Source organism: Zhongshania sp. (assembly GCF_029212375.1).
Taxonomy (GTDB): domain Bacteria; phylum Pseudomonadota; class Gammaproteobacteria; order Pseudomonadales; family Spongiibacteraceae; genus Spongiibacter.
In genome coordinates this window covers 1-54,825 of the sequence record NZ_JARGNU010000019.1, presented here as the reverse complement: position 1 = coordinate 54,825, position 54,825 = coordinate 1, and the positions used below count along the sequence as shown (strand labels likewise).

62 protein-coding genes are annotated in these 54,825 nt (G+C 51.6%); 54 read left to right on the top strand and 8 right to left on the bottom strand.

The window, feature by feature from the left end; translation table 11 throughout:
• The first annotated feature begins 109 nt into the window (after positions 1 to 109).
• From rplJ to rplQ, 36 genes are all read left to right on the top strand, one after another.
• Positions 110 to 637 (top strand): 50S ribosomal protein L10, encoded by a 528-nt coding sequence (gene rplJ / locus P1U47_RS15890; RefSeq protein WP_301030178.1) that lies wholly within the window; start codon positions 110 to 112, stop codon positions 635 to 637.
• Between the two features lie 54 nt (positions 638 to 691).
• Positions 692 to 1,069, top strand: coding sequence for a 50S ribosomal protein L7/L12 (gene rplL, locus P1U47_RS15885; RefSeq protein ID WP_301030177.1), 378 nt, complete (start codon positions 692 to 694; stop codon positions 1,067 to 1,069).
• A 193-nt stretch (positions 1,070 to 1,262) separates the two neighbouring features.
• Positions 1,263 to 5,339: a DNA-directed RNA polymerase subunit beta gene (rpoB, locus tag P1U47_RS15880; protein ID WP_301030176.1), complete on the top strand. Its 4,077-nt coding sequence runs from the start codon at positions 1,263 to 1,265 to the stop codon at positions 5,337 to 5,339.
• 80 nt (positions 5,340 to 5,419) lie between these two features.
• Complete coding sequence (gene rpoC, locus P1U47_RS15875) at positions 5,420 to 9,631, top strand: DNA-directed RNA polymerase subunit beta' (RefSeq protein WP_301030175.1); 4,212 nt, start codon at positions 5,420 to 5,422, stop codon at positions 9,629 to 9,631.
• A 136-nt stretch (positions 9,632 to 9,767) separates the two neighbouring features.
• The gene (gene rpsL, locus P1U47_RS15870; protein WP_008248376.1) at positions 9,768 to 10,142 is read left to right on the top strand and encodes a 30S ribosomal protein S12; all 375 of its coding nucleotides are present in this window, start codon (positions 9,768 to 9,770) and stop codon (positions 10,140 to 10,142) included.
• A gap of 109 nt (positions 10,143 to 10,251) precedes the next feature.
• Positions 10,252 to 10,722, top strand: coding sequence for a 30S ribosomal protein S7 (gene rpsG, locus P1U47_RS15865; protein WP_008248375.1), 471 nt, complete (start codon positions 10,252 to 10,254; stop codon positions 10,720 to 10,722).
• Between the two features lie 33 nt (positions 10,723 to 10,755).
• Entirely contained in the window at positions 10,756 to 12,864 is a 2,109-nt protein-coding gene (gene fusA / locus P1U47_RS15860; protein WP_301030174.1) for an elongation factor G, read from the top strand.
• Positions 12,865 to 12,894: 30 nt separating this feature from the next.
• Positions 12,895 to 14,118, top strand: a complete 1,224-nt coding sequence (gene tuf / locus P1U47_RS15855; RefSeq protein WP_301030173.1) for an elongation factor Tu — start codon at positions 12,895 to 12,897, stop codon at positions 14,116 to 14,118.
• Positions 14,119 to 14,351: 233 nt separating this feature from the next.
• Positions 14,352 to 14,663, top strand: a complete 312-nt coding sequence (gene rpsJ, locus P1U47_RS15850) for a 30S ribosomal protein S10 (protein WP_008248372.1) — start codon at positions 14,352 to 14,354, stop codon at positions 14,661 to 14,663.
• A gap of 120 nt (positions 14,664 to 14,783) precedes the next feature.
• Positions 14,784 to 15,428 carry a 50S ribosomal protein L3 gene (rplC, locus tag P1U47_RS15845; protein WP_301030172.1) on the top strand — a complete coding sequence of 215 codons (645 nt, stop codon included), beginning with the start codon at positions 14,784 to 14,786 and terminating at the stop codon, positions 15,426 to 15,428.
• Between the two features lie 11 nt (positions 15,429 to 15,439).
• Complete coding sequence (gene rplD, locus P1U47_RS15840) at positions 15,440 to 16,057, top strand: 50S ribosomal protein L4 (RefSeq protein ID WP_301030171.1); 618 nt, start codon at positions 15,440 to 15,442, stop codon at positions 16,055 to 16,057.
• Entirely contained in the window at positions 16,054 to 16,350 is a 297-nt protein-coding gene (gene rplW / locus P1U47_RS15835) for a 50S ribosomal protein L23 (RefSeq protein ID WP_301030170.1), read from the top strand. The genes rplD and rplW overlap by 4 nt, the downstream gene beginning before the upstream one ends.
• Positions 16,351 to 16,367: 17 nt before the next feature.
• A complete protein-coding gene (gene rplB, locus P1U47_RS15830; RefSeq protein ID WP_301030169.1) occupies positions 16,368 to 17,192 on the top strand; it encodes a 50S ribosomal protein L2 in 825 nt (274 codons plus the stop codon).
• 37 nt (positions 17,193 to 17,229) lie between these two features.
• Positions 17,230 to 17,505: a 30S ribosomal protein S19 gene (rpsS, locus tag P1U47_RS15825; protein WP_008248348.1), complete on the top strand. Its 276-nt coding sequence runs from the start codon at positions 17,230 to 17,232 to the stop codon at positions 17,503 to 17,505.
• A gap of 25 nt (positions 17,506 to 17,530) precedes the next feature.
• Complete coding sequence (rplV, locus tag P1U47_RS15820; RefSeq protein WP_008248347.1) at positions 17,531 to 17,869, top strand: 50S ribosomal protein L22; 339 nt, start codon at positions 17,531 to 17,533, stop codon at positions 17,867 to 17,869.
• Between the two features lie 14 nt (positions 17,870 to 17,883).
• Positions 17,884 to 18,558, top strand: a complete 675-nt coding sequence (gene rpsC, locus P1U47_RS15815) for a 30S ribosomal protein S3 (protein ID WP_301030168.1) — start codon at positions 17,884 to 17,886, stop codon at positions 18,556 to 18,558.
• An 11-nt stretch (positions 18,559 to 18,569) separates the two neighbouring features.
• Positions 18,570 to 18,983, top strand: a complete 414-nt coding sequence (rplP, locus tag P1U47_RS15810) for a 50S ribosomal protein L16 (protein WP_301030167.1) — start codon at positions 18,570 to 18,572, stop codon at positions 18,981 to 18,983.
• Entirely contained in the window at positions 18,983 to 19,174 is a 192-nt protein-coding gene (gene rpmC, locus P1U47_RS15805) for a 50S ribosomal protein L29 (RefSeq protein ID WP_008248343.1), read from the top strand. The genes rplP and rpmC overlap by 1 nt, the downstream gene beginning before the upstream one ends.
• Before the next feature lie 2 nt (positions 19,175 to 19,176).
• On the top strand, positions 19,177 to 19,443 hold the full coding sequence (gene rpsQ / locus P1U47_RS15800; RefSeq protein WP_008248341.1) for a 30S ribosomal protein S17: 267 nt from the start codon (positions 19,177 to 19,179) through the stop codon (positions 19,441 to 19,443).
• Between the two features lie 59 nt (positions 19,444 to 19,502).
• A complete protein-coding gene (gene rplN, locus P1U47_RS15795) occupies positions 19,503 to 19,871 on the top strand; it encodes a 50S ribosomal protein L14 (protein ID WP_008248339.1) in 369 nt (122 codons plus the stop codon).
• A 33-nt stretch (positions 19,872 to 19,904) separates the two neighbouring features.
• Positions 19,905 to 20,222, top strand: coding sequence for a 50S ribosomal protein L24 (gene rplX / locus P1U47_RS15790; RefSeq protein WP_301030166.1), 318 nt, complete (start codon positions 19,905 to 19,907; stop codon positions 20,220 to 20,222).
• Positions 20,223 to 20,235: 13 nt separating this feature from the next.
• Complete coding sequence (rplE, locus tag P1U47_RS15785) at positions 20,236 to 20,775, top strand: 50S ribosomal protein L5 (RefSeq protein WP_301030165.1); 540 nt, start codon at positions 20,236 to 20,238, stop codon at positions 20,773 to 20,775.
• Between the two features lie 14 nt (positions 20,776 to 20,789).
• A complete protein-coding gene (rpsN, locus tag P1U47_RS15780) occupies positions 20,790 to 21,095 on the top strand; it encodes a 30S ribosomal protein S14 (RefSeq protein ID WP_008248324.1) in 306 nt (101 codons plus the stop codon).
• Between the two features lie 55 nt (positions 21,096 to 21,150).
• Positions 21,151 to 21,546, top strand: a complete 396-nt coding sequence (gene rpsH / locus P1U47_RS15775; protein WP_008248322.1) for a 30S ribosomal protein S8 — start codon at positions 21,151 to 21,153, stop codon at positions 21,544 to 21,546.
• Between the two features lie 25 nt (positions 21,547 to 21,571).
• On the top strand, positions 21,572 to 22,105 hold the full coding sequence (gene rplF / locus P1U47_RS15770) for a 50S ribosomal protein L6 (protein WP_301030164.1): 534 nt from the start codon (positions 21,572 to 21,574) through the stop codon (positions 22,103 to 22,105).
• Between the two features lie 10 nt (positions 22,106 to 22,115).
• On the top strand, positions 22,116 to 22,466 hold the full coding sequence (gene rplR / locus P1U47_RS15765) for a 50S ribosomal protein L18 (protein WP_301030163.1): 351 nt from the start codon (positions 22,116 to 22,118) through the stop codon (positions 22,464 to 22,466).
• Between the two features lie 11 nt (positions 22,467 to 22,477).
• Positions 22,478 to 22,990: a 30S ribosomal protein S5 gene (rpsE, locus tag P1U47_RS15760; RefSeq protein WP_008248319.1), complete on the top strand. Its 513-nt coding sequence runs from the start codon at positions 22,478 to 22,480 to the stop codon at positions 22,988 to 22,990.
• A 19-nt stretch (positions 22,991 to 23,009) separates the two neighbouring features.
• A complete protein-coding gene (gene rpmD / locus P1U47_RS15755; protein WP_008248318.1) occupies positions 23,010 to 23,186 on the top strand; it encodes a 50S ribosomal protein L30 in 177 nt (58 codons plus the stop codon).
• Between the two features lie 12 nt (positions 23,187 to 23,198).
• Positions 23,199 to 23,633 (top strand): 50S ribosomal protein L15, encoded by a 435-nt coding sequence (gene rplO, locus P1U47_RS15750; protein WP_008248315.1) that lies wholly within the window; start codon positions 23,199 to 23,201, stop codon positions 23,631 to 23,633.
• Between the two features lie 12 nt (positions 23,634 to 23,645).
• Positions 23,646 to 24,974 (top strand): preprotein translocase subunit SecY, encoded by a 1,329-nt coding sequence (gene secY / locus P1U47_RS15745; RefSeq protein WP_301030162.1) that lies wholly within the window; start codon positions 23,646 to 23,648, stop codon positions 24,972 to 24,974.
• 36 nt (positions 24,975 to 25,010) lie between these two features.
• Positions 25,011 to 25,127: a 50S ribosomal protein L36 gene (gene rpmJ, locus P1U47_RS15740; protein ID WP_219045114.1), complete on the top strand. Its 117-nt coding sequence runs from the start codon at positions 25,011 to 25,013 to the stop codon at positions 25,125 to 25,127.
• Between the two features lie 126 nt (positions 25,128 to 25,253).
• Positions 25,254 to 25,610 (top strand): 30S ribosomal protein S13, encoded by a 357-nt coding sequence (gene rpsM, locus P1U47_RS15735; RefSeq protein WP_301030161.1) that lies wholly within the window; start codon positions 25,254 to 25,256, stop codon positions 25,608 to 25,610.
• Positions 25,611 to 25,682: 72 nt separating this feature from the next.
• Positions 25,683 to 26,078 carry a 30S ribosomal protein S11 gene (gene rpsK / locus P1U47_RS15730; RefSeq protein ID WP_008248301.1) on the top strand — a complete coding sequence of 132 codons (396 nt, stop codon included), beginning with the start codon at positions 25,683 to 25,685 and terminating at the stop codon, positions 26,076 to 26,078.
• A 23-nt stretch (positions 26,079 to 26,101) separates the two neighbouring features.
• On the top strand, positions 26,102 to 26,722 hold the full coding sequence (rpsD, locus tag P1U47_RS15725; protein ID WP_301030160.1) for a 30S ribosomal protein S4: 621 nt from the start codon (positions 26,102 to 26,104) through the stop codon (positions 26,720 to 26,722).
• Positions 26,723 to 26,755: 33 nt separating this feature from the next.
• A complete protein-coding gene (gene rpoA, locus P1U47_RS15720) occupies positions 26,756 to 27,757 on the top strand; it encodes a DNA-directed RNA polymerase subunit alpha (RefSeq protein WP_301030159.1) in 1,002 nt (333 codons plus the stop codon).
• Between the two features lie 63 nt (positions 27,758 to 27,820).
• Positions 27,821 to 28,204 (top strand): 50S ribosomal protein L17, encoded by a 384-nt coding sequence (rplQ, locus tag P1U47_RS15715; RefSeq protein WP_301030158.1) that lies wholly within the window; start codon positions 27,821 to 27,823, stop codon positions 28,202 to 28,204.
• Positions 28,205 to 28,324: 120 nt separating this feature from the next.
• On the opposite strand, the gene uvrA is transcribed toward rplQ, so the two are convergent.
• Positions 28,325 to 31,171, bottom strand: coding sequence for an excinuclease ABC subunit UvrA (uvrA, locus tag P1U47_RS15710; protein ID WP_301030157.1), 2,847 nt, complete (start codon positions 31,169 to 31,171; stop codon positions 28,325 to 28,327).
• A 152-nt stretch (positions 31,172 to 31,323) separates the two neighbouring features.
• On the opposite strand from uvrA, the gene P1U47_RS15705 reads away from it, so the two are divergent.
• From P1U47_RS15705 to glp, 5 genes are all read left to right on the top strand, one after another.
• Positions 31,324 to 32,688 carry an MFS transporter gene (locus tag P1U47_RS15705; RefSeq protein WP_301030156.1) on the top strand — a complete coding sequence of 455 codons (1,365 nt, stop codon included), beginning with the start codon at positions 31,324 to 31,326 and terminating at the stop codon, positions 32,686 to 32,688.
• A gap of 84 nt (positions 32,689 to 32,772) precedes the next feature.
• Complete coding sequence (ssb, locus tag P1U47_RS15700) at positions 32,773 to 33,309, top strand: single-stranded DNA-binding protein (protein WP_301030155.1); 537 nt, start codon at positions 32,773 to 32,775, stop codon at positions 33,307 to 33,309.
• Positions 33,310 to 33,539: 230 nt separating this feature from the next.
• The gene (locus tag P1U47_RS15695; RefSeq protein ID WP_301030154.1) at positions 33,540 to 34,394 is read left to right on the top strand and encodes a sugar nucleotide-binding protein; all 855 of its coding nucleotides are present in this window, start codon (positions 33,540 to 33,542) and stop codon (positions 34,392 to 34,394) included.
• On the top strand, positions 34,391 to 34,918 hold the full coding sequence (moaB, locus tag P1U47_RS15690) for a molybdenum cofactor biosynthesis protein B (protein WP_301030153.1): 528 nt from the start codon (positions 34,391 to 34,393) through the stop codon (positions 34,916 to 34,918). Before P1U47_RS15695 ends, moaB begins: the two co-directional genes overlap by 4 nt.
• Before the next feature lie 2 nt (positions 34,919 to 34,920).
• Positions 34,921 to 36,120, top strand: a complete 1,200-nt coding sequence (gene glp / locus P1U47_RS15685) for a gephyrin-like molybdotransferase Glp (protein WP_301030152.1) — start codon at positions 34,921 to 34,923, stop codon at positions 36,118 to 36,120.
• 80 nt (positions 36,121 to 36,200) lie between these two features.
• Here the strand turns inward: glp and fabB are convergent, their stop codons facing one another.
• Entirely contained in the window at positions 36,201 to 37,424 is a 1,224-nt protein-coding gene (gene fabB, locus P1U47_RS15680) for a beta-ketoacyl-ACP synthase I (protein WP_301030151.1), read from the bottom strand.
• A 53-nt stretch (positions 37,425 to 37,477) separates the two neighbouring features.
• Positions 37,478 to 37,999, bottom strand: coding sequence for a bifunctional 3-hydroxydecanoyl-ACP dehydratase/trans-2-decenoyl-ACP isomerase (gene fabA / locus P1U47_RS15675; RefSeq protein WP_301030150.1), 522 nt, complete (start codon positions 37,997 to 37,999; stop codon positions 37,478 to 37,480).
• A 226-nt stretch (positions 38,000 to 38,225) separates the two neighbouring features.
• Here fabA and galU point away from each other — a divergent pair, with 226 nt between their 5' ends.
• Positions 38,226 to 39,062 (top strand): UTP--glucose-1-phosphate uridylyltransferase GalU, encoded by an 837-nt coding sequence (gene galU, locus P1U47_RS15670; RefSeq protein WP_301030149.1) that lies wholly within the window; start codon positions 38,226 to 38,228, stop codon positions 39,060 to 39,062.
• Positions 39,059 to 40,408: a phosphomannomutase gene (locus P1U47_RS15665; protein ID WP_301030148.1), complete on the top strand. Its 1,350-nt coding sequence runs from the start codon at positions 39,059 to 39,061 to the stop codon at positions 40,406 to 40,408. Before galU ends, P1U47_RS15665 begins: the two co-directional genes overlap by 4 nt.
• Positions 40,409 to 40,484: 76 nt before the next feature.
• On the opposite strand, the gene pgi is transcribed toward P1U47_RS15665, so the two are convergent.
• Positions 40,485 to 42,152 (bottom strand): glucose-6-phosphate isomerase, encoded by a 1,668-nt coding sequence (gene pgi / locus P1U47_RS15660; protein ID WP_301030147.1) that lies wholly within the window; start codon positions 42,150 to 42,152, stop codon positions 40,485 to 40,487.
• A 122-nt stretch (positions 42,153 to 42,274) separates the two neighbouring features.
• Positions 42,275 to 43,234, bottom strand: a complete 960-nt coding sequence (locus P1U47_RS15655) for a polyprenyl synthetase family protein (protein WP_301030146.1) — start codon at positions 43,232 to 43,234, stop codon at positions 42,275 to 42,277.
• Positions 43,235 to 43,506: 272 nt separating this feature from the next.
• Between P1U47_RS15655 and rplU the strand changes: the two genes are divergently transcribed.
• The 4 genes from rplU to proB all read left to right on the top strand — a co-directional run bounded on the left by rplU (position 43,507) and on the right by proB (position 46,534).
• Entirely contained in the window at positions 43,507 to 43,818 is a 312-nt protein-coding gene (gene rplU, locus P1U47_RS15650; protein ID WP_008248242.1) for a 50S ribosomal protein L21, read from the top strand.
• 18 nt (positions 43,819 to 43,836) lie between these two features.
• The gene (rpmA, locus tag P1U47_RS15645; protein ID WP_008248239.1) at positions 43,837 to 44,094 is read left to right on the top strand and encodes a 50S ribosomal protein L27; all 258 of its coding nucleotides are present in this window, start codon (positions 43,837 to 43,839) and stop codon (positions 44,092 to 44,094) included.
• Positions 44,095 to 44,192: 98 nt separating this feature from the next.
• Positions 44,193 to 45,395 (top strand): Obg family GTPase CgtA, encoded by a 1,203-nt coding sequence (gene cgtA, locus P1U47_RS15640; protein WP_301030145.1) that lies wholly within the window; start codon positions 44,193 to 44,195, stop codon positions 45,393 to 45,395.
• Between the two features lie 11 nt (positions 45,396 to 45,406).
• On the top strand, positions 45,407 to 46,534 hold the full coding sequence (gene proB, locus P1U47_RS15635) for a glutamate 5-kinase (RefSeq protein ID WP_301030144.1): 1,128 nt from the start codon (positions 45,407 to 45,409) through the stop codon (positions 46,532 to 46,534).
• A 161-nt stretch (positions 46,535 to 46,695) separates the two neighbouring features.
• Here proB and rpsT read toward each other — a convergent pair whose 3' ends face one another.
• Entirely contained in the window at positions 46,696 to 46,968 is a 273-nt protein-coding gene (gene rpsT, locus P1U47_RS15630) for a 30S ribosomal protein S20 (protein WP_301030143.1), read from the bottom strand.
• A 118-nt stretch (positions 46,969 to 47,086) separates the two neighbouring features.
• Positions 47,087 to 47,458 (bottom strand): diacylglycerol kinase, encoded by a 372-nt coding sequence (locus P1U47_RS15625; RefSeq protein WP_301030186.1) that lies wholly within the window; start codon positions 47,456 to 47,458, stop codon positions 47,087 to 47,089.
• A 171-nt stretch (positions 47,459 to 47,629) separates the two neighbouring features.
• Here P1U47_RS15625 and lpxL point away from each other — a divergent pair, with 171 nt between their 5' ends.
• Genes lpxL through P1U47_RS15600 form a run of 5 tightly spaced genes read left to right on the top strand, consistent with a single transcriptional unit; the run spans position 47,630 to position 52,313 of the window.
• Complete coding sequence (gene lpxL / locus P1U47_RS15620) at positions 47,630 to 48,526, top strand: LpxL/LpxP family Kdo(2)-lipid IV(A) lauroyl/palmitoleoyl acyltransferase (RefSeq protein ID WP_301030142.1); 897 nt, start codon at positions 47,630 to 47,632, stop codon at positions 48,524 to 48,526.
• Positions 48,526 to 49,437, top strand: coding sequence for an ELM1/GtrOC1 family putative glycosyltransferase (locus tag P1U47_RS15615; protein WP_301030141.1), 912 nt, complete (start codon positions 48,526 to 48,528; stop codon positions 49,435 to 49,437). Before lpxL ends, P1U47_RS15615 begins: the two co-directional genes overlap by 1 nt.
• 4 nt (positions 49,438 to 49,441) lie before the next feature.
• Positions 49,442 to 50,575 (top strand): glycosyltransferase family 4 protein, encoded by a 1,134-nt coding sequence (locus P1U47_RS15610; RefSeq protein ID WP_301030140.1) that lies wholly within the window; start codon positions 49,442 to 49,444, stop codon positions 50,573 to 50,575.
• A 2-nt stretch (positions 50,576 to 50,577) separates the two neighbouring features.
• The gene (locus tag P1U47_RS15605) at positions 50,578 to 51,621 is read left to right on the top strand and encodes a glycosyltransferase (protein WP_301030139.1); all 1,044 of its coding nucleotides are present in this window, start codon (positions 50,578 to 50,580) and stop codon (positions 51,619 to 51,621) included.
• Positions 51,618 to 52,313, top strand: a complete 696-nt coding sequence (locus P1U47_RS15600) for a YrbL family protein (RefSeq protein WP_301030138.1) — start codon at positions 51,618 to 51,620, stop codon at positions 52,311 to 52,313. Before P1U47_RS15605 ends, P1U47_RS15600 begins: the two co-directional genes overlap by 4 nt.
• A 10-nt stretch (positions 52,314 to 52,323) precedes the next feature.
• On the opposite strand, the gene P1U47_RS15595 is transcribed toward P1U47_RS15600, so the two are convergent.
• Positions 52,324 to 53,463, bottom strand: coding sequence for a glycosyltransferase family 4 protein (locus tag P1U47_RS15595; protein ID WP_301030137.1), 1,140 nt, complete (start codon positions 53,461 to 53,463; stop codon positions 52,324 to 52,326).
• 284 nt (positions 53,464 to 53,747) lie between these two features.
• On the opposite strand from P1U47_RS15595, the gene P1U47_RS15590 reads away from it, so the two are divergent.
• Positions 53,748 to 54,548 (top strand): glycosyltransferase family 25 protein, encoded by an 801-nt coding sequence (locus tag P1U47_RS15590; RefSeq protein ID WP_301030136.1) that lies wholly within the window; start codon positions 53,748 to 53,750, stop codon positions 54,546 to 54,548.
• 69 nt (positions 54,549 to 54,617) lie between these two features.
• The coding region (locus tag P1U47_RS15585) for an NAD-dependent epimerase/dehydratase family protein (RefSeq protein WP_301030135.1) at positions 54,618 to 54,825 on the top strand (208 nt) is incomplete at its 3' end.

Here is a 54,825-nt window from a genome sequence, read left to right as displayed (position 1 = left end):
CGGCATTGGCCTACGCAGATGGTGGAGTGGATTTGTTCTCCAGCAAATGACTTAAAACCTTGTGTTTTGAGTCTACGGTAAATAACTGACAAATCCAGGAGTTATCCAAGTGGCATTAAGACTCGACGACAAGAAAGCGATAGTAGCTGATGTTAACGAGACTGCTGCGAGTGCATTGTCATTAGTTATTGCTGACGCCCGTGGGTGTTCAGTAGGCCAAATGACTGAGCTCCGCAAATTGGCGCGTGAATCAAAAGTAAGTGTACGTGTAGTGCGTAACACCCTTGCGATCCGCGCGCTGAAGGGAACTGACTTCGAGTGCGCAGAGACGGCCTTTAAAGGCCCATCTCTGTTAGCTTTCTCGATGGAAGATCCCGGTGCGGCGGCGCGTATCTTCAAAGATTTTGCGAAAGCAAATGCTAAATTTGAAGTAAAAGCACTGGCAGTCAGTGGCCAATTGATGGGCCCAGATCAGTTAGATGTACTGGCGAAATTGCCTACCCGCGACCAAGCGCTGTCTATGTTGATGAGCGTTATGCAAGCACCGGCAACGAAACTTGTACGTACACTGAACGAAGTACCCGGAAAATTGGTTCGTACTCTAGCTGCAGTTCGCGAGCAGAAAGAAGCTGCGTAAGCGCAGCGTTTTAATGGTTTTTCTTTAAGTAATTGACACAGTAGGGAGTTTCACATGGCTCTGTCACAAGACGATATTTTGAATGCAATCGCTGAAATGAGCGTAATGGACGTAGTTGGTCTAATCGAAGCGATGGAAGAGAAGTTTGGCGTTTCTGCTGCTGCAGCTGTTGCTGCTGCACCAGCCGCCGCTGCTGAAGCTGGCGCTGCCGCTGAAGAGCAGACTGAATTTGACGTAGTTCTGACCGCTGTAGGCGAGAAGAAAGTTAACGTTATCAAAGCAGTCCGCACTATCACTGGTTTGGGCTTGAAAGAAGCTAAAGAATTAGTAGATGGCGCGCCTTCTACTATTAAAGAAGCTGCTTCTAAGGCTGATGCAGAGTCTGCGAAAAAAGAACTTGAAGAAGCTGGCGCTAGCGTCGAGCTTAAGTAAGTTGCTTGTTGACCTGCTTGCAGGTCAATCTCAAGCGAGGCTGGTGGGTTAATCCCGCCGGCCTTTTGCTGTTGTTTGAGACATTACAGTCGGCTTCCTGTTGGGAGCTGGCCAGCGGCAGATGAAAAACTGCCGTACTAACGATGCCGTCGCCGGTCGCGACGGGGTCAAGAAATGATGCTGGGGAGTACTGATGGCTTACTCGTACACTGAGAAAAAACGTATCCGCAAGGATTTTGGCAAAATGCCGCACGTCATGGACGTGCCTTACCTCCTTGCGATTCAGCTGGATTCTTACAAGAAGTTCACTCAGCAGGGTGTTCCTGCCGGTGAGCGCGGTGAGTATGGTTTGCACGCCGCATTTAAATCAATATTCCCGATAGTGAGTTATTCCGGTAATGCCGCGCTTGAGTACGTCGATTACGTGCTTGGCGTGCCGGCGTTTGATGTGAATGAGTGCCAGCTGCGCGGTGTGACTTATTCGGTGCCGCTGCGGGTTAAGGTTCGCTTGATTATTTACGATCGCGAATCAGCTAACAAAAGTATTAAAGATATTAAAGAACAAGAAGTCTATATGGGCGAAATCCCGCTGATGACGGAAAACGGAACCTTCGTTATCAATGGTACTGAGCGGGTTATCGTTTCCCAGTTACACCGTTCACCTGGTGTGTTCTTTGATCACGATCGCGGCAAAACCCACTCCTCGGGCAAGCTGTTGTACTCTGCGCGCATTATTCCTTACCGTGGTTCTTGGTTGGATTTCGAATTCGACCCTAAAGACATGGTGTTTGTGCGTATCGATCGCCGTCGTAAATTGCCGGCCACAATTTTGCTGCGCTCACTCGGCATGACGGCAGAAGAGATTCTTGAACTCTTCTACGACGTTAACACCTTTAAAGTATCCAAAAAAGGTGGCTTTACCATCGCATTGATCGCTGAGCGTTTGCGTGGTGAAGTTGCGACCTTTGATATCTGTGCCAAGAACGGTGAAGTCATCGTTGAAACTGGTCGTCGTATTACAGCCCGCCATATCCGCCAGATAGAAAAAGCGGAACTGAGTGAACTGGCGGTACCGGTAGAGTATTTGGTTGGTCGTGCTCTGGCTAAGGACATCGTCGACAAGAAAACCGGTGAAGTACTCTTTACCTGTAATACCTTGATCACTGCCGAAATTCTCACTGCGCTTGAAGAAGCTGGTGTGGCAGAGATCGACACGCTTTATACCAACGAATTGGATTGCGGTCCTTACGTTAGCGACACCTTGCGCGCTGACCCAACCAATACTCAGTTGGAAGCACTGGTTGAAATCTACCGCATGATGCGCCCAGGTGAGCCGCCAACTAAAGAGTCGGCTGAGAATTTGTTCCAGAACTTATTCTTCTCTCCAGAGCGTTATGACTTATCTACCGTTGGTCGGATGAAGTTCAACCGCCGCGTTGGTCGGGAAGAAATTTTGGGTTCCGGTACGCTGGATCAAAGCGACATCATCGCTGTTATGAAGATGCTGGTTGGCATTCGTAATGGTAAGGGCATTGTTGACGATATCGATCATCTCGGTAACCGTCGTATTCGTTCGGTTGGTGAAATGGCTGAAAACCAATTCCGTGTTGGTTTGGTACGTGTAGAACGCGCAGTTAAAGAGCGTCTGTCTATGGCCGAAAGTGAAGGCCTGATGCCTCAGGATCTGATCAACGCCAAGCCCGTTGCTGCAGCAGTGAAAGAGTTCTTTGGCTCGTCTCAGCTGTCGCAGTTTATGGATCAGAACAACCCGCTGTCGGAAATTACCCACAAGCGTCGTGTTTCTGCGCTTGGGCCTGGTGGTCTGACTCGTGAGCGTGCAGGCTTCGAAGTTCGCGACGTTCATCCAACGCACTACGGTCGGGTATGTCCAATAGAAACGCCAGAAGGACCAAACATTGGTCTGATTAACTCATTGGCTACCTACGCGCGCACTAATGAGTATGGTTTCCTTGAAAGCCCTTACCGTAAAGTTAAAGACGGTAAAGTAAGTGACGACATCGAGTACTTGTCGGCAATCAACGAAGCTGAAGAAGTTATCGCTCAGGCCTCTGCGGTCATGAACGAAAAGGGCGAGCTGACCGATGAAATGGTTGCCGTTCGTCATATGAACGAATTTACGGTAATGCCGCCCGAAAAAGTAAGCTACATGGACGTTTCGCCCAAGCAGGTTGTTTCGGTTGCTGCGTCATTGATTCCGTTCCTAGAACACGATGATGCTAACCGCGCCTTGATGGGCTCGAACATGCAGCGTCAGGCGGTGCCAACGCTCAAGGCCGATAAGCCTTTGGTCGGTACTGGTTTTGAGCGCTATGTGGCCTCTGACTCCGGCGTGTGTGTTGTAGCCCGCCGCGGCGGTGTGATCGACAGTGTTGACTCTTCACGTATTGTTGTTCGTGTTAACAACGAAGAAGTGCAACCAGGTCAACCACCAGTTGATATTTACAATCTGACTAAATACACCCGTTCTAACCAGAACACCTGTATTAATCAGCGGCCAATCGTAAGCGAAGGTCACGACGTTGTGCGTGGCGACATTCTGGCCGACGGCCCGTCTGTCGATATGGGCGAGCTGGCACTTGGCCAGAACATGCGTATCGCGTTTATGCCTTGGAATGGTTACAACTTCGAGGATTCGATCCTAGTTTCTGAGCGCGTGGTGAAAGAAGATCGTTTCACTACTATCCATATTCAGGAACTGACCTGTATCGCACGTGACACCAAATTGGGTTCAGAGGAAATCTCTGCAGATATTCCCAATGTTGGCGAAGGCGCGCTGGCCAATCTCGATGAGTCCGGCATTGTTTATATTGGTGCTGAAGTCGGCCCCGGCGACATTCTGGTCGGCAAGGTGACGCCTAAAGGCGAAACCCAGTTAACCCCAGAAGAAAAGCTGCTACGTGCCATCTTTGGTGAGAAAGCATCTGACGTTAAAGATACTTCCCTGCGCGTGCCTACCAGCACCAAGGGTACAGTTATCGACGTTCAAGTATTCACCCGCGACGGTCTTGAAAAAGACAAGCGCGCGCTGGAAATTGAAAAGATGCAGCTCGACCAGTTCCGTAAGGATCTGAACGAAGAGTACCGTATTGTTGAAGAAGCTACGTTTGCGCGTCTGTCTACCGCATTAGACGGTCAGGCGATTCTCTCTGGCCCAGGTATGAAGAAAGGCGATGTTCTTTCTGCTGCTGGCTTGGCTGAAGTTAAGAAAGACGACTGGTTCAAATTGCGTTTATCTGATGAGGCCTTGAATGCTGCATTAGAAGATGCTGACAAGCAGCTCGTTGCGCACCGCAAAACCTTGGAAGAGCGTTTTGAAGACAAGCGCCGCAAGCTGACGACTGGCGATGATTTGGCGCCGGGCGTACTGAAGATCGTTAAGGTTTACTTAGCAATCAAACGTCGCATTCAGCCTGGTGATAAAATGGCTGGTCGTCACGGTAACAAAGGTGTTATCTCGGTCATTATGCCCGTTGAAGATATGCCGTTTGATGAGAATGGCGAGCCGGTTGATATCGTTTTGAACCCACTGGGTGTTCCGTCGCGGATGAACGTAGGTCAGGTTCTTGAAACCCACCTTGGCCTTGCGGCGAAAGGTTTGGGTAGCAAGATTGACGCAATGATTCGCGAGCAGCGCCAAATTGCTGATGTGCGTAAGTTCCTTGGCGAGATTTACAACGATGGCGCTGGTCGTCACGAAGATCTCGACAGCTTCAGCGATGAGGCGATCATGGATCTTGCTAAGAATCTGCGCGGCGGCGTGCCAATGGCAACTCAGGTATTCGACGGCGCTAACGAAGCAGAAATTAAGAGTCTGTTGCGCTTAGCAGGTCTGCCAGACAGCGGTCAGTTGAAACTGTGCGACGGCCGTACCGGTTTGGAATTCGATCGTCCGGTAACTGTCGGCTATATGTACATGCTGAAGTTGAACCACTTGGTAGATGACAAGATGCATGCGCGTTCTACCGGTTCGTACAGCTTGGTAACTCAGCAGCCATTGGGTGGTAAAGCTCAGTTCGGTGGTCAGCGTTTCGGGGAGATGGAAGTGTGGGCACTAGAAGCTTACGGTGCCGCCTATACCCTGCAGGAAATGCTAACGGTCAAGTCGGACGACGTGAATGGTCGTACCAAGATGTATAAAAATATTGTTGATGGTGATCAAAGCATGGAGCCGGGCATGCCCGAGTCTTTCAATGTATTGGTCAAAGAGATCCGCTCGCTCGGTATTAATATCGAGTTAGACACGGAATAAGTATCAACAACGAGATGGCAAGGGGTGCCGCTACAGCTTTGTAGCGGGCACCTGTTGAATACCCTTGCGGAGGAACGGCCTTGAAAGATCTATTGAGTCTATTAAAACAGGGACAACCGAACGATGAGTTTGACTCTATTCGTATCGGTCTGGCGTCACCGGAGCTAATTCGTTCGTGGTCATTCGGCGAAGTGAAAAAGCCGGAAACCATCAACTATCGTACCTTCAAGCCTGAGCGCGATGGCTTGTTTTGTGCCAAAATTTTTGGACCCGTTAAAGACTATGAATGTCTGTGCGGTAAATATAAGCGCCTGAAGCACCGCGGCGTTATTTGTGAGAAGTGCGGCGTTGAAGTTGCGCTGGCAAAAGTGCGTCGCGAGCGCATGGGCCATATTGAACTGGCCAGCCCCGTTGCTCACATCTGGTTCTTAAAGTCACTGCCTAGCCGGATTGGTTTGCTGCTGGACATGACCCTGCGTGATATCGAACGTATTTTGTACTTCGAATCCTACGTGGTGACTGATCCAGGTATGACTACCCTCGAGAAAGGCCAATTGCTGAGCGATGAGCAATTCTTTGAGGCAATGGAAGAGTTTGGTGATGACTTTGTGGCCAAAATGGGCGCCGAAGCCATCATGCACCTCTTGATGGAACTTGACCTGCCGGTTGAGATTGAGCGTCTGCGCGAAGAGATTCCTGCGACTAACTCAGAAACTAAGATCAAGAAGCTGTCTAAGCGTTTAAAACTGATCGAAGCCTTGGCTGATTCAGGTAATAAGCCTGAGTGGATGGTAATGAAGGTGCTGCCAGTATTGCCGCCTGATTTGCGCCCACTGGTACCGCTAGATGGTGGTCGTTTCGCGACCTCGGATCTGAACGATCTGTATCGCCGGGTTATTAACCGTAACAACCGTTTGAAGCGTCTGCTCGACCTGAATGCGCCAGACATTATCGTGCGCAACGAAAAGCGCATGCTGCAAGAATCCGTTGATGCGCTGCTTGATAACGGCCGTCGTGGTCGCGCCATCACTGGTTCGAATAAACGCCCACTGAAATCTTTGGCCGATATGATCAAAGGTAAGCAGGGCCGTTTCCGTCAAAACCTCTTGGGTAAGCGAGTCGACTATTCTGGTCGTTCGGTTATCGTGGTTGGTCCTACCCTGCGTCTGCACCAGTGCGGTCTGCCTAAGAAAATGGCACTCGAGCTGTTCAAGCCATTCATCTTCGGCAAGCTTGAAGCGCGTGGTTTAGCAACAACGATTAAAGCCGCTAAGAAAATGGTAGAGCGCGAGCCGCCAGAAGTATGGGATATCCTCGCCGACGTTATTCGCGAACATCCGGTACTGCTGAACCGTGCACCAACCCTTCACCGTTTGGGTATTCAGGCTTTTGAGCCAGTACTGATCGAGGGTAAGGCTATTCAGTTGCACCCCTTGGTGTGTGCGGCCTATAACGCCGACTTTGACGGTGACCAAATGGCGGTACACGTACCGCTGACAATTGAAGCGCAGCTGGAATCTCGCGCGCTGATGATGTCTACCAACAACATCCTGTCGCCCGCTAACGGCGAGCCAATCATCGTACCTTCGCAGGACGTGGTATTGGGTTTGTACTGGATGACCCGCGACCGCGTAAACGGCGCCGGTGAAGGTACTGTATTCGCTAACCCAGAAGAAGTGCATCGCGCCTATGTTACCGGCATGGCGCATTTGCAGGCGCGGATTAAGTGCCGCTTGACTCAGGTGAGCTTTGGCGAAGACGGCGAGCGCACAGAGAATCGCTCTATCGTTGAGACGACTGTTGGTCGTGTGCTGTTGTGGCGGATTGTGCCTGAAGGCTTACCCTTCGACATGGTTAACCATGCGATGACCAAGAAGGCGATCTCTCGTATCCTTAACGAGTGCTACCGCCGCGTTGGCCTAAAAGCCACGGTAATCCTTGGCGACCAACTGATGTACACCGGTTTCGAGTACTCGACTCGCTCTGGTTCATCGATTGGTGTTAACGATTTTGAAATCCCAGAAGCCAAGGCGCGCATTGTTGCTGCTGCCGACGCCGAAGTGGTTGAGATCGAGAAGCAGTACGCTTCTGGTCTGGTAACCCAGGGTGAGAAATACAACAAAGTTATCGATATATGGTCCCGTGCGAACGACATGGTTTCCAAGGCGATGATGGAAGGCCTGTCTAAAGAGCCAGTCATAAACCGCAAGGGTGAGGAAGAGATGCAAGACTCTTTCAACTCGGTTTATATCTACGCTGACTCGGGCGCTCGTGGTTCGCCAGCCCAGATTCGTCAGTTGGCGGGTATGCGTGGTTTGATGGCCAAGCCAGATGGCTCGATCATCGAAACGCCAATCACCGCTAACTTCCGTGAAGGTTTGAGCGTACTTCAGTACTTCATCTCGACCCACGGTGCGCGTAAAGGTCTGGCTGATACGGCATTGAAAACGGCTAACTCCGGTTACCTGACTCGCCGTTTGGTAGACGTTGCTCAGGATTTGGTTATTACCGAAGACGATTGCGGTGCCACCGAAGGTCTGACCATGACCCCCGTTATCGAAGGTGGTGACATCATTGAAACCTTGGGTGACCGCGTACTGGGTCGTCTAGTGGTTCGCGATGTATTCATTCCTGGCACGGAAGAAATTGCTGTCGAAGCGGGCGTAATGCTCGACGAGAAGGCCGTAATCGCGCTGGAAGAGATGGGCATCGACGAGATTGATGTGCGCTCACCTATTACCTGCGAAACCCGTCATGGTGTTTGTTCGGCCTGTTACGGTCGCGATTTGGCGCGCGGTCACTTGGTTAACCGTGGTGAGGCGGTGGGCGTTATCGCTGCTCAGTCTATCGGTGAGCCGGGTACCCAGTTAACCATGCGTACCTTCCACATTGGTGGTGCGGCATCGCGGGCAACTGCGGTTGACAATATTCAGGTTAAGCAAGACGGTAAAGCCCGTTTGCACAATCTGAAATACGTTGAGCGTGAAGACGGTTTCCTAGTTGCGGTAAGTCGTTCTGGTGAGCTGGCTATTACTGATAAGAGCGGTCGTGAGCGTGAGCGTTATAAGCTTCCTTACGGCGCCTTGATTAAGGTTGCCGACCGCGCCGAAGTGGCAGCGGGCGATATTGTTGCTACGTGGGATCCGCACACTCACCCAATTATTACTGAAGTAGCGGGTATCGTGAAAATGTCCGGTATGGAAGAGGGCATTACCGTTAAGCGCCAAACCGATGAATTAACTGGCTTGACCAGTATATCGGTTATGGACCAGGGCGAGCGTCCTGCGGCGGGTAAAGATATGCGCCCCGCGGTAACGTTGGTTGCGCCTAATGGTGAAGAGCTGTGCTTGGCAGGTACAAACGTGCCGGCTCACTATTTCTTGACCGAAAACGCGATTGTCTCCTTGGAAAATGGCGCTACCGTAAAAGTCGGTGACGTTGTTGCGCGTATTCCGCAGGAAAGCTCGAAGACACGAGACATCACCGGTGGTTTGCCACGGGTTGCCGACTTGTTCGAAGCGCGTAAACCGAAAGAGCCTGCTATTTTGGCAGAAATCTCTGGCACCGTGAGTTTCGGTAAAGAAACCAAGGGCAAGCGTCGTCTGATTATTACTCCTGCAGACGGCAAGCCGCTGGCTGATGGCTCTGATTACTACGAAGTACTGATTCCGAAATGGCGTACCTTGACCGTGTTCGAAGGTGAGCAGGTTGAGAAGGGCGAGATCGTATCTGAAGGCCCATTGAGCCCGCACGATATTCTGCGTCTGAAAGGCGTTGAAGAATTGGCCAAGTATATCGTTAACGAAATTCAGGACGTTTACCGTCTGCAGGGCGTAAAGATCAACGATAAGCACATCGAAGTTATCGTTCGTCAGATGCTCCGCAAGGTTAATATTCTGACTTCTGGCGACTCAACCTTCATCAAAGGTGAGCAGGCTGAATTCGTTCGCGTTATCGAAGAAAACGAGATATTGCACAATACCGACAAGATTTGCGCCAGCTATGAGCGTGAATTATTGGGTATTACCAAGGCCTCGCTAGCGACTGAATCCTTTATTTCGGCGGCTTCTTTCCAAGAAACCACGCGGGTTCTAACCGAGGCGGCAGTGACAGGTAAGCGCGATCATCTCCGTGGCTTGAAAGAAAACGTGGTTGTAGGCCGCTTGATTCCTGCGGGAACGGGCTTAGCGTATCACCGCGATCGCAAGATTAAGAAAGACGAACTAAGTAAAACCGTGTCGGCGCAAGATGTCGAAGCGGCTCTGTCAGAGGCGCTCAGCGATAACGGCTGAGTAAATTTGGCTACTTGACGGGAGTGGAGCGCATCTTTAGAATTCGCGCTCCACTTTTTTTATAAGCTGTCGGTGGTTTCGGCAGTTGGTCGGCCAGTGCATTGGTGTACTGACCTTTAGTTTTTGGAGTTTATGAATGGCAACGATTAACCAGTTGGTTCGTCAGCCGAGAAAACGCAAAGCGGCTAAAAGTGACGTTCCTGCATTGCAGGCATGTCCACAGCGTCGCGGCGTTTGTACTCGTGTTTACACCACTACCCCTAAGAAACCGAACTCGGCACTGCGTAAAGTATGTCGTGTACGTTTGACTAACGGCTTTGAAGTTTCATCCTACATCGGTGGTGAAGGCCACAACCTGCAGGAACACAGCGTAGTGCTGATCCGCGGCGGCCGTGTAAAGGATTTGCCAGGTGTGCGTTACCACACAGTTCGCGGCAGCCTTGATACATCCGGTGTTAACAACCGTAAGCAAGCTCGTTCTAAGTACGGTACCAAGCGTCCTAAGTCGTAATTCGATTTAACGCTACTTAAATAGACCTTAAGTAAGGCCAAGCCATCGTCTCATCGCTGTAGGGCGACTCGGTGTTTGGATTTACCTGAAGACAAAGGAAGATAGAGATATGCCAAGAAGACGCGTCGCCGCAAAGCGGGAAATACTCCCAGATCCAAAGTTTGGAAACCTGACCCTAGCTAAGTTCATGAACCACGTGATGGTTAGTGGTAAAAAATCAGTTGCAGAGCGCATCGTATATGGAGCTCTGGACTTGGTTAAAGAGCGCCTGAACACTGATCCCCTAGAGGCTTTCGATACTGCCCTAGAAAATATTGCACCTATGGTCGAGGTTAAGTCTCGCCGTGTTGGTGGTGCAACGTATCAGGTGCCTGTAGAGGTGCGTCCAAGCCGTCGTACAGCTTTGGCAATGCGTTGGTTGGTAGATTACTCACGTGGTCGTGGCGAGAAGTCTATGCGTCAGCGTTTGGCTGGTGAAATCATCGATGCATCACAGGGCAAGGGCTCTGCGGTTAAAAAGCGTGAAGACGTGCATCGCATGGCTGAAGCGAACAAAGCGTTCTCCCATTACCGCTTCTAAGAAAATACACCAGAGTTTAATTGGGGAAGCATAGTGGCACGTAAAACGCCTATCTCAAGATATCGCAATATTGGTATCTGTGCCCACGTTGACGCGGGCAAGACGACGACGACAGAGCGGGTGTTGTTCTATACCGGTATGTCGCACAAGATCGGCGAAGTTCACGATGGTGCTGCGACCATGGACTGGATGGCCCAAGAGCAGGAGCGTGGTATTACTATCACCTCCGCTGCGACCACCTGTTTTTGGGCGGGCATGCAGCAGCAGTTCGAGCAGCACCGTATCAACATTATCGACACCCCAGGGCACGTCGACTTCACTATTGAAGTTGAACGATCGCTGCGAGTGCTTGATGGTGCGGTGGTGGTTTTGTGTGGTTCGTCTGGGGTGCAGCCTCAAACTGAAACAGTCTGGCGCCAGGCCAATAAATACGAAGTGCCACGTTTGGTCTTTGTAAATAAAATGGACCGAATGGGCGCAAATTTTCAGCGTGTAATTGAACAGCTTCGCACTCGTCTGGGTGCGATAGCTGTGCCTATGCAGATGACTATTGGCAGCGAAGAGCAGTTTCGTGGCGTAGTTGATCTCATAAAAATGAAAGCCATTATTTGGAATGAGGCTGATCAGGGGATGACCTTCGAGTACGAAGAGATTCCCGCTGATATGCTGGCTGCTTGCGAGAAAATGCGCGAGTACATGGTTGAGGCCGCAGCAGAAGCTACTGACGAGATGATGGAAAAATACCTTGAAGGCGAAGAGCTGAGCGAGGAAGAGATCAAGGCGGGTATTCGTAAGCGTACTTTAGCTAATGAGATCATTCCGGTGTTTGGTGGTTCGGCGTTTAAAAATAAGGGTGTGCAAGCAATGCTTGATGCCGTTATTGAATATATGCCGTCACCGACCGAAGTAAAGGCTATCGAGGGCACCCTTGACGATAAAGACGAGACCTTGGCAACCCGCGAGGCAGATGACGACGCCCCTTTTTCGGCCTTGGCATTTAAAATCGCGACTGACCCTTTCGTGGGTACCCTAACCTTTTTCCGGGTTTATTCCGGCAAGCTGGAAAGTGGTACTGCGATTGTTAACTCGGTTAAGGGCAAGAAAGAGCGTGTCGGCCGTATGGTGCAGATGCACGCTAATGAGCGTCAAGAAATCAAAGAAGTTTGGGCGGGCGATATTGCCGCTGCCATCGGCTTAAAAGACGTTACTACGGGTGACACCCTGTGTGATCCAAATAATGTCATTGTGCTTGAGCGCATGGAGTTCCCTGAGCCGGTGATCTCCGTAGCGGTTGAGCCAAGGTCTCAGGCCGACCAAGAAAAAATGGGTATTGCTCTGGGTAAGTTAGCCCAAGAGGACCCGTCTTTCCGTGTAAAGACCGACGAAGAGACTGGTCAGTGCATTATCTCTGGTATGGGTGAGTTGCATTTGGATATCTTGGTGGATCGTATGCGCCGAGAATTCAGTGTTGAGGCAAATATCGGTAAGCCTCAGGTGGCCTACCGTGAGGCGATTCGCAATACCTGCGAGATTGAAGGCAAGTTTGTTCGGCAGTCCGGTGGGCGTGGTCAATTCGGTCATGTTTGGATTCGTTTTGAACCAGGCGAAGATTCGAATGCTGAGGGGCTGGAGTTTGTCAGCGAAATTGTCGGTGGTGTAGTTCCTAAGGAATATATCCCTGCAATCGAAAAGGGTATCGCCGAGCAAATGCAAAATGGTGTGTTGGCTGGCTACCCTTTGCTGGGGCTTAAGGCGACCGCATTTGACGGTTCATACCATGACGTAGACTCTAACGAAATGGCGTTTAAAGTTGCTGCCTCTATGGCAACAAAGCGGCTCGCTCAAGAGGGCGGTGCAGTGTTGCTTGAACCCATTATGAAAGTAGAGATTGTTACCCCAGAGGCAAATATGGGTGACGTCGTCGGCGACCTTAACCGTCGCCGCGGCATAATCTTGGGCATGGATGAATGTATGTCTGGCAAGGTTATTAATGCCGAGGTACCGCTGGCAGAGATGTTCGGTTATGCAACCGATTTGCGCAGTGCGACCCAAGGGCGTGCGACATTTACGATGGAATTCGAAAAGTATTTTGAAGCGCCGCGTAACGTTACTGAAGAAATCATGGCTAAAAACAGAGCTTAATTTTTAAAACCTTTATGCGAGGAATATATTGTGGCTAAGGAAAAGTTTGAACGTAATAAGCCCCATTTGAATGTGGGCACCATCGGTCACGTTGACCATGGTAAAACCACGCTGACTGCAGCACTAACCCGTGTATGTGCGGAAGTGTATGGCGGTAAAGCAGTGGCGTTTGATGGTATCGATAATGCACCTGAAGAGCGTGCACGTGGTATCACCATTGCGACCTCTCACGTCGAATACGACTCGTCAGTTCGTCACTACGCGCACGTTGACTGCCCAGGTCACGCCGATTATGTAAAAAACATGATCACTGGTGCTGCGCAGATGGATGGCGCGATACTGGTATGTGGCGCAACTGACGGCCCAATGCCGCAGACGCGCGAGCACATCCTGCTGTCACGTCAGGTTGGCGTACCTTACATTGTTGTGTTCCTGAACAAAGCAGACCTTCTTGCAGAAGATTGCGGCGGCGTAGGCAGCGAAGAATACAACGAGATGCTGGAATTGGTTGAAATGGAGCTGCGCGAGCTGCTCGATTTGTACGACTTCCCAGGCGATGACACGCCAATCATTGCTGGTTCTGCCTTAATGGCATTGAACGGCGAAGACGACAACGAATTGGGTACCACCGCGGTTAAGAAATTGATTGAAGCGTTGGATACTTACATTCCACAGCCTGAGCGTGCAGTTGATCTGCCGTTCCTGATGCCAATTGAAGACGTGTTCTCAATCTCTGGTCGCGGCACGGTAGTAACTGGTCGTATCGAGCGTGGTATTCTGCGCACTGGCGATGAGATCGCTATCATCGGTATTCACGACACCACCAAAACAGTATGTACTGGTGTTGAAATGTTCCGCAAGCTGCTTGACGAGGGTCGCGCTGGTGAGAACGTTGGTGTGTTGCTGCGTGGTACTAAGCGCGACGACGTAGAGCGTGGTCAGGTACTGGCTAAGCCCGGTTCAATCACGCCTCACACGCGTTTCGAAGGTGAAGTATACGTACTGTCCAAAGAAGAGGGTGGTCGTCACACGCCATTCTTTAAAGGCTACCGTCCACAGTTCTACTTCCGTACCACGGATGTAACTGGTGCTTGTGAGCTGCCGGAAGGTACTGAAATGGTTATGCCTGGCGACAACGTGAAAATGGACGTAACTTTGATTGCGCCCATCGCGATGGAAGAAGGTCTGCGTTTTGCAATTCGTGAAGGTGGCCGTACTGTTGGTGCCGGCGTTGTTGCTAAAATCGTAGAATAAGCATTACCGCTAAGGCGGTATTTGTTTGGGAAAGGGAGGTTTGGGCCTCCCTTTCTTGATTGTTGGTCGGTAATTTTTCCGGCTTTATATTTAGTTGTGGTTTGCTGAAGAAATCCTTGGATATTGTGTTGACAATGCCTCGGTATATCTTTAACATTCCGCTTCCTTTTTTCGGGTTACCTCGGCGACAAATGGCGAGGATCCGGATTTATTCGGGATGGGAGTTTGATCAGGTGCAGAACCAACGGATAAGAATTCGTTTAAAAGCTTTTGATCACCGCCTCATTGATGCGTCTACGCAAGAGATTGTGGACACTGCAAAACGTACTGGTGCTCAGGTTAGAGGTCCAATTCCTCTGCCTACGCGCAAAGAGCGTTTTACAATCCTAGTCTCTCCACATGTAAACAAGGATGCGCGTGATCAGTATGAGATCCGCACCCATAAGCGCATGTTGGACATCGTAGAGCCTACAGAAAAAACTGTAGACGCGCTGATGAAGTTAGATTTGGCGGCTGGTGTAGAAGTTCAAATTAGCCTCGGCTAAAAACAAGTAAACACTGAATATTTTTTTCAGACCCGCTCGGGGGCTGGCCCTGGGTTGTGTAACGCGTGTTAGAGCGCGGCCATAGAGGGTGTTAGCCCCGTACACTGAGAGGTTGGAGCAATGACTATAGGTTTGGTCGGTCGTAAAAGCGGCATGACGCGCGTTTTTACAGAAGACGGTATTTCTATTCCGGTAACGGTGATTGAGGTTGATCCTAATCGCGTTACTCGTGTCAAGGCAGATGATGTCGATGGCTATCGGGCAATCCAGATTACTACTGGCGCTCGCAAGGCATCACGTATCCCTAAAGCGGAAGCAGGTCACTTTGCAAAAGCCGGAGTTGAGGCTGGGCGTGGTTTGTGGGAGTTTCGTTTGGAGCAGGGCGAAGAGGCGCCAGAAGTTGGTGCTGAGCTAACTGTTGCTGCATTCGAGGCGGGCCAAAAGGTTGATGTCACTGGTCAGTCTAAAGGTAAGGGTTTTCAGGGCGGCATCAAGCGCTGGAACTTTACCATGCAAGACGCAACTCACGGCAACTCGCTGTCGCATCGTTCTAACGGCTCTATTGGTCAGTGTCAAACGCCTGGTCGAGTTTTTAAGGGCAAGAAGATGTCTGGTCACATGGGTGCTGAGCGCGTAACCGTTCAGACTCTTGAGGTTGTTCGTGTGGACGCTGAACGCAACTTGATTTTAATCAAGGGTGCGGTTCCAGGTGCTCCAGGTGGTGATGTATTCGTACGTCCTGCTGTAAAAGCTAAAAAATCCTAGGGGGCGATGCAATGGAATTAAGTATTGCGAAACCCGGTAACGGGGCAGCCGGGACGGTTCAGGTATCTGACGTCACGTTTGCACGCGAGTTTAACGAAGATCTAGTGCACCAAGTGGTTGTGGCCTATATGGCCGGTGCTCGTCAGGGTACTCGTGCTCAAAAGACACGTTCTGATGTTCGTGGTGGCGGTAAGAAGCCATGGCGTCAAAAAGGTACTGGCCGCGCGCGTGCTGGTACTATCCGTTCGCCAATTTGGCGTGGGGGCGGCGTTACATTTGCTGCGCGTCCACAGGATCACAGCCAGAAAGTTAACCGCAAGATGTATCGTGCTGCACTGTGCACAATTCTGTCTGAGCTGGCTCGTCAAGAGCGCTTGGTAGTGGTTGAGGATTTTGCGCTCGAGTCACCAAAAACCAAGCTGCTGGTTCAGTCGCTAGGTGAGTACGGTCTTGAAGGTGCGTTGGTTGTGACAGAGGAAGTGAATGGCAATTTGTATCTTGCTGCTCGCAATCTACACAATGTTGATGTTCGCGATGTGAGTGGTGTTGACCCAGTTAGCCTAATTGGCTACGAAAAAGTGGTTATTACTGTAGCTGCATTGAAAAAGTTTGAGGAGCTGTTGGGATGAATACAGAGCGCATCTATAAGGTACTGCTCGGCCCGCACGTTTCTGAAAAAAGTGCAGCGAGCACCGAGTTGAACAACCAAGTGGTATTCCGGGTTCTGCCTAACGCCACCAAGCTGGAAGTTAAAAAAGCGGTAGAAAAGCTTTTTAAAGTCAGCGTTTTGGATGTTCGTACCGTGAATGTTAAGGGTAAGGTTAAGCGCAATCGTTTTGGTTTGAGTAAAAAGTCAAACTGGAAGAAAGCGTATGTGAGCCTTGCGCAGGGTCAAGACATCGACTTTGCGGTCGCTGAATAAGTCTGGAGTTTAGTCAAATGGCAATTGTTAAAAGTAAACCGACTTCTCCCGGCCGTCGCTTTGTTGTTCGGGTGGTTAACCCCGATCTACACAAAGGTGCACCGCACAAGCCGCTGCTTGAGAGTCAGTCGCGCAATGGCGGCCGTAACAATAACGGTCGTATCACCACTCGTCACGTTGGTGGTGGTCATAAGCAACATTACCGTTTAATAGATTTTAAGCGTAATAAAGACGGTATTCCTGCACGCGTCGAGCGTTTGGAGTATGATCCTAACCGCACCGCATTCATCGCCTTGGTGATGTATGCAGACGGTGAGCGTCGCTACATTATTGCGCCAAAAGGTGTTTCTGCTGGAGATCAAATTGTCTCTGGTGATGCATCGCCGATTAAGCCTGGTAATACCTTGCCTATTCGCAATATTCCGCTGGGAAGCACAGTTCACTGTGTGGAAATGAAGCCTGGTAAAGGCGCGCAGATCGCGCGTAGTGCCGGTACTTCAGCTCAGTTGGTTGCTCGTGATGGCCAGTACGCAACGATTCGTCTGCGTAGTGGTGAGACGCGTAAGGTGTTGTCAGAGTGCAGAGCAACATTGGGTGAAGTATCCAACAGCGAGCACAGCTTGCGTAAGTTGGGTAAAGCCGGTGCCTCGCGTTGGCGTGGTGTTCGTCCTACCGTTCGCGGTGTGGCGATGAACCCGGTAGATCACCCACATGGTGGTGGTGAAGGTCGTACTTCTGGTGGTCGTCACCCTGTATCTCCTTGGGGTATGCCGACCAAAGGGTATAAGACCCGTAAAAATAAGCGTACAGACAAACTAATTGTACGTCGTCGCGATAAGTAATCGATCAGACGTCAATTAGAGTAAAGAGGATTAGCTTGTGCCACGTTCATTAAAGAAAGGTCCGTTTGTCGATCTTCATTTGTTGAAGAAGGTTGAAGTAGCGGTAGAAAAAAACGATCGTCGCCCCATTAAAACGTGGTCGCGTCGCTCCATGATTCTGCCTGAAATGGTGGCTCTGACAATCGCTGTTCACAACGGTCGTCAGCATGTTCCGGTTATTATTTCCGAAGACATGGTTGGTCACAAATTGGGTGAATTTGCCGCGACTAGGACCTATAAGGGTCACGTGGCCGATAAAAAGGCCAAGCGTTAAGCTTGGGCCGGGAGAGGCTTTTAAGATGGAAGTAGCAGCACGTTTAAAAGGCGCACGAATCTCTGCCCAGAAGGCGCGTTTGGTTGCTGACCAAATTCGCGGAAAGGGTGTGGAAGAATCGCTTGATCTGCTGACGTTCAGCTCTAAGAAAGCGGCGAGCATTATTAAGAAGGTGCTTAACTCCGCAATCGCCAATGCTGAGCATAACGAAGGCGCAGATGTTGACGAATTGAAAGTTTCGACAATCTTTGTAGATGAAGGTACGACGATGAAACGTCTTCGTCCTCGTGCAAAGGGTCGTGCGGATCGTATTCTGAAAAGATCTTGTCATATCACGATTAAAGTTGCAGACGGCGAAGGCTAGGTAGGAGAGACCACATGGGTCAGAAAGTACACCCGACCGGCATCCGGCTGGGAATCGTAAAAGATCATAACTCCATTTGGTATGCGAGTGGTAAGAACTACGCCGCGCACCTAGTAATGGATTTGGAAGTACGTGAGTTGCTTGAGAAAAAGCTCTCTCACGCTTCAGTAAGCCGTATTGTTATTGAGCGTCCGGCACAAACTGCACGCATCACGATTCACACAGCGCGCCCCGGTATCGTTATCGGTAAAAAGGGTGAGGATGTCGACAAGCTTCGTAAAGAGCTGTCAGTGAAAATGGGTGTGCCAGTTCATATCAACATCGAAGAGATCCGCAAGCCGGATATGGAAGCGAAGTTGGTAGCCATGAACGTCGCTCAGCAGCTTGAACGCCGTGTTATGTTCCGCCGCGCTATGAAGCGTGTGGTACAGAACGCAATGCGCCAAGGTGCGGAAGGCATTAAGGTACAGGTTAGTGGGCGTGTCGGTGGTGCAGAAATTGCTCGTACCGAGTGGTATCGCGAAGGACGTGTGCCACTGCACACACTGCGCGCTGATATTGACTACGCGACACACGAAGCAGCTACGACCTACGGCATCATTGGTGTCAAAGTCTGGATCTTTAAGGGAGAAATCCTGGGAACCAGAAAAGAAGCGGTCGAAGCTAAGGCTAAGAAAGGTTCAGAGTAAGGGTTACGCAAATGTTACAGCCGAAGCGCACAAAGTTTCGCAAGCAACACAAAGGACGCAACCGTGGTCTGGCAGAACGCGGTAGCCGGGTCAGCTTTGGCGAGTTTGGCCTTAAAGCAATCGGTCGCGGTCGTATTACAGCTCGCCAGATCGAGGCGGCACGTCGTGCAATGACGCGCCACATCAAACGTGGTGGAAAAATCTGGATTCGTGTGTTCCCAGATAAGCCAATTACCCAAAAGCCTCTCGAAGTTCGTCAGGGTAAGGGTAAGGGTAATGTTGAATACTGGGTCGCACAGATTCAGCCGGGCAAGGTCTTGTACGAAGTAGAAGGCGTGTCTGAAGAATTGGCGCGTGAAGCATTCGCCTTGGCGTCAGCAAAGATACCTGTGCCGACCGCTTTTGTTAGACGGGTGGTGATGTGATGAATGCTTTAGAGTTACGCGATAAATCAGTTGAAGATCTTAATGCCCAACTGTTGCAGCTGCTTGAAGATCAGTTCAAGCTTCGCATGCAAAAGAGTACCGGCCAGTTAGCGCAAACGCATTTGCTGAAGAAAACTCGTCAGGAAATAGCACGCGTTAAAACTGTGCTCCAGGAAAAGGCAGGTAACTAAAAATGTCAGAAGTAGCAAAAAGTGCTCGTACAGCCACCGGTAAAGTGGTCAGTGACAAAATGGATAAAACCATTACGGTACTGATTGAGCGTCGGGTAAAGCACCCGATGTACGGTAAGTACATAACGCGTTCATCGAAAGTTCACGCTCATGATGAAAACAATGAGTGCAAAATTGGTGATGTAGTGACAGTTTGCGAAACGCGTCCAGTGTCCAAGTTAAAAACTTGGGCGTTGTTGAGCGTTGATGTAACGGCTACCCAGGTTTAATTTGGCCGGCGGCCTGTGTGCAATCGCTTGATGCACTGTTGACTGGTTTGGAGTAAGAAATGATTCAAACAGAAAGCTATTTGGAAGTTGCAGATAACAGTGGCGCACGTCGCGTTATGTGCATCAAGGTGCTTGGCGGCTCTCATCGTCGCTATGCACGAGTCGGTGATCTGATCAAAGTCACAGTCAAAGAGGCTATCCCTCGCGGCAAAGTGAAAAAAGGTCAGGTAATGACAGCTGTTGTAGTTCGTACTAAGAAAGGTGTGCGTCGTCCAGACGGTTCACTGATCAAGTTTGACGATAACGCTGCAGTGTTGCTAAACAATAACAACGCACCTATTGGCACTCGTATTTTTGGGCCAGTAACGCGTGAATTGCGTGGCGAGAAGTTCATGAAGATAATCTCTTTGGCACCGGAAGTACTGTAGTTCCAGGTGTGGAGAGAAGGCTGAGGTCAGGTTATGCGTAAGATTAAGCGTGAAGACGAAGTTATCGTCTTAACCGGTAAAGACAAAGGTAAGCGCGGTGTTGTCCAGAAAGTTTTGGATAACAACAAGGTGCTGGTCTCCGGCATTAATATGATTAAGAAACATCAGCGTCCAAACCCGCAGCTGGGTGTGGCCGGTGGTATCGTTGAGAAAGAAGCAGCGATCCAGGTTTCTAATGTTGCAATTTACAACCCGTCTACTAAGCAGGCGGATCGCGTGGGCTTTAAAGTAGCCGAAGACGGCAGCAAGACCCGTATTTTTAAATCAAGCGGCGATGCGATCAACGCGTAGGGGTTAGTGAAAAATGGCACGATTAGGTGAACTATACCAAACCGAGTTAAAGGCTAAGCTGATTGAAGAGCTGTCTTTAGCTAACCCTATGGAAGTTCCGCGCATCACCAAAATCACCCTGAACATGGGCGTTGGTGAAGCAGCTGGAGATAAGAAAGTTCTTGAGGCAGCACTGTCCGACCTGACAAAGATTGCAGGTCAGAAGCCAGTGGTGACCAAGGCGCGCAAATCAATCGCAGGTTTTAAAATCCGTGATGGTTGGCCGATTGGCTGCAAAGTAACTCTGCGCGGCGAAAACATGTATGAATTTCTGGATCGCCTAGTTAGCATCGCTATTCCTCGCGTGCGTGACTTCCGCGGTATCAGCCCGAAATCATTCGACGGTCGCGGTAACTTCGCGATGGGCGTAACGGAACAGATTATCTTTCCGGAAATTGATTACGATAAAATTGATACACTACGCGGTATGGATATTACGATCACGACTACTGCTCGTAATGACGACGAAGGTCGCGCGCTGTTAAAAGCGTTTAACTTTCCGTTTAAAGGTTAAGGGGTTCAGGGGACATGGCAAAGCAGTCAATGAAAGCGCGCGAATTGAAACGTGCCCAAACTGTCGAAAAATTCGCTGCAAAGCGCGCTGAGCTTAAAGCGATTTTCGCCAGCGTAAATTCGAGCGATGAAGAAAAGTGGGATGCGCAGGTTAAGCTGCAAAAGCTTCCGCGTGATGCAAGTCCATCACGTCAGCGTCGTCGTTGTCAGATCACGGGTCGTCCGCACGGTGTATACCGCAAGTTCGGTCTATGCCGTAACCAGCTTCGTCAAGCCGCTATGCGCGGTGATGTCCCCGGCTTAGTTAAGGCTAGCTGGTAATAGTGGGAATTTTGCTGTCGCTGGCTATGGCCGCGGCGTTTAATGGGAGCAAAACATGAGCATGCAAGATCCTTTAGCGGATATGCTTACACGTATCCGCAACGCTCAGATGGCAGGTAAAACTGCTGTTCAGATGCCTTCTTCAAAACTTAAGGTATCGGTTGCAAAGGTACTGGAAGACGAAGGTTATATCGCTAGTTCGCGCGTCGAAGCCGATGGTGGCAAAGCGCAGCTAACAGTTGAGTTGAAGTACTATCAGGGTAAGCCGGTAATCGCTGAGATTCATCGGGTAAGCCGTCCAGGTCTGCGCGCTTACGCTGGTAAAGATGAATTGCCATCAGTGCGTGCCGGTTTGGGTATCGCGATTGTCTCTACCAGCAATGGTGTGATGACCGATCGTGCAGCGCGAGCGGCCGGTGTGGGCGGCGAAGTGCTTTGCACTGTTTTCTAACGCGACAGTTTAAAGAGTTCTTAACATGTCAAGAGTAGCGAAAAGTCCAGTGACTATCCCCGCAGGGGTTGAAGTCAAGCTCGACGCCAGCAGCATCGCAGTCAAAGGTAAAAAAGGTAGTTTAGTACTGCCTTTACACCAGTCTGTTGAAGTGCAGCAAGAAGACGGGCGTTTAGTATTCTCAGCGCGTGAAGGCGCGAAAAATGGTTGGGCAATGGCGGGTACTACTCGTTCTTTGACTAACAATATGTGTGTTGGTGTTAGCGAAGGCTTTCAGCGTAAGCTGATCCTAAACGGTGTTGGTTACCGTGCTAAGGCCACTGGTAATAGCATAAATTTGGTGTTGGGTTTTTCCCACCCTATTGATTATGCATTGCCAGAAGGCGTAACTGTTGATACCCCAACTCAGACGGAAATCGTCTTGAGCGGTACCGACAAGCAAATACTGGGTAAGGTAGCGGCCGAAATCCGCGCGTTCCGTCCACCAGAGCCGTATAAAGGTAAGGGTGTTCGCTACGCAGACGAAAACGTCCGTCGTAAAGAAGCGAAGAAAAAGTAAAGGCTAGGTTATGAGCGATAAGAAAATATCAAGATTACGTCGTGCCCGCCGTGCTCGCTTTAAAATGCGTGAGCTCCGCGCCGTACGTCTTAGCATTCACCGCACACCGCGTCACATGTATGCTCAGCTTATTGCTGCTACAGGTGATGTCGTGTTGGCGAGTGCCTCTACACTAGATAAAGAGTTGCGTGCTGGCGTTACTGGTAATGTTGCCGCAGCCGCTAGTGTGGGCAAGTTGATCGCCGACCGCGCGAAAGCCGCAGGCGTGACAAAGGTCGCCTTTGACCGCAGTGGATTTAAATTCCACGGCCGTGTCAAGGCGCTGGCAGATGCTGCCCGTGAAGGTGGTTTGGAATTCTAAGGTTTTAGGCGATGGCGTATAACGATCAGAAAGACAAAGCAAACACTGAAGGCTTGCAAGAGAAATTAGTGCAAGTAAACCGTGTTGCCAAGGTGGTCAAGGGTGGCCGTATTTTCAGCTTCACTGCTCTGACTGTAGTTGGTGATGGCAATGGTAAAGTCGGCTTTGGTCGCGGCAAGGCACGTGAAGTGCCGGTCGCTATCCAAAAAGCGATGGAAGCTGCCCGCCGTAATATGGTTCAGGTAGACGTAAAGGGTGATACCATCCAGTACGCTGTCAAAGGCCGTCACGGTGCCTCCAAGGTTTACATGCAGCCCGCATCTGAAGGTACTGGTGTTATTGCCGGTGGTGCAATGCGCTCGGTGCTGGAAATTGCTGGCATTCATAACGTACTGGCCAAGTGCTATGGTTCTACCAACCCGGTAAACGTGGTTCGTGCAACTGTTAAAGCACTGGTAAGCGTTTCTTCTCCAGAAGAGGTCGCAACTAAGCGCGGCAAGACTGTTGAAGAGATCTTGGGCTAAGAAATAGGCAGGATTTGCAATGAGCAAGATTAAAGTCACACTAGTTCGTTCTGTTACAGGACGACTAAAGTCGCACAAGGCCTGCGTTGCTGGTCTTGGCTTGCGTCGTATCCGCCACACTGTTGAAGTGGAAGACACTCCATCAGTGCGCGGTATGATCAATAAGGTCAACTATTTAGTACGTGTTGAGGGATAAGTGATGAGCGATATGCGTTTAAACACGCTGAGCCCGGCTCCCGGTCGAGTTAAAGATAGTAAACGGGTAGGTCGTGGTATCGGTAGTGGCTTGGGTAAAACCGCAGGTCGTGGTCACAAAGGTCTTAAGTCGCGTTCCGGCGGTAGTGTGCGTCCGGGTTTCGAAGGCGGTCAGATGCCTTTGCAAAAGCGTCTTCCGAAGTATGGTTTTACTTCGCGACTGTCACGTGTGACTGCACAAATCCGTACCGCTGAACTAGCAGCTGCTGGTGATGGCGTGATTGATCTGGATGCTCTGAAGCGCGCTGACTTGGTTGGCCGTAACATTGAGCGTGCAAAGATCTTCCTGTCGGGCGATCTGAACAAGGCAGTTACTGTAAAAGGTTTGGCAGTAACAAAAGGCGCGCGCGAAGCTATTGAAAAAGCGGGCGGCAAAGTCGAGGAATAAGGCGAGATCCCCATGGCGAAATCCAGTCCATTATCAACTGGAAGTCAATCCGGAGTAGGCGAGCTGATGGCTCGCCTTCGTTTTCTACTGCTAGCGATAATTGTTTATCGCATCGGTACTCACATTCCGGTACCGGGTATTAACCCGGATCAACTCGCCGCGCTGTTTAATCAGAATCAGGGCACGGTACTCGGTTTATTTAATATGTTCTCGGGCGGTGCCTTGGAGCGTATGAGTATCTTAGCTTTGGGCATTATGCCGTATATTTCTGCATCGATTATTATGCAGTTGATGTCGGCAGTAAGCCCCCAGCTAGAAGCCTTGAAGAAAGAGGGCGAAGCTGGTCGCCGGCAGATAAGTCAGTACACCCGCTACCTTGCGGTGTTGCTAGCATTGCTGCAGGCCACGGGTATGACAGTAGGTTTGGCCAATCAGGGTCTAGCTTACAGTGCCGATTTTAGTTTTTTCTTTGTTGCCGTGGTGTCATTGGTAACAGGGGCGATTTTCATGATGTGGCTTGGTGAACAGTTAACCGAGCGCGGTGTTGGTAACGGCATCTCCATGTTGATCTTCGCAGGTATCGTTGCGGGCTTGCCCTCTGCGGTAGGGCAGTCTTTGGAGCAAGCGCGCCAAGGTGAGCTCAATGTATTAGTGCTGTTGGCGGTATTGGTGCTGGCGGTGGCGGTGGTGTACTTGGTGGTCTTTATCGAACGCGGTCAACGCCGTATCACGGTAAATTACGCTAAGCAGCAGCGCGGCAATAAGATGTATCAGGCGCAATCTAGCCATTTGCCGATGAAGGTGAATATGGCGGGTGTTATTCCGGCGATTTTCGCTAGCTCTATTTTGCTGTTCCCTGCGTCGATTGCGCAGTGGGTTGGTCAGAGCAGCGAAGGCATGGAATGGTTGCAGGAGCTTGCTCTAGCAATCGGACCTGGTCAGCCTCTGAACATTATTATGTTTACAGCCTTGATCGTGTTTTTCTGTTTCTTCTATACGGCGTTGATGTTTAACCCCGATGAAGTAGCAGATAATTTGAAGCGCTCTGGTGCATTTTTACCTGGGATTCGTCCTGGTAAGCAAACGGCTAACTACATCGATGGTGTGTTAACCCGATTGACCATGTTTGGCTCGCTGTATATAGCCGGCGTGTGTTTGTTACCGCAGTTTTTGGTAGTGATGTGGAATGTGCCGTTTTATCTCGGTGGCACATCGTTACTGATCGTAGTGGTTGTAGTGATGGATTTTATGGCGCAGGTTCAATCGCACCTTATGTCTCAGCAGTACGACTCGGTCTTGAAAAAGGCCAATTTGAAAAATTACGGCGGTGGTGTGCGCTAAGGCGCACTAACCTGATAGCTAGTTTGGAGTGTCACAATGAAAGTACGCGCATCAGTAAAGGCTATATGCCGCAACTGTAAAATTGTTCGTCGCAAGGGTGTTGTTCGCGTTATTTGTAGCGTTGAACCTCGTCACAAGCAGCGGCAGGGCTAAGCAATACGGTTGGGGTTGATTTTCAATCCCAATGCGGATAGACTACTGCGCCTTTCGTGCGGTGGTTTTCCGTTTACCGGTCATTGCTAGGCGTTGGAAGAATTAGGCTTAATTGGAGTAACCTGAATGGCTCGTATTGCAGGTGTCAACATACCAGATAACAAGCATGCTGTTATTTCGTTGACCTATATATATGGCATTGGCCGCACAACTGCTAAAGCACTGTGTGCCCAAACCACTATCGCTGAAGATGCAAAGATCGGCGATTTATCTGAAGAGCAACTAGATGCGCTTCGTGGCGAGATTGCAAAAATGTCTGTAGAGGGCGACTTGCGTCGTACCGTATCTATGAACATCAAGCGTCTGCTGGACTTGGGCTGCTACCGCGGTCTACGTCATCGTAAAGGCCTGCCGCTTCGCGGTCAGCGTACTAAGACTAATGCGCGTACGCGTAAAGGTCCACGTAAGCCGATTCGTAAGTAATTTAAAGGCAGTGATTCCTTTAGTGTAGCTACACCACTTGTGTAGTGTTGATATTAGAGATGGAAATAGAAGATGGCCAAACCAGGCAAGCAACAAGCTCCACGGAAAAAGGTCAAAAAGACCGTCGTGGACGGTGTCGCACATATACATGCGTCATTTAACAATACTATTGTTACCATTACAGATCGTCAAGGTAATGCACTGAGCTGGGCTACGGCCGGCGGCAGTGGTTTCCGCGGCTCTCGTAAAAGTACTCCTTTCGCTGCACAGGTTGCTGCAGAGCGCGCCGGCAATGCTGCGAAAGACTACGGTTTAAAAAATCTTGATGTACAAGTAAAAGGTCCTGGCCCAGGTCGTGAATCTGCGGTCCGCGCCCTGAATAACTGTGGCTACAAGATTACTAACATCACCGACGTGACGCCTATTCCGCACAATGGTTGCCGTCCTCCCAAGAAACGTCGCGTTTAATTAACAGTTGAGGAATACAGAAAATGGCTAGATATTTAGGCCCGAGCTGTAAATTATCCAGACGGGAAGGTACCGACCTGTTCCTGAAGAGTGGTGTTCGTCCGCTGGATTCAAAATGTAAAGCTGAAACTGCACCTGGTATGCATGGTGCTCGTCGTGGTCGTCTTTCTGACTACGGTGTTCAGTTGCGTGAAAAGCAGAAAGTACGTCGTATGTACGGTGTACTGGAAAAGCAATTCCGCGCTTATTATACAAAAGCTGCTCGCCGTAAAGGCGCCACAGGCGAAAACCTGCTTCAGCTTTTGGAAGGCCGCTTAGATAACGTGGTTTACCGTATTGGTTTTGGCTCTACACGTGCCGAATCACGTCAGCTGGTATCGCACAAATCTGTACTTGTAAATGGCAAAACGGTAAACGTTCCGTCTTACCAAGTTCAAGCTGGTGATGTGGTTAGTGTTCGTGAGAAAGCTAAGGCACAGTTGCGGATTCAGTCTGCGATTACTCTGGCCGCACAGCGCGGTGATTGCGCATGGATCGACATTAACGCCACTAAGATGGAAGGCGTTTTTAAGAGCGTGCCAGATCGTAGCGACTTGTCTTCTGAGATCAACGAACAATTGATCGTTGAGCTTTACTCGAAGTAAGTTAACCTCCGGACAAATCACTACAGGTGAATTATGCAAAGTGCTGTCAATGAATTTTTAACCCCGCGTGTCATCCAAGTTGAAGAATTTGGTCAGACTCGCGCGAAAGTGACCTTAGAACCGCTAGAGCGGGGATTTGGTCATACCCTGGGTAATGCCTTGCGCCGTATTTTGCTGTCTTCTATGCCGGGTTGTGCAATCACCGAAGTTGAAATCGACGGTGTATTGCATGAGTACAGTGCTATGGAAGGTGTGCAGGAAGATGTAATTGAAATCCTGCTTAACCTGAAAGAAGTTGCGGTAATCATGCACGGCAAAGATCAAGCGATTCTTAGCTTGAACAAAAAAGGCCCCGGTGTTGTTACTGCTGGTGATATCCAGACAGATCACGAAATTGAAATTGTAAATACCGACCACGTAATTGCTAACCTGAACGATGATGGCGAAATTAACATGCGCCTGACTATCGCTCGCGGTCGCGGTTATGTGCCGGCAGATGCGCACGATAATGGCGAAGAAGAAACTCGCTCTATCGGTCGTCTTCAGCTTGATGCCAGCTACAGCCCGATTAGCCGGGTGAGCTATGTGGTAGAGAGCGCACGTGTTGAGCAGCGTACTGACTTGGACAAATTGGTTCTCGATTTGGAAACCAACGGTACTATCGACCCAGAAGAGGCGATCCGTCGTGCGGCAACCATCCTTCAGCAGCAGCTGGCGGTGTTTGTTGATCTGGAAAGCGAAGGCGAGAGTGAGCCTTCACGCGAAGAAAGTGAAGTAGATCCTATTTTGTTGCGTCCAGTAGATGATCTAGAGCTGACAGTGCGCTCTGCCAACTGCTTGAAAGCGGAAAATATCTACTACATCGGTGATTTGGTGCAGCGTACAGAAGTTGAACTTCTCAAAACGCCTAACCTTGGTAAAAAGTCACTGACAGAAATTAAAGACGTATTGGCGTCACGTGGTTTGTCTCTGGGTCTGCGCCTAGATAACTGGCCGCCAGCAAGTCTTAGAAACGACGACCGAGTTTTAGCGTAATTTTAACGTTAAACTTTCGAATATTTTTTGCTGAGATAGCAACGTTTATTAAAGGAAAAAGCCATGCGTCATCGTCATAGTGGCCGTCAATTAAACCGTAATAGCTCTCATCGTAAAGCGATGTTCCGCAACATGACGGCGTCGTTGCTCGAGCACGAAATGATTAAAACTACCTTGCCAAAGGCAAAGGAACTGCGCGGTTATGCAGAGCCTTTGATCACCCTTTCTAAGGTTGATAGTGTTGCTAACCGTCGTTTGGCGTTTGCCAGATTGCGCTGCAGTGCTGTTGTCGGTAAGTTGTTTACTGACTTGGGCCCTCGGTACGAAGGTCGTCCAGGTGGTTATATCCGTATCATGAAGTGCGGTCTTCGCGCTGGTGATAAGGCGCCAATGGCTTACGTAGAATTGGTTGATCGCCCGGTAGCAGAAGAAGCTGACGACGAGTAAATCTTGTTGTAGCAAAAAAGCCGACCTTAGGGTCGGCTTTTTTTTGTCTAAATTAATTGTTTTTAGTTTGAGGTAGGCTTTATAGGGCTTGCCGAAGGCAGGCCCACGTGGTGTTCGCTATTAAGCGCTGCGCTGTTTGGCGAGTTTTAACACCTCATTTAAAAAGTGCCCAGTATGAGATTGCGCCATCGTGGCGATCTCTTCTGGTGTGCCTTCGGCGATTATCATGCCGCCGCCGCTGCCGCCCTCTGGGCCGAGGTCGACGATCCAGTCCGCGGTTTTTATGACATCGAGGTTATGTTCAATCACCACCACGGTGTTGCCGTGATCACGCAAGCGATGCAATACCGTTAGTAATAATTGGATGTCTTCAAAGTGCAGGCCAGTTGTGGGCTCGTCGAGAATATACAAAGTTTTGCCGGTATCACGCTTCGACAGCTCTTTCGCTAGCTTTACCCGCTGCGCTTCACCGCCAGATAGCGTTGTAGCAGCTTGACCAAGGCGAATATAGCTTAGTCCCACATCCATCAATGTTTGTAATTTCTTGCTGATCGACGGCACATTCTCAAAGAAGGTGTTGGCGTCTTCAACGGTCATGTCTAAAACCTCGTGAATATTTTTGCCCTTGTATAATATTTCCAAGGTTTCACGGTTGTAACGCTGGCTGCGGCACACTTCGCAGGCAACGTAGATGTCGGGTAGAAAATGCATTTCTACTTTAGTGACGCCGTCGCCCTGGCACGCCTCGCAGCGTCCACCCTTTACGTTAAAGCTGAAGCGACCAACTTTATAGCCGCGTGAGCGGGCTTCTTGGGTGCCCGCAAAGAGCTCGCGAATTGGTGTGAATATACCCGTGTACGTCGCAGGATTGGAGCGCGGGGTGCGGCCTATCGGGCTTTGGTCGATATCGATACATTTATCAACCTGATCCAAGCCGGTCACTGCGCGGTGGGCTGCTGGCGTTAGAGTGGTCGCGCCGTTGAGTACTGTTGCCGCCACTGGGTAAAGTGTGTGATTGATAAGGGTAGACTTTCCGGAGCCGGAAACGCCGGTAATACAGGTCATTAATCCAAGCGGAATGGTGAGGTCAACATCTCGTAAATTATTACCCGTGGCGCCTTCTACTCGCAGGCATTTATCGGGGTTAACAGGGTTGCGTATTGCTGGTATCGCAATGGCCCGCTTACCCGACAGGTACTGACCGGTAAGTGACTCGGGGCTATTTAAAATATCTTCTATTTTACCTTCGGCGATGACCCTGCCGCCGTGTACTCCGGCACCGGGACCGATATCAATAATATGGTCGGCGGTTCGAATAGCGTCTTCGTCGTGCTCTACCACAATAACAGTGTTGCCAATGTCACGGAGGTGGCGCAGCGTTTTTAGCAGCCGCTCGTTGTCGCGCTGGTGAAGGCCGATAGAGGGCTCATCGAGAATATACATAACACCCACTAGGCCAGCGCCTATTTGACTGGCAAGGCGAATGCGTTGGGCTTCACCGCCAGACAACGTGTCTGCGCTGCGGTCTAGGGTTAGGTAGTTAAGGCCTACATCGACCAGAAAGCGCAGGCGGTCGTTTATTTCTTTGAGGATTTTTTCCGCAATTTGAGCGCGACGGCCACTCAGTTCAAGTTTAGTAAAATACTCCCGTGCAGCGCCCACCGGCATAGCCGTAATTTCGGGCAAAGTGTTATCTAAGATAAATACATTGCGTGCTTCTTTGCGCAAACGGGTGCCGGCACAGTCTGGGCAGGATTGGGAGTTTAAAAACTTGCTCAGCTCTTCGCGTACAGTTTGCGACTCGGTTTCTTTGTAGCGGCGATCCATATTGGGAATTACGCCCTCGAAAGGGTGTTTACGCTGGAAATTGTCGCCGCGGTCATTGATATAGGTGAAGCTAATTTCTTCGCTGCCGCTGCCAAATAAGATTTTTTTGCGGTGCTCATCACTCAGTTCTTCAAAGGGCGCGTCTATATCAAATCCATAATGCTCGGCCAGTGAGGTAAGCATGTGGAAGTAGTAAACGCTGCGTCGATCCCAGCCGCGAATTGCGCCAGTCGACAAGCTCACGTCGGGGTGCTGCACGATACGGGATGAATCAAAAAACTGTTTTACACCTAAGCCATCACAGCTGCTGCACGCGCCGAGCGGGCTGTTGAAGGAAAAGAGCCGTGGTTCCAATTCCGAAAGACTGTAACCGCAGTGTGGGCAGGCAAACTTAGATGAAAAAGTAAGCTCTGCTGCTTTAGGGTCATCCATGTCGGCAATACTGGCGATGCCGTCGGTAAGTTCTAACGCAGTCTCAAAGGATTCAGCCAGGCGCTGGGTGAGGTCTTCGCGCACTTTAAAGCGGTCAACCACTACTTCGATGGTGTGCTTTTTGTTTTTATCTAGCGCTGGCAAATCGTCTAGGTCAGTTACCAAGCCGTTAATTCTGGCCCGCACAAAGCCTTGGCTGCGCAGTTTTTCAAAGGTGTGAATATGTTCGCCTTTGCGATTTTGCACAATCGGCGCCAGCATCATCAGCTTGCTGCCTTCGGGTAGCGCCAGCACGGTGTCGACCATTTGGCTGACGGTTTGCGCAGAAAGCGCGGCGTTATGATCTGGGCAGCGAGGTTCGCCAGCGCGAGCAAACAGCAGGCGCAGATAATCGTATATTTCAGTAATCGTACCCACCGTAGACCGAGGGTTGTGCGATGTTGATTTTTGTTCGATCGAAATGGCAGGTGACAAGCCTTCGATATGGTCAACGTCGGGCTTTTCCATCATCGACAAAAATTGCCTAGCGTAGGTCGACAGTGATTCGACGTAGCGGCGTTGACCTTCGGCGTAGAGCGTGTCGAAAGCGAGAGACGATTTGCCAGAACCAGACAGCCCAGTAATAACGACTAATTTGTCGCGGGGTATATCAAGATCGATATTCTTTAGATTGTGGGTGCGGGCACCGCGAACGATAATCCGATCCATATAATTTCTCGGCCTGATAAACCGGTCATTATACGACGGCTAAGGAGTGCGGCGCAAAATAAGCTCGTCGCTAATATGTATGGTTTTTTGACGAGGGCATAGCTGCTAGAATAGCGCGCCATACCCCCATATTTTTCAGGATCCTTCCGCCCTTGAATCATCAATCGATGAGTGCAACTGAACGCCGCGCGGTCGTATCGCTGGCCAGCTTGTATGCTTTCCGCATGCTCGGTTTATTTATGCTGCTGCCAGTATTAAGTTTATATGCCGCCGAGTATGAATTCAGTACGCCGGTGTTGGTTGGACTGGCGCTGGGCATTTATGGCTTGGGGCAGGCGGCGCTACAGGTGCCGCTGGGCATGTTGTCGGATCGCATTGGTCGCAAGCCCGTCATTATTGCAGGGCTGCTATTGTTTATTGCTGGCGGTTTGGTCGCGGCGGGCGCCGACAGTATTTTTGGTATTATTGTGGGGCGGCTGTTGCAGGGAACAGGGGCAATCGCGAGTACCTTAACCGCCTTGCTTGCGGACCTCACTCGTGAACAACACCGCACCAAGGCGATGGCGGCAATCGGCATGAGTATTGGCGTGTCCTTTGCCGTTGCAATGGTGCTTGGACCTTTGACGGCTTCTTGGTTTGGCGTGACAGGTTTGTTTTTGCTCACATCGATAATGGCGGCGGTCGGCATCGCAATCACTCTATTTGTAGTGCCAACGCCGGATATTCAAAGTCTTGATGCCAACAGCCAGTCGCTGGGTAGCTTGCTAGGACGCTGTCTTCGCGACCGTAATTTGATGCGCCTCAATTTGGGTATATTTAGCCTGCACGCTATTTTAATGGCGATATTTATCGCCGTGCCCGGCATTCTGGAAGACCAAGGTTTAGCGCGTAGTGATCATTGGCAGGTGTATTTGCCAATGATGGTGGTGGCGTTTATTGGTATGGTGCCGCTGATTATTATTGCGGAAACACGCAGTAAAATGCGTGAGATTTTTTTGCTCGGTATTGGCGGAATTCTTTTGTCGGCAATCGTCGCTATTTATTTTGGTCAGTCGCTAATACCGTTGCTCGGAATTATGACCTTGTTTTTTGTTGCCTTTAATTTGCTAGAGGTGTCGCTGCCGTCGCTGGTAAGCAAGACCGTTTATGCTGGGGGCAAGGGCACTGCCATGGGTGTTTACTCAACATTCCAATTCTTTGGTGCCTTTTGTGGCGGCGCAATTGGCGGTGGTCTATTCGGGCGCTGGGGCGCGAGTGCGGTTTTTGCCGGCGCGGCTGTGCTCGCAGGAGCATGGTTGCTGGTGGCTTGGGGAATGTTGGTGCCGGCTAAATCAGAAAGCCTTATTCTATGCTGGCAGTTTGGCGTTTGGGATGTTGCGGACATTCGCCGCGAAGTGTTGGCGCTGCCCGGTACTATTGATGTCACCGTACTGGAAAGTGAGCGCGTTGCGTATTTGCGGGTAGATGGTAATTTTGATCCAGCGAGCTTGCCCGAAGGCTTGCAACTGGGCAGCTAAATGGCCGCTATCAGCGGAATCCGGTATAGTGCAGTATCTGTTGCGGACGTTGGTTCGCATCCATAGAAAAACAGGAGAGAACGCATGGCGCGTGGTATAAATAAAGTTATTTTGGTCGGCAATTTGGGCCAAGATCCCGAGACCCGTTACATGCCTTCCGGCGGTGCCGTGACCAATGTCACCATTGCAACAAGTGAAACTTGGAAGGACAAGCAGAGCGGTCAGGCCCAAGAGCGCACAGAATGGCACCGCGTAGTATTTTTTAACCGCTTGGCCGAAATCGCCGGCGAGTATTTGAAAAAAGGCTCAAAGGTTTATGTAGAAGGTTCGCTGCGAACTCGCAAATGGCAGAACAAAGAAGGCGTTGATCAGTACACTACTGAAATTGTCGCGGCAGAAATGCAAATGCTCGACAGCCGCGGTGGCTCTGGTGGCGGTTCTGCTAGCGATAGCTACGGTGATGACGGCTATGGATCTCAACAGGCGCCACAAGCAGCTGCGCCGCGCCGTGCGCCGCCAGCTCAGTCTGCGCCACAACAGCAGAATCGTGCGCCGGCACCGCAGCCTGCACAAAATCCGCCGGCAGGTTTTGATGATTTTGATGATGATATTCCGTTTTAAAAAATACCTTCGAAAGTAATGTGAAAATCGAATACCCGCCTTGGCGGGTATTTTTTTTATAGTGGGTAAGTCAATTGCTGCGCAGAGGCTTTATACAATCTTGCGCATCTCGCTCGCATTGAGTAATGTTGAGTCCCTTGTTTTTGTGTTAATAAAGTCGGGTATCGGGCGCTACTGCCTTTCTGCAAGTTCTATTAACTTGCCTTACTTCTGAATTCTGTGAACCTTCTGTGAATGTTGTTGTGATTTCTCGCAGCAGTGCCCTGAGCACTGCCTTGCAAAGCCAGTTTGCCTCTCGGTCGCGGGCCAGTATTGCACTGCCGGTTGACGACTTACACGCCTTGGGTGTGGATCAGTTGCGTGGCGCGATGGTTGTGGATGCCGACGCTTTGGTGTTTCTGCAGCGCAAGGACAGTCACGCTGCGGCAGAGCAGCAGCGCCTGCTGGCATTGCGCCAAGATTTTAAGGCGCGCTGTGATGCGTTGGCGGTGCCCTATTTGTTATTAAGTGATGGTCGTCTGTTTGGCGCTGCCGCCGAAGAGGTGGAGTACGCCGAGGGTGATGAACTCGCCCCAACCGATGCGGCGGGGTTTCAGCTCGCGGAGCTTGAACAAGTGCTGTGCGCGGCTGGCGAGCAGGGGATGGTGCTGCGCACTGGGCCGCTGATTGCAGTGCAGGGTGGCAATTTCCTCGGCGACTGCTTGGCAACCATGCGCGGTGGCAAAGTATTGCGCTTGAATGATACGAGAATGACATGTCCAACACCGGTGGCTGATTTAGCCCGCGTGATTTCTGGTTTGGTCGATCAAATTAGCTGCGGCACTCCCTGTCGCGGGGTATATCACTATGCCAGTAGTGGCACCGCCAGCGCTTACGAATTTGCAGAAGTAGTTTGCGCGTTTGCATCACAGTTTGTGGCGCCTATCGCGGATATTGAGGTTGATGACAGTGGCGAAGGCTGGCGCCCAGCCGTGCCGGTGTTGAGTTGTGATCGCATACTGCAAGATTTCGGTATTAAACGTTTGCCGTGGCGAGCATATTTGCCGCGAATGATTAAGTCCGTTTGCGAGGAGGCTGCCAAATGAGCAGTAGTACAGAGTTTACTCCGCTGGGAATGGCGGTATTAACGGTATCGGATACCCGTGATGAGCGTAGCGACAGTTCTGGCCAGTATTTAGCTGGCGCTTTGGCTGAAGCGGGGCATCACTTGGTGGCCAAACAGATAGTGAAAGACGATATCTACCAGATTCGCGCCACAGTGTCGGCGTGGATCGCCGACGCGGGTATTGAGGCGGTGCTAATCACTGGCGGCACCGGATTCTCGGGGCGAGACTCAACCCCAGAGGCGGTGTCGGTGTTATTCGACAAGGTTATTGAGGGTTTCGGCGAAGTGTTTAGGGCGGTCTCGTTAACCGAAATCGGCTCCTCTACAATTCAGTCCCGCGCTGTTGCCGGCTTGGCAAATAACACCGTAATTTTTTGTATGCCGGGTTCTACCGGCGCGTGCAAAACCGCGTGGCAGCAAGTTATTCGGGATCAGCTCGACAGTCGGCACCGGCCCTGTAATTTTGTTGGGGTGCTCAAAGTTCGCGCTAACACGGCAACTTGATCATGGCTCTGCGTTCTGTAGATGAAGTTTTGCACCAATTATTGGCGGATGCGCCGATATGGGGCGCCGAGTCGCGAGATTTGGCACGGGCTTTGGGCGCGGTCCTTGCGGTCGATGTCTTTGCTCAGATCGATGTGCCACCCGCCGCCAACAGTGCGATGGACGGCTATGCACTGCGCGCAGCGGATGTTAATGAGGGGCAAACGCTGCCTATTACTCAGCGTATTCCAGCTGGCGCACTTGGCAGTGCGCTGCAAGCGGGCAGCGCGGCGCGTATTTTTACCGGCGCTTTTGTTCCACCTGGCGCCGATGCAGTGGTGGCGCAAGAAGACTGCGAGCTGCTTGGCGGCGAGCTAAAGGTCAATATTGTGCCGCGCACTGGCCAGCATATTCGCCCTCAAGGGCAGGATATTGCCAAGGGCCAGCTAATTCTCGGCAAGGGCCATCGGTTGCAGGCGGCGGATCTCGGTCTGTTGGCCTCGCTGGGGTTTGCCGCTGTCGACGTTGGGCGGCAGCTGCGAGTTGCCGTAATGTCGACCGGTGATGAGTTGCGCGAGCCAGGCGAGGTCTTGGCTGCAGGTCAAATTTATAATTCCAATCGACCAATGCTGGCTGCACTATTGAGCGAGCTGGGCGTGGAGGTAATCGATATTGGCATTGTTGTCGATACGCCCGCAGCGACTCGCGCTGCTTTGCAGCAGGCTAGCGCCAGTGCCGATGTGGTGATTTCCAGTGGTGGTGTGTCGGTCGGTGAAGAGGATCACGTCAAGGCTCAGGTCGAGGCCATGGGCTCGCTAGATTTGTGGAAGCTCGCTATCAAGCCGGGTAAGCCGTTGGCCTATGGCCGTGTCGCGGGAGTGCCGTTTTTCGGCTTGCCCGGTAATCCGGTATCGGGCTTCGTCACATTTTGTATCTTAGTGCGGCCATACCTGTTGAAAATGCTGGGAGCAGAGCAAGTATTGCCAGCGCAGTGGCCTGCCAAGGCTTTATTTGACTGGCCGCGCGCGGGTTCGCGTCAGGAGTATTTGCGTGCGCGGGTCGTGCCTAGCACGGACGGGATGACGGTTGATATTCACCCTCAGCAAAGCTCGGGGGTGCTGTCTTCGGTGTCTTGGTGTAATGCCTTAGCAATTATTCCGGTTGGCAAAACCGTGGCGCCTGGTGATCGCGTTGATGTGATTTTTTTGCGGGATTTGAATTGAAATAAAGACGGGGTTTACTTGTTGTGTGCGGCAAAGCAAACACTTGCAGCGCTGAGCGCTGCAAGTGTTTGTAGGCGGTGTTAGGCCTGATAACGCTGAAATACCAAGCTGGCGTTGGTGCCGCCAAAGCCGAAGCTATTCGACATTACTGTATTGAGCGTAACGTTGTCTTGGCGTTTTAGCACAATCGGTACGCCGGCTGCTTCGTCGTCTAACGTCTCAATATTGGCTGATGCCGCAATAAAATTATGCTTCATCATTAATAATGAGAATATCGCTTCCTGCACGCCTGTCGCGCCCAGTGAGTGACCGGCCAGTGATTTGGTCGAGCCAATCGCGGGAATCGTTTTGCCCTCATAAGCTTGCTTAACGGCTTTTAGCTCTTGCATGTCACCTGCAGGTGTCGAGGTGCCGTGGGAGTTGATGTAATCCACGTCGGCATTAACCGTCTGCAGCGCTTGACGCATGCAGCGCGCAGCGCCTTCGCCGCTTGGGGCAACCATGTCGTAGCCGTCAGAGGTTGCGCCATAGCCCACCAGCTCACCATAAATAGTGGCGCCGCGCGCTTTAGCGTGTTCTAGCTCTTCCAGCACGACCATGCCTGCGCCGCCGGCAATAACAAAGCCGTCGCGGTTGGCGTCGTAGGGACGAGAAGCCTGCTCGGGGGTGTCGTTATACTTGGTCGACAAGGCGCCCATGGCATCAAATAAGCAGCTCAAAGACCAATGCTCTTCTTCGCCGCCGCCAGCAAAAACCACGTCTTGCTTGCCAAGCTGGATTAGCTCCATGGCGTTGCCAATGCAATGCGCGCTAGTCGCGCAGGCAGACGAGATGGAGTAGTTAACGCCCTTGATTTTAAAGGGGGTGGCCAAACAGGCTGAAACCGTGCTGCCCATGGTCTGGGTAACGCGATAGGGCCCAATGCGTTTTACGCCGCGCTCGCGGAGGGTGTCGGCAGACTCAATCAAATTAGCCGAAGATGCGCCGCCAGAGCCGGCAATAATGCCAGTGCGCTCATTGCTGACCTGGTGCTCTTCTAGGCCGGAGTCGGTAATGGCTTCTTGCATAGCAATATAGGCGTAAGCCGCGGCATCGCCCATAAAGCGCAGTTGTTTGCGGTCAATGCGTTCTTTGATATCAAGGTTTTTGATGGAGCCCGAAATCTGGCTGCGGAAACCCATCTCCTTGTATTTTTCGTTGAACGCGATTCCCGACTTACCTTCTTGCAGTGACGTCAGTACTTCTGACAAGTCATTGCCGATGCTGGAAACTATTCCCATACCGGTTACGACAACACGTTTCATCGGATACCTCGTTTGTAAGCTGTGGTTTTAATTTAAGGGGTGTGTAGTGGACGCTAGAAGCTGGCGTCGTCTTTGAATAGACCAACACGCAGATCTTTGGCGGTATAGATGACTTTGCCATCAACCGCGACTTCGCCATCGGCGATGCCCAGAATCAGTTTGCGTTCAATAAGGCGCTTGTAATTCAGTGTGTAGGTAACGAGCTTGGAGTCGGGCAGGATTTGACCGGTAAATTTGACCTCGCCAGACCCTAGTGCACGGCCCTTGCCGCTATTGCCGCGCCAGCCAAGATAGAAGCCCACCAGTTGCCACATAGCATCTAGGCCTAGGCAGCCCGGCATAACGGGGTCGCCTTTAAAGTGGCAGTCGAAGAACCAAAGGTCTGGATTAATATCCAGCTCGGCCACTAAGATGCCTTTATCGAAGCTGCCGCCCTCGGTGCTGATATGGGTAATACGATCTACCATCAGCATATTGTCGGTAGGGAGTTTCGGGTTGCCGGGGCCAAATAGTTTGCCGTGTCCGCAGTCGATGAGTTCTTGTTTGTTAAAGCTATTTTGATGAATTAAAGACATGAGGCCATATTATCAGTTTGAAAATGTTGCGCTTATCTTAGCACGAAGGTTTTGGATGGCACATTAAAATGTCAACATTGGCGTGATGCTTGCTGTCATTACTTCGTCATATCTCGTCGGTAAAAGAGCAGTGCTTGCCAAGTGTTGCTGCTGTTGGGAGAATGCTCGCAGCGTTATCGTATGTAAAAGGATTCGGGATGATCCCGACAGGAACTCAGGAATTACTATGATTAGAAAATGTCTATTCCCCGTAGCTGGCTACGGTACCCGCTTTCTACCAGCAACTAAGTCTATGCCCAAAGAGATGCTGCCAATTGTTAATAAGCCGCTAGTGCAGTACGGCGTTGAAGAGGCTATTCAGGCGGGTTTAAAGGAAATAGCGCTGGTAACGGGCCGCGGCAAGCGCGCTATTGCCGACCATTTTGATATTAGCTATGAGTTAGAAAACCAAATTGCAGGCACGAGCAAAGAGCGCTATCTCGACTGTATTCGCAATGTTTTGAATGAAGGCACCTTCATGATGACGCGTCAGCGGCAAATGAAGGGCTTGGGGCATGCCATTCTCACCGGCGAATGCCTAATTGGCGATGAAGCCTTTGGCGTTATTTTGTCGGACGATTTATGCCTGAACCAAGAAGACGACGGCGTTATGGCGCAAATGGTTAAGCTGTATAAGCAGTTTCGCTGCAGTATTGTGGCAATTCAAGAAGTGCCCTTGGATGAAATTGAGAAATACGGTGTTATCGCCGGTGAAGAAATGGGCGACGGCTTGTATCGGGTCAGCAGCATGGTTGAAAAACCTAAGCCCGAAGATGCGCCAACCAATATGGCTGTTATTGGTCGTTATATTTTGACCCCAGATATTTTTGATATTCTGCGTGACACCCCGCCAGGTAAAAATGGTGAGGTGCAGCTTACTGATGCCCTGATGACCCAAGCTCAGAACGGCTGTGTGCTCGCCTATAAATTCCGTGGCAAACGTTTTGACTGCGGCAGCGTGCCTGGTTTTATAGAAGCGACGAACTACGTTTATGAAAATATTTATAGCGAGGGCTCATCGTGAGTAGCAGTGAAATAACCTGTTTTAAAGCCTATGACGTTCGCGGTCGTATTCCCGATCAATTAAACGAAGACATTGCCTACCGCATCGGCCGTGCTTTCGCTGAAGTGATTCAGCCTAAGAAAGTGGTTGTTGGCCACGATATTCGCTTGAGCAGTGAGTCTATTAAAGGCGCCTTAAGCGACGGCCTGCGTGATGCCGGTGTCGATGTTTACGATATTGGTCTGTGTGGCACTGAAGAAATTTACTTCGCTACCTCCCATGCTGGTATGGACGGTGGTATCGCGGTTACCGCCAGCCATAACCCTAAAGACTATAACGGCATGAAGTTTGTGCGCGAGGGGTCTAAGCCCATCAGTGGCGACACCGGCTTGTTCGATATTAAGGCCCTTGCCGAGAAAAACGAATTTGCGCCAGTCGCCACACGGGGCAGCTTGCAAGCCCTAGATACCTCGGTTGCCTATGTTGAGCATTTACTTAGCTATATCGATGTAGAATCCTTAAAGCCCCTTAAAATTGTGGTTAATGCCGGTAATGGCGGCGCGGGTCGGGTCGTGGACTTGCTCGAGCCTTATTTGCCCTTTGAATTTATTCGGGTGCATCACGAGGCAGACGGCAATTTCCCTAATGGTGTGCCTAATCCCCTGCTGATTGAAAATCGCCAGCCCAGTATCGACGCGATTAAAGAGCATGGCGCCGATTTGGGCGTGGCGTGGGATGGCGATTTTGACCGTTGTTTCTTCTTTGACGAAACCGGTGATTTTATTGAAGGTTACTACGTTGTCGGTTTGTTGGCCGAAGCCTTCTTGCTGAAAAACCCCGGCGAAAAAATAGTGCATGATCCGCGTCTAACGTGGAATACCATTGCTATTGTTGAAGCGGCAGGCGGCACGGCAGTGCAGTGCAAAACCGGTCATGCTTTTATTAAAGAGCGGATGCGGATAGAGAACGCGGTGTATGGCGGCGAGATGAGTGCCCACCATTATTTCCGCGATTTTGCCTTCTGTGACAGCGGTATGATTCCCTGGTTGTTGGTGACGCAGTTAATGTCGGTGAAGTCGGCGAGCCTGTCGTCGCTGGTTGAGCAGCGAGTCGCGTTATTCCCTTGTAGTGGCGAAATAAACCGCGAAGTTGCCGATGCTAAAGCGGTCATCGCGGCTATTCAAGCGCATTACACGCCTTTGGCGGTGGCAGTCGATTTTACTGATGGTTTAAGCATGAGCTTCGACGGCTGGCGCTTTAATGTGCGCATGTCTAACACTGAGCCGGTGGTGCGTCTTAATGTTGAGAGCGATGGTGATATACCCTTGATGGAAGCAAAAACCGCCGAGTTGTTAGCGATGCTGTAATTGGCTTTTGCCAACAAACAGTACAATAAAGGCGCCGTGAGGCGCCTTTATTGTATATGGAGTATGGCTTAACTAATCAGTTGTTTTGGGCCTGCTGGTAGCGGGCAATCAGTTGTGCAGTCGATGAGTCCAGTGCAGGATTATTGTCGTCGCTGTTGCCACTTAGGGTGCTCATTAAGCTTTGGCTAATCTGCTTACCCAATTCGACCCCCCATTGATCGAAGGGGTTTATGCCCCATACAAAACTCGCGGCAAATAGGCGGTATTCATAGAGCGCAATAAGCGCGCCCAAGCTTTCGGCGTCGAGTTTGTTCATTAAAATAGTGGTGCTGGGCCGGTTGCCGGGCATGGCTTTGTGTTGGGCAAGTTGCGCAGCGGCGTCAGCTTTCATGCCGCTGGCTACTAAATTGCCCTCAATATCGGCCGCAGTTTGGCCCTGCATTAAGGTCAAACTTTGGCCGAAACAGTTGGCAAGCAAGGCTTGGTGCTGCTCACCAATGGGGTTGTGAGAGCTGAGGCTGGCGATAAAGTCGCAGGGAATGGCATCGCTGCCCTGGTGAAGTAACTGATGAAACGAGTGCTGGCCATTCGTGCCCTCGGTACCCCAAATAACGCCGCCAGTGGCGTTGTTGAGGGGGCTGCCATCCGCTTTAACGGATTTTCCCGCGCTTTCCATAAACAATTGCTGCAAGTAAATAGGCAGCAATTTTAGGTGATGCTCGTAGGGCAGTACGGCTTGCGAGGTCATGCCCCAGGCGTTGCGATACCACAGGTCGAGCATGCCTAGGATCACGGGAATGTTTTTTTCTAGCGGCTGCTGTTCTACATGCTGGTCAACCGCGTAGCCGCCTTTGAGTAGGGCGCAGAAACTGTTCATTCCGGCGCATAACGCTACCGTCAAGCCAAAGCCCGACCACACCGAAAAGCGTCCACCGACCCACTCGGGTACGGCCAAAATATATTGCTCGCGAATGCCAAAGGCCATGGCGGCTTCGGGCTTGGAGCTCACCGCCACAAAATGGTCGCTAACATCCTCGCGGCCTAGGCTGGCTTGTAGCCATGTGCGAGCAGCTTGAGCATTGCAGCGGGTTTCTTGAGTGCCAAACGATTTGGAGGCAACAACAAATAAGGTGGTTTCGGCGGGTACGGTCGCCAGTATTTCGGTCATTACGCTGGGGTCGATATTGGCGGCAAAATGGGGGCGCAAGCTGCCGAGTCCTTGGTTGGCTAGCGCGTCGCAAACAAGTCGTGGGCCAAAGTCCGAGCCGCCAATGCCAATATTCACCACGTCGGTAAAAGCTTTGCCGGTGCTGCTGCGGTGTGCGCCGCTGTGAATTGCTGTAACCAAGTTTTCCATTGCTTCGTACATCGCTGCAATGGCGGGATCTTGTTGGCTTGGGTTGGCGCCGTCGCTGGCCCAGCGCCGCAGGCTTGGGTAGTTGGCGCTGCGGTCTTCGGTGTTATTCAGTTTGGCGCCGGCGCGCAGGGCGTTGAATTGCTGCTCAAGGCCGCGCTGGCGCGCTAGTTCGCAGAGGCTGGTGATAATGTCCGTATCGAGGTGGTGCTTGGCGTAGTCGACAAAAAGTGGGCCGAGTTCGCCGCTCAGCGTGGCGGCGCGGTTAGGGTCGAGATTGAAGCGAGATTGTAATGGTGTGTTTGCGGCTTTCTTGGCGAGTGCGCGCAAGGTGGTTTGTAAATCAAGATCGCTTAATAGGGCTGGTGCTTGGTTTACAGTGGGGCTCACGGCCACTCCTTAAATATCCATTTCGGTGGGCGCCAGTCTTTCCATCCCAGCGATAAGTCTAGAAATTGTAACGATTTGGCGCTGGGATTGTAATCCGCGAGAACGTCGTTTTGACGAGAAATTTAGCTGCGGCGAGAAAGTGCGATTTCGGTCAGCTTTTCTAGCGCGCTGCGATAGGGGCTGGGCGCTAGGCTCTCTAATGCGGTTAGCGCGGCGTGGGTGTAGCGCTCGGCGGCGGCGTGGCAATAGTCTAGTGCGCCGCAGTGCTTAACCGCGTCAACGATGGCGTCGAGCTGTTCTGCGGATTTATTGCTAATGGCGTCGTGGACTAATTTTTTGTGTTCGTCGCTGCCGTTCTCGAGCAAATAAATCAACGGCAGCGTCGGCTTGCCCTCGGCGAGGTCGTCGCCGACGTTTTTGCCGGTTTCGGCAGGGTCGCCTTCGTAGTCGAGAATGTCGTCAATGAGCTGAAAAGCGATGCCTAGGTTCATGCCGTACTGGTGTAGGGCGCTTTGGTGTTCGGTGCTGCGGCTGAGAATGGCTGCGCCGCTGCAGGCTGCGCCAAAAAGTACCGCCGTTTTACTGCGAATAACTTCAAAGTAGGTGGCTTCGCTGGTGTCGGGGTTGCCGGCGCGGGTCAGCTGGAGCACTTCGCCTTCGGCGACCGTATTGGTGGTGTCGGAAAGCAGGCCCATCAGCGGAAAGTTGCCAATGTTGACTAAAATTTGGAACGCGCGGGAATATAGAAAGTCGCCGACCAGTACGCTGGGGGCGTTGCCCCAGTTGGCGTTGGCGGTGGGGCGGCCGCGGCGCAGGGCGGAGATATCAACAACGTCGTCGTGGAGCAGGGTAGCGGTATGGATGAATTCAATCACCGCGGCCAGCTGCAGGTGTTTCTCTTCGATTTTGCCAATGGCGCCAGCACATAACAGGCTGAGTAGTGGCCGAAGGCGCTTGCCGCCAGCATCGACGATATAGTGGCCGATGTTTTCCACGAGAGGCACATTGGAGTGCAGTTGTTCGATGATGAAATCGTTGACGGCGGCGAATTCGCTGTCCACGACCTGTCTAATCTGTTGCATGGTAGCGAAGAGTCGTCTGGCGGAGTCGGCTGGCATCGTATGAGTGCAGCCGCGAGCTGTCAAGGTCTACGCGTCACTTGTGTATGCGGGTATTGTGTATTATTTAAAAACTGCGTACAATTCGCGCCCCTGAAGCAAAACCGTGCGGCCCCTTAATGGTTAAGTGGTGGTGACGGTGCCTGGACTTGTCCCGGTGCTTTATATCTGCGGTTTTAAGGTATGAGCGCTCGGCCGAAACAAACTATTGCAAGCAGGCTCTTGGAGATATAAACATGTACGCAGTGATTGAAAGCGGTGGTAAGCAGCACCGTGTTATCGAGGGCGAAACCCTCAAGCTAGAAAAAATTGAAGTTGCCACTGGTGAAAGCCTGACCTTCGACAAAGTGTTGATGGTTAAGACCGGTGACGATCTTAAAATTGGCGCGCCTTATGTAGAGGGCGGTAAAGTGACTGCGGAAGTAATCGCGCAAGGTCGTCACGCCAAGGTGAAAATTGTTAAGTTTCGCCGTCGGAAGCACAGCATGAAGCAAGCTGGTCACCGTCAGTGGTTCACCGAAGTGAAAATCACTGGTATCAGTGCTTAAGGAATTTAGGAGAGACTCATGGCTCACAAGAAAGCTGGTGGTAGTACTCGTAACGGACGCGACTCGCAGAGTAAGCGTCTGGGCGTTAAACGTTTTGGTGGTCAGGTAGTTAGTGCAGGTAGCATTATTATTCGTCAGCGCGGAACTCGTTTCCACGCTGGTGAAAATGTTGGTTGTGGCACTGATCACACCCTGTTTGCTAAGGCAGACGGTGTAGTGAAGTTTGAGGTTAAAGGTCCCAAGAGCCGCAAGTATATTAGTATAGTTGCAGCGTAAGTCGCTCGGTGATCTAGAAGGCCTCGTCTATTGACGGGGCTTTTTTGTTTCTGTAGACAGGTTTTTCGGTATATTCATTTTATTTGGTTGGCGCGGTAATGAAATTTGTAGATGAGGCAGTAATTCGAGTTGAAGCAGGCCGCGGTGGCAACGGCTGTCTCAGTTTTCGGCGGGAGAAATTCATTCCTTGGGGTGGCCCCGACGGCGGCGACGGCGGTGACGGCGGCAGTGTGATTCTGCGCGCCAACCCTTCAATGAATACCTTGGTCGATTTCCGTTTTGTGAAATCCTATACCGCCCGCCCTGGCGAGGGTGGTCGTGGTGCCAACTGTCGTGGCCGCAGCGCTGAGGATTTGATCTTGGATGTGCCGGTGGGGACTACCATCGTCGATGAGGATACTCTGGAGGTGTTGGGCGATCTGGTTGCTGCCGGCGATGAGATTAAAGTCGTGCAGGGTGGTTTCCACGGTCTGGGCAACACCCGTTTTAAGTCGAGCACTAACCGCGCCCCGCGTCAGTTTACTCGGGGTAGTGATGGCGAGATTCGAAACCTGCGCCTAGAGCTAAAAGTGCTGGCCGATGTTGGTTTGCTGGGTATGCCTAATGCCGGTAAGTCGACGTTTATTCGCGCAGTGTCTTCGGCTAAACCTAAGGTTGCCGATTATCCGTTCACCACCTTGGTGCCCAATTTGGGCGTGGTGCGGGTGCAGCAACACCAGAGTTTTGTTATTGCCGATATTCCGGGGCTTGTTGAGGGCGCCGCTGAGGGCGCTGGCTTGGGCATTCGTTTTCTTAAGCACTTAACCCGCACGCGCTTGTTGCTGCACCTTGTGGACATGGCGCCTTATGACGAGACCCTGCCGCAAGATGCGGTGGCGATTATCGCCAAAGAGTTGGGCCGCTTTAGTCCAACTTTGGCGAATCGTGAGCGTTGGTTGGTGCTGAATAAATTAGATTTGATACCCGAAGAGGAGCGCGAGGCGCGCTGCCAGGAAGTGGTAGATGCGCTGGGCTGGACGGGGCCGGTGTACAAAGTGTCGGCAATAACGGGTACCAATACCAAGGCGCTGTGTCAGGATATTCTGCAGTTTGTGGAAGCTCAGGCCGAATTGCTGGCCACCGACAGTGAAGCCGCTGAGCGCGAGCGCGATATTCAGGATGCTATGCAGTCAGAGGCGCGGGAGCGCATTCAGGCGCTGGCTGATAAGCGCCGCTCTGAGCGTCGCGCCGCTGGCGATACCGATGATTACGACGACGATGAAGATGACGATCACGATGTTGAAGTGGTTTACCGGCCCTGAGGTGAAGAAGCTTGTCTGATAAGCGGCAAAGTTTACGCGCTTGTAAGCGCGTCGTGGTTAAGATCGGCTCGGCCCTGCTCACCAATGATGGTCGCGGCCTCTGTGTAGAGGGCTTGGATGCGTGGGTGGCGCAGATCGCCGCCCTGCGTGCTGACGGTCGAGAGGTGGTGTTGGTGTCTTCTGGCGCGGTGGCAGAGGGTATGACTCGCCTTGGTTGGAAAGAGCGGCCTGACGATCTTCATAAATTGCAGGCGGCGGCTGCGGTGGGGCAAATGGGTTTGATTCAAGCCTATGAGCAGCGTTTTCGCACTTATAATTTACAAACGGCACAAATTCTCTTGGGTCACGACGATATTTCCGCTCGCGACCGCTATCTCAATGCCCGTGGCACACTGTTAACCCTGCTTGAGTTGGGTGTGGTGCCGGTTGTTAATGAAAACGACACCGTGGTTACCGACGAAATTCGCTTTGGCGATAACGATACCCTTGCTGCGCTAGTGGCCAATTTAATTGATGCCGACACCTTGGTGATCCTAACCGATCAGCGCGGCTTGTTTGCTGAAGATCCTCGCAAAAATCCCGCAGCTGAATTAATTTCCGTGGCCAGCGTGGCAGATGGCAATCTCGATGTCATGGTGGGCGGTAGCGCTGGCGCCTTGGGGCGCGGCGGTATGTTAACCAAGTTGCGGGCGGCGCGCCTTGCCTCGCGCTCGGGTGCGAATACGGTCATTGTTGGTGGTCGTGAATCGCAGGTGCTGGATAGGGTGTTTGCCGGCGAAGATTTGGGTACCTTGTTATTGTCTGGGCAGCGGCCTATTGCGGCGCGCAAAAAGTGGTTGGCGGGGCAGTTGCAGCTGCGTGGTAAGCTCCAGCTTGACGATGGCGCAGTGCGTGTGTTGCGCCAGCACGGTCGCAGCTTGCTACCCGTGGGGGTGGTGGCGGTAAGTGGCCAGTTTGCGCGTGGCGACCTTGTTATGTGTGTTGGTGCCGATGGTAGTGAGGTGGCACGAGGCTTGGTTAACTACAGTGCCGACGATGCGCGCAAGGTGCTGGGTTTGTCCAGTGCACGGATTGCCGAGGCGCTGGGTTATATTGCCGAGCCAGAATTGATACATCGCGATAATTTGTTGATTAGTTAAAATGCCGCAAGATGCTTGGCGGGAGGCGGTGGACGCTAAAATAAAAGGGCGGGTGGCGGGCCGTAGAGAGCGCTAATTTGCCTTAGGCTGTTGAGGCTTAAATCGCAGCCAATAAAAAACCCGCGCTTGGCGGGTTTTTTATTGGCAAAACCAAAAGCGAATTAAGCGGCTGCGCTCATTGCTTTGATTTTGCTGTTCAAGCGGCTCTTATGACGAGCAGCTTTGTTCTTGTGCAGAATGCCTTTGTCCGCCATGCGGTCAATAACAGAAACTGCAGATACGTAAGCAGTCTTGGCGGCATCTTGATCGCCAGAAGCGATTGCGGCCAACACTTTCTTCAAGTACGTGCGTACCATTGAGCGCAGGCTGGCGTTATGCGTACGACTTTTTTCCGCCTGACGTGCGCGTTTTTTAGCTTGTGGAGAATTCGCCACCCTTATAACTCCTTGAAACCTAGTACTGAAAATTTAGGCCGGGAATTATTCCTGTTTGCGGCCCGGTTGTCAACACTGCGTGGCGCTAAAACCAGAAAATTTCACGCTGGCCTAGCAATTAGAGGAAGCGCTGGGCGGCAATCATACCCCAGCAGCTGATACACAGCAGCAAACTCAGCATCACGGCGGCAGAGCCAATGTCTTTGGCTTGGCCAGAGAGTGGGTGGTGGTCGGTGCTAATACGGTCGACAACCGCTTCGATGGCAGAGTTGATTAGCTCCACAATAATAACAATGACGACCGTGGCAATTAATACCGAGCGTTCTACTGCGTTGGTGCCTAGCCACAGTGCGGCGGGTAGCATAAACAGCGCCAAGGTGCTCTCTTGGCGAAAGGCTTCTTCGTAGCGCCATGCGGCGCGCAGGCCTTTAAGGGAATACTTGGAGGCGTCGAGTATGCGGGCGGGGCCGGTGCGGCCGGGTTTGTTCATCATGGTAGTGTGCGAATCTCTGTCGGGGCTGAATGGCAATCAGCGCGGCTAATCAGTGTACAATGCGGCACTCGAATCTGGCTTGAATTAGCTTGAATTTTTTGCGAGGCGATTGTTTGATCATGCCGCCTTGCAGTAACGCGTATTGTAATAATAGTGTAATGCCCGACGATGACAATTGAGAGACAGTTAATTTACCCTCGGCACTGGCCTGCGTGGTTGGCTATTGCCTTGCTGTGGCTGCTGGCCCACTTGCCGCGGCGGCTGAGCTACGCGCTGGGCGCTGGGGTTGGCAATGTGTTTTATCACTTCGCCAAGGATCGTCGCCATATCTGCGAAACCAACTTTCGGCTGTGTTTTCCCGAACTAGACGACGCGGAGCGCGACGCCTTAACCCGCAAAACCATGCGCAATCAGGGCGTTGGTCTAATGGAGACCTTGCGCGTTTGGTTTTTGGCCCCAGACAAACTCGATGTGGGTTTTGAGCTGATCGGCAGTGAGCATCTCGAGGTCGGCGACGATGGTAAAGGTATCATTGTGCTGGGTACCCACTTCACTTCGCTGGATGTGTGCGGCACCTTAATCGGTTTTCGCTATCCGGCAGATTCGTTTTACCGCAAGCACAAAAATCCGGTTTTTGAATATATTCTTAGCCGTTCGCGGGGGCGCTACGGCGAACCGATTCATCGCCGCGATATTAAGCGTGCGCTGCGTCGCTTGCGCGAGGGACGACGGCTCTATTATTTGCCCGACCAAGATTATGGCCGCAAGTCGGCGGAATTTGTGCCTTTCTTTGGGGTGTTGGCCGCAACGACGATTGGCACCAGTACCTTGGCAAAAGGCGGGCGCGCGCGGGTAGTGTTTGCCCAGCAGCAGCGCTTGCCGCATGGCGAAGGCTATCGGGTGGAAATAATTCCTATGGATAATTTTCCCAGCGGTGACCCCGCCGCTGACGCTAGGGCGATCAATGCCCTACTTGAAGATAATATTCGCATGGTGCCAGATCAGTATATGTGGGTGCATCGCCGCTTTAAAACTCGCCCAGAGGGCGAGGCCAGGGTGTATTGATGGCGGCTTTGCAGCTGTGGATTATTACCGACGGTCGGCTTGGGCATCTCAATCAGCTCAAGGGTTTGGTGGCGCGCCTGCAAGCAAAGGTCGAGTGCAATGTGGCTTGGCTCAATATTGCCGAGCAAAGTTTTGCCTATACCGGCCGCAATGGTTTAAAAGCACAATTTGCCTGTGAGCAGTTACCTCACTGGATTATTGGCGCAGGCAGCCGCAGCCATATGCCGCTACTGTGGGCTAAGTGGCTCACGGGTGGACGGGCGCTAGTATTGATGCGACCTAGCTTGCCACTGTTTTTGTTTGATGCGGTGTGCATGCCTCACCACGACTCGCCGCCAGTTCGGCCCAATGTACTTGCCACCCAAGGGGTGATAAATCATATTGTGCCGGTGCGCGCTGGCCGCGATGCGGGCCGAGGTTTGATTCTGCTGGGCGGAATAAACAAACACTTTAATTGGGATGACGACGCGGTATTGCGGCAAGTGCAGACTGTTGCTCTGGCGTCGGTTGATGTGGCTTGGTTGGTGTCTGATTCACCGCGAACCCCCGCCAGTTTGCTCAACCGTATTGCCGCTTTAGGCCTGCCTAATGTGCAGACCATTGCTTACCAGCAAACTGGAGCGGGTTGGTTGCAAGCCAATTTGGCGGCAGTGGGGCAGGCGTGGGTGAGCTGCGACAGCGTGTCGATGGTTTATGAAAGCATTAGTTCTGGCGCACGCACTGGTTTGTTGGCGCTGGCGCCGTTGCGCGAATCGCGGGTGACCAAGAGCATGGCGAATGTACTTGCCGAAGGTTTGGCAACGGGTTTTGCCGCGGCGAATTTAAGTCAGCCTTTGCCCGAAGCGGCCTACCCTTTGTGGGAAGCAGATCGCGCTGCGGATTGGTTATTGAAATTGAATGGGAGCGTCTGAGCGCATGGCCGATAAAAGTCTGCCCTTAAAAATTGTGCAAGTTTTGCCGGCGCTAAATTCCGGCGGCGTAGAGCGCGGCACCGTGGAGTTGGCCAGAGAGCTGGTGCGCGGCGGTCATAAGTCGGTGGTGATATCCGCTGGTGGGCGAATGGTCGAAGGGCTGGTTGCCGAGGGTAGCGAGCACATTGCGATGCCCGTGCATCGCAAGTCGCTCATGTCGTTATTGCAGGTGCGGCCAATGCGCCGTCTGTTAACTGAGCTGCAAGCCGACATTGTTCATGTGCGCTCGCGGGCGCCGGCGTGGATTGTGTGGCTGGCGTGGCGGGGTATGAACCCAGCAACTCGGCCCAAATTAGTAAGCACCTTTCACGGTATGTACTCAGTTAATTTTTACAGCGCGGTAATGGCGCGCGCCGAGCATATGATTGCCATTTCTAACTGCGTTAAAAACTACATGCAGAGCAATTACGGCGTTGCGGACCAAAAGATCACCTTGATTCCGCGAGGTCTCGACCCCGCCGCGTTTAATCGCGAGGCGTGCACACCGCAATGGCGGGATGCGCTGTTTGCGGAATATCCCGAGCTGAAGGGCAAACATTTGATTTTAATGCCCGGCCGCTTAACCCGCTGGAAGGGCCAAGAAGCCTTTTTGGATATGATGGCGCGATTAGTACGCTTGCGCCAAGATTGCCACGGTGTGGTGGTGGGCGATGCCGAGCCAGGTAAGCAGCATTACTATGAGGAGCTCATTGCCCAGCGCGATGCGTTAGGCTTGGCGGATAAAGTGACCTTTGTAGGGCATCGCAGCGATATAGCCGCGTTTTATGCGCTGGCGGCGGTAACCTGCCACATGTCCAACAAAGAAGAGCCCTTTGGGCGCACCGTGCCGGAGTCTTTGGCTACTGGCACGCCAGTGGTCGCCTACGATCGCGGCGGTGCCAGCGAATCCTTAAATGCCGGCTTTCCTCAGGGGCTGGTGCCCGCCGACGATGTGGTGGCATTTGCGGTGCGGGTCGACGATTTGATAGACGCGGATGCCGAGATTAAGCTCCCAGAAAATTATTATTTGAGTAGCCAGTTGGCCAGTACTCTTGGTGTTTATCGGCGCTTAATAGCGCAGCGTAAAGGCGAGGTTTAATAATGAAAGTGCTTCACGTGGATTACGAGCGCCTGCGCAGTTACGGTGCCAATCGTATTAGCTGGGCCGAGAAAATGAAATACGGCTTAATCCGCAATAATCATTATGTGCGCAGTTTTTCCGACCGTGATGTAGCGGCGTTTGAGGCGCCGTTTGGGATTCGTGAGTTGGGCAAAAAGGCCGCCAATAAGCGTTTTCTTGAGGTTGTTGAGCACAATGACCCCGACCTTATTATTATTGGCCACAGCGACATTATTACCGTAGAAAGCCTTAAATTGGTTCGCCAGCGTCGCCCCGAATGCGTGTTGATTCACTGCAACTGCGACCCTTTGTTTGTGCCCAGTAATAGCAAGCGAATCGCGGCATACGCGGGGGTGGTTGATGCGGTATTTGTGACCACGGGCTTGCGGGATTTGCGACGCTTCGCCGGTTTGGGGGCGCGGCTCTATTATATTCCCAACCCCGTAGAGCCAACCGTAGAGGTTTTGGATAACTCTTTAAAAACTGACTTGCCCATCGACCTGTTGTTTTGCAGTAATGCCACTAAATTCACCAAGCGCTTAGAAATGGTTAAAGCGATTAAAGACGCTGTTGACGGTGAAATGAATTTTAAAACCTACGGCAGTTTTGGCGAGGCGCCGGTCTGGGGGCGGGATTATGATGTGGCCCTGTCGAGAACGAAAATGGCCCTCAATCTAAATCGTCAGGAGGGCGATCACTGGTATACCTCCGACCGCATGTCTCAGCTTGGCGGTAACGGTGTATTGCAGTTTGCGCACAGCAGCGGTTGTTTTGACGACTATGTGCCACCGGAAACCTTGGTGTATTTCGACGACCAAGAAGATTTAATTCGCAAAATTCGTGAGTTTCATCACGACGACGCCAAGCGCCAAGACTGGGCGGCGCGGGCGCGGGCGTTTTTTCAAGAAGAATTAAATTCAAGCTTATATTCGCGCTACATTATTGAGGCGACCATGGTTCAGCCCTTTAGTCACGACTATGTTTGGGCGCGTAATATTAATCCTGATGGCAGTGATAAGGCATGATCGCACTTAAGGACCGTAAGCCATTTGCGGCGGGCGGCAATCGCTGGTGCTATGTTGACCCCGCTGATTCTGCGCGGTGTATTAAAGTGCGGCGTCCCGACTTTAGTATTGAGGAGCGGCGGCGCAGCAAGGGCTTTCCAAAGAATTTAAAACCCTTGTCGAGCTTCGATGACAACCTTGATGAATTCAAGGTGATGGCGAGCCTGCAGCGTCACTACGACGATAATGTCTTTGCCCACATCAGCCGCTGCTATGGCTATGTCGACACCGATATGGGCGCGGGGCTGTGCTCTGAGCTGATTCGTGACAGTGGCGGCGACGTCTCGCTGTCGCTAAAACAGTATCTCTGGGAAAATGACTACGACGCGGATTGCCGCCGTGCGGTGAATGCCCTGTGTGAGCACTGGGTTCAGTATCGGGTGCCCTCGCGGGATTTGATTTTGCACAATGTGGTGGTGCAGCGTGAATTAAGCAATGCTGGCACATTAACGATAAAGCGCCTCGTGGTGATTGACGGGGTTGGCAGCGCCGGCGTTGTGCCAGGGCATTTAATGCCAAAATTTATGCAGCAGAAAAAGGCGCAGCGTAAGGTAGCCAATATTCATCAGCGCATAGACGACTTGCTGAATGATAAAGCCCAGGGCAAAGGCCCAGGTATGCACGGCTTCTTATTCCACAGTGGCCAAGAATAATGGCTCTGGCTCAGTTAGCCTTGGGCTGCTCGGCAACATAATCCAGTAATTTTTGGGCTATTTGCGGCCACTGCAATTCAGTTTGCGCGCGCTGCTGGGCGTTGTGGCCGATCGTTTTCAGGGCCTGCTTGTGGCTAAGCATTTTTTGAACGCTCAGGTAGATGTCATCCGCACTGTCGCCATCGCACAGTAAGCCGGTATGGCCGTCGATCACGGCGTCACCTGCACCGCCTGCGCGTCCGGCAAGGCTAGGCAGGCCGAGCATGGCGGCTTCTATATAAACAATCCCAAAGCCTTCAACTGAATCGCCAACGGCGCGGCAAGGCATGGCAAAAATATCGGCTTTTTGTAGCAGCGCGGAGCGCTCGCCGTCGCTCACTCGGCCGCAGAATTTAACGCTGGCGCTAAGGCCCAGTTCTTTGACGCGGGCGACAAGACTATCTTGCAATGGCCCGCTACCTGCGATCAGATACAGCGCCTTGGGGTGCTCGGCGACAAGCTTGGGCATGATCTCAATGATCTTGTCTTGGCCTTTGCGGGCTTCCATCCGACCCACGGTGATTAAAATCGGCGAGTGCTCGCCAAGCCATGCGTTGGCTTTTGCCTGTTCGGCCTCGGTAGCGTGAGCCGGCGGGTTTACCCCAGGGTGAAGTATGCGCAGCCGCGAAATATCTGGCGCGTAGGGCGTTACTCGCTGCGCGGTAAACTCGGAATTAGCCAGAATTAAATCGGCTCGGGATAAGGTGTTGGCAATGCGCTGGTGCTTTTTTGCCTGGAGCTGGGCGGGAAACTCCATGCCATGGGCAATACATATACAGCTAGCGAGGTTTGTTTTGTCGGTTTTCAGCAGTTCTAGGCTTTTCCAGCTGTCGCAAATCAAGATGGCATGGTCGGCCTTTTTGAGCAGAGATAAAACCTTGTTGGCCTTGCGATAGCGGCGCAGTACCTTAGGGCCACTTAGCCGCGCGACGGGGAACGGCAGTGAATTGTCGAAAGCGTCTTGGCCGTCTACCGTGGGCGCATCGCAGATAACCTGCACCGAATTGCCAAGCAAGTGCAGCGCTACCGCCAGCTCATGCATGTAATTTTGAATGCCACCAGCGGCGGGGGGGTAGTTTTGCGTGCTAATAATAATGTTGTGACCTGGCATCGCGCTGTAATCCGGTTGGGGTGCTGGTGTATGCGGTCAAGCCAGTGCATGTCGTTTGGTGGGCTTGCTGCGTCCTATTCTATTTTAAATGTTACAATAGCCGCCGAATTGGGGCCGGTATGGCGGCCAATTAAGCGCTGGGTGAATATAAACGGCAGCTTGAAATCATACAAGGTATGGCGTCCTTCGGTTTTTACTTGAGGACGGGATTAGTCAATCGTCGGCGCAGCGTTATTGAATTGTGTTCGGCTTGGAATGTTTGACGGGTGAATATTGAGGGTTTCATGCCAAAAAAATGCATATGCTGGGTGATTAGCCTTAATCCCGCGTCGGAAAATGCTCAAAAGCTGATGGCTGACCTGAATGGACAGGGGATCGATGCTGAGATATTTCCCGCAATCGACGGCAGGGTCGGCACGCCAGCCTTAGAGGGCGGCGAGCAAATACTTGGCAATTTGGCCATGGTGCGCCACGGCAAACATTTAACTGCCAGTGAGTTGGGCTGTTATCTGTCGCATTTGCGGGCGGTAAAAGCAGCCTACCGCAATGGCCACGAGTATGTCTGCGTTATTGAAGACGATGTTGTTATTGAAAACCTCTTTGGCGATGTGTATCGCGCGGTACTCGATAAAGACCTCGATATGGTGCGCTTAATGTCGCTGCGCATCCGCAAAAGAACGATTATTGAACCCCTCGTTGGCGAGCATAATTTGGTTCGCCCCGAGCGTGGCGGCTTGGGAACCCAAGCCTATGTGTTGAACCGGGTTGGCATGAAGAAATTTATCGATTATGCCCAAAACATATACGAGCCAGTCGACAAAGTATTCGATCACTTTTTCCTGTTTGATTTAAATGTATTTGCTGTTGAGCCCCATGTTGCCTACGAATTGGTTCACGAAACCAGTGTCGTTAAGTTGGCAAAGACTGTGGTCGATAAGCCCTTGCTGTGGCATCGGTTGGTGTTTCACCCAGTAAAACTGTGGTTTAGCTTGCGTCGGCACTTTTATCGTTTTCGTCATTGGCGCGACTTTAGCCAGTCGGCAATGCCAGAGCATAAGGTAGGTAGAACTGAGCGTGCGCGCTGATGTTGCTGTTTGTGCGGCGTGCTAGTTTAAATTGTTCTCTGGGCGCGGATAGCGCGTGGGTTTTCTAATATGAAATGTTTAGTCACCGGCGGCGCCGGCTTTATTGGCAGCGCGGTGGTTCGGCATATATTGGCCGACACCGATGCCTCGGTAGTGAATGTCGATGTGCTTACCTACGCAGGCAATCTTGAATCCATTCCCGCGGAGCTTCAGGGCGAACGCTATGCCTTTGCCCACGTCGATATTTGCGACTCGGCGGCAATGAACGCGGTCTTTG

What these genes read in the sequence shown, in the direction of transcription:
- P1U47_RS15595 (WP_301030137.1), bottom strand. Translation starts at nt 53,463, where the DNA reads ATGCCAGGTCACAACATTATTATTAGCACGCAAAACTACCCCCCCGCC.
- rplR (WP_301030163.1), top strand. Translation starts at nt 22,116, where the DNA reads ATGAGCGATAAGAAAATATCAAGATTACGTCGTGCCCGCCGTGCTCGC.
- galU (WP_301030149.1), top strand. Translation starts at nt 38,226, where the DNA reads ATGATTAGAAAATGTCTATTCCCCGTAGCTGGCTACGGTACCCGCTTT.
- rpsE (WP_008248319.1), top strand. Translation starts at nt 22,478, where the DNA reads ATGGCGTATAACGATCAGAAAGACAAAGCAAACACTGAAGGCTTGCAA.
- rpsC (WP_301030168.1), top strand. Translation starts at nt 17,884, where the DNA reads ATGGGTCAGAAAGTACACCCGACCGGCATCCGGCTGGGAATCGTAAAA.
- rplP (WP_301030167.1), top strand. Translation starts at nt 18,570, where the DNA reads ATGTTACAGCCGAAGCGCACAAAGTTTCGCAAGCAACACAAAGGACGC.
- P1U47_RS15625 (WP_301030186.1), bottom strand. Translation starts at nt 47,458, where the DNA reads ATGAACAAACCCGGCCGCACCGGCCCCGCCCGCATACTCGACGCCTCC.
- moaB (WP_301030153.1), top strand. Translation starts at nt 34,391, where the DNA reads ATGAGCAGTAGTACAGAGTTTACTCCGCTGGGAATGGCGGTATTAACG.
- rpsN (WP_008248324.1), top strand. Translation starts at nt 20,790, where the DNA reads ATGGCAAAGCAGTCAATGAAAGCGCGCGAATTGAAACGTGCCCAAACT.
- lpxL (WP_301030142.1), top strand. Translation starts at nt 47,630, where the DNA reads ATGACAATTGAGAGACAGTTAATTTACCCTCGGCACTGGCCTGCGTGG.
- rplB (WP_301030169.1), top strand. Translation starts at nt 16,368, where the DNA reads ATGGCAATTGTTAAAAGTAAACCGACTTCTCCCGGCCGTCGCTTTGTT.
- rplN (WP_008248339.1), top strand. Translation starts at nt 19,503, where the DNA reads ATGATTCAAACAGAAAGCTATTTGGAAGTTGCAGATAACAGTGGCGCA.
- P1U47_RS15600 (WP_301030138.1), top strand. Translation starts at nt 51,618, where the DNA reads ATGATCGCACTTAAGGACCGTAAGCCATTTGCGGCGGGCGGCAATCGC.
- P1U47_RS15615 (WP_301030141.1), top strand. Translation starts at nt 48,526, where the DNA reads ATGGCGGCTTTGCAGCTGTGGATTATTACCGACGGTCGGCTTGGGCAT.
- rpsK (WP_008248301.1), top strand. Translation starts at nt 25,683, where the DNA reads ATGGCCAAACCAGGCAAGCAACAAGCTCCACGGAAAAAGGTCAAAAAG.
- rplX (WP_301030166.1), top strand. Translation starts at nt 19,905, where the DNA reads ATGCGTAAGATTAAGCGTGAAGACGAAGTTATCGTCTTAACCGGTAAA.
- rpmD (WP_008248318.1), top strand. Translation starts at nt 23,010, where the DNA reads ATGAGCAAGATTAAAGTCACACTAGTTCGTTCTGTTACAGGACGACTA.
- rplW (WP_301030170.1), top strand. Translation starts at nt 16,054, where the DNA reads ATGAATACAGAGCGCATCTATAAGGTACTGCTCGGCCCGCACGTTTCT.
- rplL (WP_301030177.1), top strand. Translation starts at nt 692, where the DNA reads ATGGCTCTGTCACAAGACGATATTTTGAATGCAATCGCTGAAATGAGC.
- fabB (WP_301030151.1), bottom strand. Translation starts at nt 37,424, where the DNA reads ATGAAACGTGTTGTCGTAACCGGTATGGGAATAGTTTCCAGCATCGGC.
- rpmA (WP_008248239.1), top strand. Translation starts at nt 43,837, where the DNA reads ATGGCTCACAAGAAAGCTGGTGGTAGTACTCGTAACGGACGCGACTCG.
- glp (WP_301030152.1), top strand. Translation starts at nt 34,921, where the DNA reads ATGGCTCTGCGTTCTGTAGATGAAGTTTTGCACCAATTATTGGCGGAT.
- rplC (WP_301030172.1), top strand. Translation starts at nt 14,784, where the DNA reads ATGACTATAGGTTTGGTCGGTCGTAAAAGCGGCATGACGCGCGTTTTT.
- uvrA (WP_301030157.1), bottom strand. Translation starts at nt 31,171, where the DNA reads ATGGATCGGATTATCGTTCGCGGTGCCCGCACCCACAATCTAAAGAAT.
- ssb (WP_301030155.1), top strand. Translation starts at nt 32,773, where the DNA reads ATGGCGCGTGGTATAAATAAAGTTATTTTGGTCGGCAATTTGGGCCAA.
- rpmJ (WP_219045114.1), top strand. Translation starts at nt 25,011, where the DNA reads ATGAAAGTACGCGCATCAGTAAAGGCTATATGCCGCAACTGTAAAATT.
- rpsM (WP_301030161.1), top strand. Translation starts at nt 25,254, where the DNA reads ATGGCTCGTATTGCAGGTGTCAACATACCAGATAACAAGCATGCTGTT.
- P1U47_RS15605 (WP_301030139.1), top strand. Translation starts at nt 50,578, where the DNA reads ATGAAAGTGCTTCACGTGGATTACGAGCGCCTGCGCAGTTACGGTGCC.
- rpsQ (WP_008248341.1), top strand. Translation starts at nt 19,177, where the DNA reads ATGTCAGAAGTAGCAAAAAGTGCTCGTACAGCCACCGGTAAAGTGGTC.
- cgtA (WP_301030145.1), top strand. Translation starts at nt 44,193, where the DNA reads ATGAAATTTGTAGATGAGGCAGTAATTCGAGTTGAAGCAGGCCGCGGT.
- rpoB (WP_301030176.1), top strand. Translation starts at nt 1,263, where the DNA reads ATGGCTTACTCGTACACTGAGAAAAAACGTATCCGCAAGGATTTTGGC.
- rpmC (WP_008248343.1), top strand. Translation starts at nt 18,983, where the DNA reads ATGAATGCTTTAGAGTTACGCGATAAATCAGTTGAAGATCTTAATGCC.
- fabA (WP_301030150.1), bottom strand. Translation starts at nt 37,999, where the DNA reads ATGTCTTTAATTCATCAAAATAGCTTTAACAAACAAGAACTCATCGAC.
- rplO (WP_008248315.1), top strand. Translation starts at nt 23,199, where the DNA reads ATGCGTTTAAACACGCTGAGCCCGGCTCCCGGTCGAGTTAAAGATAGT.
- rplV (WP_008248347.1), top strand. Translation starts at nt 17,531, where the DNA reads ATGGAAGTAGCAGCACGTTTAAAAGGCGCACGAATCTCTGCCCAGAAG.
- rpoA (WP_301030159.1), top strand. Translation starts at nt 26,756, where the DNA reads ATGCAAAGTGCTGTCAATGAATTTTTAACCCCGCGTGTCATCCAAGTT.
- rplD (WP_301030171.1), top strand. Translation starts at nt 15,440, where the DNA reads ATGGAATTAAGTATTGCGAAACCCGGTAACGGGGCAGCCGGGACGGTT.
- secY (WP_301030162.1), top strand. Translation starts at nt 23,646, where the DNA reads ATGGCGAAATCCAGTCCATTATCAACTGGAAGTCAATCCGGAGTAGGC.
- rplF (WP_301030164.1), top strand. Translation starts at nt 21,572, where the DNA reads ATGTCAAGAGTAGCGAAAAGTCCAGTGACTATCCCCGCAGGGGTTGAA.
- rpsL (WP_008248376.1), top strand. Translation starts at nt 9,768, where the DNA reads ATGGCAACGATTAACCAGTTGGTTCGTCAGCCGAGAAAACGCAAAGCG.
- rpsH (WP_008248322.1), top strand. Translation starts at nt 21,151, where the DNA reads ATGAGCATGCAAGATCCTTTAGCGGATATGCTTACACGTATCCGCAAC.
- P1U47_RS15610 (WP_301030140.1), top strand. Translation starts at nt 49,442, where the DNA reads ATGGCCGATAAAAGTCTGCCCTTAAAAATTGTGCAAGTTTTGCCGGCG.
- rpsG (WP_008248375.1), top strand. Translation starts at nt 10,252, where the DNA reads ATGCCAAGAAGACGCGTCGCCGCAAAGCGGGAAATACTCCCAGATCCA.
- rplU (WP_008248242.1), top strand. Translation starts at nt 43,507, where the DNA reads ATGTACGCAGTGATTGAAAGCGGTGGTAAGCAGCACCGTGTTATCGAG.
- rplQ (WP_301030158.1), top strand. Translation starts at nt 27,821, where the DNA reads ATGCGTCATCGTCATAGTGGCCGTCAATTAAACCGTAATAGCTCTCAT.
- rplE (WP_301030165.1), top strand. Translation starts at nt 20,236, where the DNA reads ATGGCACGATTAGGTGAACTATACCAAACCGAGTTAAAGGCTAAGCTG.
- P1U47_RS15590 (WP_301030136.1), top strand. Translation starts at nt 53,748, where the DNA reads ATGCCAAAAAAATGCATATGCTGGGTGATTAGCCTTAATCCCGCGTCG.
- P1U47_RS15655 (WP_301030146.1), bottom strand. Translation starts at nt 43,234, where the DNA reads ATGCAACAGATTAGACAGGTCGTGGACAGCGAATTCGCCGCCGTCAAC.
- rpsD (WP_301030160.1), top strand. Translation starts at nt 26,102, where the DNA reads ATGGCTAGATATTTAGGCCCGAGCTGTAAATTATCCAGACGGGAAGGT.